Origin of the sequence: Chryseobacterium sp. JV274 (assembly GCF_903969135.1) — a bacterium.
Classification (GTDB): Bacteria; Bacteroidota; Bacteroidia; order Flavobacteriales; family Weeksellaceae; genus Chryseobacterium.
This window is the reverse complement of record NZ_LR824569.1, coordinates 4,528,161-4,585,831: the sequence shown is the minus strand read 5'-3', so window position 1 is coordinate 4,585,831 and position 57,671 is coordinate 4,528,161. Positions and strand designations below refer to the sequence as shown.

56 protein-coding genes (2 of these 56 cut by a window edge) are annotated in these 57,671 nt (G+C 35.9%); 37 read left to right on the top strand and 19 right to left on the bottom strand.

From position 1 onward, the window contains the following. From CHRYMOREF3P_RS21220 to CHRYMOREF3P_RS21210, 3 genes are all read left to right on the top strand, one after another. Positions 1-534, top strand: the 3' portion of a protein-coding gene (locus CHRYMOREF3P_RS21220) for an ABC transporter ATP-binding protein (RefSeq protein ID WP_077415385.1). It extends 369 nt beyond the left edge of the window; the window shows 534 of its 903 coding nt (coding positions 370-903); the start codon falls outside the window, past its left edge; it ends in the stop codon at positions 532-534. Positions 535-536: 2 nt separating this feature from the next. Next, a complete protein-coding gene (locus tag CHRYMOREF3P_RS21215; RefSeq protein WP_077415387.1) occupies positions 537-1,382 on the top strand; it encodes an ABC transporter permease in 846 nt (281 codons plus the stop codon). Positions 1,383-1,507: 125 nt separating this feature from the next. Then, a complete protein-coding gene (locus tag CHRYMOREF3P_RS21210; RefSeq protein ID WP_180565456.1) occupies positions 1,508-2,134 on the top strand; it encodes a hypothetical protein in 627 nt (208 codons plus the stop codon). A gap of 43 nt (positions 2,135-2,177) precedes the next feature. On the opposite strand, the gene msrB is transcribed toward CHRYMOREF3P_RS21210, so the two are convergent. The 5 genes from msrB to CHRYMOREF3P_RS21185 all read right to left on the bottom strand — a co-directional run bounded on the left by msrB (position 2,178) and on the right by CHRYMOREF3P_RS21185 (position 5,664). Continuing rightward, positions 2,178-3,275 (bottom strand): peptide-methionine (R)-S-oxide reductase MsrB, encoded by a 1,098-nt coding sequence (gene msrB / locus CHRYMOREF3P_RS21205; protein ID WP_180565455.1) that lies wholly within the window; start codon positions 3,273-3,275, stop codon positions 2,178-2,180. A 17-nt stretch (positions 3,276-3,292) separates the two neighbouring features. Continuing rightward, positions 3,293-3,736 (bottom strand): DUF417 family protein, encoded by a 444-nt coding sequence (locus CHRYMOREF3P_RS21200; RefSeq protein WP_180565454.1) that lies wholly within the window; start codon positions 3,734-3,736, stop codon positions 3,293-3,295. 79 nt (positions 3,737-3,815) lie between these two features. Beyond that, positions 3,816-4,085 (bottom strand): hypothetical protein, encoded by a 270-nt coding sequence (locus tag CHRYMOREF3P_RS21195; protein ID WP_077415393.1) that lies wholly within the window; start codon positions 4,083-4,085, stop codon positions 3,816-3,818. Between the two features lie 5 nt (positions 4,086-4,090). Next, positions 4,091-4,645: a sigma-70 family RNA polymerase sigma factor gene (locus CHRYMOREF3P_RS21190; protein WP_077415395.1), complete on the bottom strand. Its 555-nt coding sequence runs from the start codon at positions 4,643-4,645 to the stop codon at positions 4,091-4,093. A gap of 104 nt (positions 4,646-4,749) precedes the next feature. Continuing rightward, the gene (locus tag CHRYMOREF3P_RS21185; RefSeq protein ID WP_139348493.1) at positions 4,750-5,664 is read right to left on the bottom strand and encodes a DUF2268 domain-containing putative Zn-dependent protease; all 915 of its coding nucleotides are present in this window, start codon (positions 5,662-5,664) and stop codon (positions 4,750-4,752) included. Positions 5,665-5,909: 245 nt separating this feature from the next. Here CHRYMOREF3P_RS21185 and alaS point away from each other — a divergent pair, with 245 nt between their 5' ends. The 6 genes from alaS (at position 5,910) to CHRYMOREF3P_RS21155 (ending at position 16,706) form a co-directional block, all read left to right on the top strand. Then, positions 5,910-8,513 (top strand): alanine--tRNA ligase, encoded by a 2,604-nt coding sequence (gene alaS, locus CHRYMOREF3P_RS21180; protein WP_077415399.1) that lies wholly within the window; start codon positions 5,910-5,912, stop codon positions 8,511-8,513. Positions 8,514-8,932: 419 nt separating this feature from the next. Further along, the gene (locus CHRYMOREF3P_RS21175; protein ID WP_077415401.1) at positions 8,933-10,411 is read left to right on the top strand and encodes an alkaline phosphatase PhoX; all 1,479 of its coding nucleotides are present in this window, start codon (positions 8,933-8,935) and stop codon (positions 10,409-10,411) included. 65 nt (positions 10,412-10,476) lie between these two features. Then, complete coding sequence (locus tag CHRYMOREF3P_RS21170; RefSeq protein WP_180565453.1) at positions 10,477-12,291, top strand: cytochrome-c peroxidase; 1,815 nt, start codon at positions 10,477-10,479, stop codon at positions 12,289-12,291. A 297-nt stretch (positions 12,292-12,588) separates the two neighbouring features. Next, a complete protein-coding gene (locus CHRYMOREF3P_RS21165) occupies positions 12,589-14,916 on the top strand; it encodes a DUF5686 family protein (protein ID WP_232539078.1) in 2,328 nt (775 codons plus the stop codon). Between the two features lie 75 nt (positions 14,917-14,991). Next, entirely contained in the window at positions 14,992-15,228 is a 237-nt protein-coding gene (locus CHRYMOREF3P_RS21160; protein WP_077415407.1) for a hypothetical protein, read from the top strand. An 8-nt stretch (positions 15,229-15,236) separates the two neighbouring features. Beyond that, positions 15,237-16,706 carry a M20/M25/M40 family metallo-hydrolase gene (locus tag CHRYMOREF3P_RS21155; RefSeq protein WP_180565451.1) on the top strand — a complete coding sequence of 490 codons (1,470 nt, stop codon included), beginning with the start codon at positions 15,237-15,239 and terminating at the stop codon, positions 16,704-16,706. A 231-nt stretch (positions 16,707-16,937) separates the two neighbouring features. On the opposite strand, the gene ilvA is transcribed toward CHRYMOREF3P_RS21155, so the two are convergent. The 7 genes from ilvA to folP form a co-directional block, all read right to left on the bottom strand. Beyond that, positions 16,938-18,200, bottom strand: a complete 1,263-nt coding sequence (gene ilvA / locus CHRYMOREF3P_RS21150) for a threonine ammonia-lyase (protein WP_180565812.1) — start codon at positions 18,198-18,200, stop codon at positions 16,938-16,940. 11 nt (positions 18,201-18,211) lie between these two features. Further along, positions 18,212-19,258, bottom strand: a complete 1,047-nt coding sequence (gene ilvC, locus CHRYMOREF3P_RS21145; protein WP_180565450.1) for a ketol-acid reductoisomerase — start codon at positions 19,256-19,258, stop codon at positions 18,212-18,214. A 45-nt stretch (positions 19,259-19,303) separates the two neighbouring features. Continuing rightward, positions 19,304-19,585 carry a hypothetical protein gene (locus CHRYMOREF3P_RS21140; RefSeq protein WP_052184688.1) on the bottom strand — a complete coding sequence of 94 codons (282 nt, stop codon included), beginning with the start codon at positions 19,583-19,585 and terminating at the stop codon, positions 19,304-19,306. A gap of 11 nt (positions 19,586-19,596) precedes the next feature. Beyond that, entirely contained in the window at positions 19,597-21,321 is a 1,725-nt protein-coding gene (gene ilvB, locus CHRYMOREF3P_RS21135) for a biosynthetic-type acetolactate synthase large subunit (RefSeq protein ID WP_077415413.1), read from the bottom strand. A gap of 6 nt (positions 21,322-21,327) precedes the next feature. Then, positions 21,328-23,010, bottom strand: coding sequence for a dihydroxy-acid dehydratase (gene ilvD, locus CHRYMOREF3P_RS21130; protein WP_180565449.1), 1,683 nt, complete (start codon positions 23,008-23,010; stop codon positions 21,328-21,330). Positions 23,011-23,190: 180 nt separating this feature from the next. Beyond that, complete coding sequence (gene ilvE / locus CHRYMOREF3P_RS21125; RefSeq protein ID WP_180565448.1) at positions 23,191-24,063, bottom strand: branched-chain-amino-acid transaminase; 873 nt, start codon at positions 24,061-24,063, stop codon at positions 23,191-23,193. 368 nt (positions 24,064-24,431) lie between these two features. Next, complete coding sequence (folP, locus tag CHRYMOREF3P_RS21120) at positions 24,432-25,202, bottom strand: dihydropteroate synthase (protein WP_175627229.1); 771 nt, start codon at positions 25,200-25,202, stop codon at positions 24,432-24,434. A 292-nt stretch (positions 25,203-25,494) separates the two neighbouring features. Here folP and CHRYMOREF3P_RS21115 point away from each other — a divergent pair, with 292 nt between their 5' ends. From CHRYMOREF3P_RS21115 to tpiA, 4 genes are all read left to right on the top strand, one after another. Further along, positions 25,495-26,061 carry a DUF1599 domain-containing protein gene (locus CHRYMOREF3P_RS21115; protein WP_077415421.1) on the top strand — a complete coding sequence of 189 codons (567 nt, stop codon included), beginning with the start codon at positions 25,495-25,497 and terminating at the stop codon, positions 26,059-26,061. Between the two features lies 1 nt (position 26,062). Further along, positions 26,063-27,172, top strand: coding sequence for a BT_3928 family protein (locus tag CHRYMOREF3P_RS21110; RefSeq protein WP_180565447.1), 1,110 nt, complete (start codon positions 26,063-26,065; stop codon positions 27,170-27,172). Between the two features lie 95 nt (positions 27,173-27,267). Then, entirely contained in the window at positions 27,268-27,615 is a 348-nt protein-coding gene (locus CHRYMOREF3P_RS21105; protein WP_077415425.1) for a TerB family tellurite resistance protein, read from the top strand. Positions 27,616-27,644: 29 nt separating this feature from the next. After that, positions 27,645-28,403 carry a triose-phosphate isomerase gene (gene tpiA / locus CHRYMOREF3P_RS21100; protein WP_077415427.1) on the top strand — a complete coding sequence of 253 codons (759 nt, stop codon included), beginning with the start codon at positions 27,645-27,647 and terminating at the stop codon, positions 28,401-28,403. Positions 28,404-28,499: 96 nt separating this feature from the next. Here the strand turns inward: tpiA and CHRYMOREF3P_RS21095 are convergent, their stop codons facing one another. The 3 genes from CHRYMOREF3P_RS21095 to dnaG all read right to left on the bottom strand — a co-directional run bounded on the left by CHRYMOREF3P_RS21095 (position 28,500) and on the right by dnaG (position 32,989). Beyond that, positions 28,500-29,768 carry an esterase-like activity of phytase family protein gene (locus CHRYMOREF3P_RS21095; RefSeq protein ID WP_180565446.1) on the bottom strand — a complete coding sequence of 423 codons (1,269 nt, stop codon included), beginning with the start codon at positions 29,766-29,768 and terminating at the stop codon, positions 28,500-28,502. 436 nt (positions 29,769-30,204) lie between these two features. Beyond that, the gene (gene clpP, locus CHRYMOREF3P_RS21090) at positions 30,205-30,891 is read right to left on the bottom strand and encodes an ATP-dependent Clp endopeptidase proteolytic subunit ClpP (RefSeq protein ID WP_034726592.1); all 687 of its coding nucleotides are present in this window, start codon (positions 30,889-30,891) and stop codon (positions 30,205-30,207) included. 112 nt (positions 30,892-31,003) lie between these two features. Continuing rightward, on the bottom strand, positions 31,004-32,989 hold the full coding sequence (gene dnaG, locus CHRYMOREF3P_RS21085; protein WP_077415431.1) for a DNA primase: 1,986 nt from the start codon (positions 32,987-32,989) through the stop codon (positions 31,004-31,006). Positions 32,990-33,088: 99 nt separating this feature from the next. Between dnaG and tsaE the strand changes: the two genes are divergently transcribed. The 9 genes from tsaE (at position 33,089) to CHRYMOREF3P_RS21040 (ending at position 40,648) form a co-directional block, all read left to right on the top strand. Next, entirely contained in the window at positions 33,089-33,496 is a 408-nt protein-coding gene (gene tsaE, locus CHRYMOREF3P_RS21080; RefSeq protein ID WP_077415432.1) for a tRNA (adenosine(37)-N6)-threonylcarbamoyltransferase complex ATPase subunit type 1 TsaE, read from the top strand. 67 nt (positions 33,497-33,563) lie between these two features. Beyond that, positions 33,564-34,754, top strand: a complete 1,191-nt coding sequence (locus CHRYMOREF3P_RS21075) for an alanine dehydrogenase (RefSeq protein ID WP_180565445.1) — start codon at positions 33,564-33,566, stop codon at positions 34,752-34,754. Further along, a complete protein-coding gene (locus CHRYMOREF3P_RS21070) occupies positions 34,754-35,125 on the top strand; it encodes a DUF4258 domain-containing protein (RefSeq protein WP_077415436.1) in 372 nt (123 codons plus the stop codon). The genes CHRYMOREF3P_RS21075 and CHRYMOREF3P_RS21070 overlap by 1 nt, the downstream gene beginning before the upstream one ends. A 15-nt stretch (positions 35,126-35,140) precedes the next feature. Next, a complete protein-coding gene (locus CHRYMOREF3P_RS21065) occupies positions 35,141-35,914 on the top strand; it encodes a histidine kinase (protein ID WP_077415438.1) in 774 nt (257 codons plus the stop codon). Continuing rightward, positions 35,889-36,599: a LytR/AlgR family response regulator transcription factor gene (locus CHRYMOREF3P_RS21060; RefSeq protein WP_077415440.1), complete on the top strand. Its 711-nt coding sequence runs from the start codon at positions 35,889-35,891 to the stop codon at positions 36,597-36,599. Before CHRYMOREF3P_RS21065 ends, CHRYMOREF3P_RS21060 begins: the two co-directional genes overlap by 26 nt. A gap of 110 nt (positions 36,600-36,709) precedes the next feature. Then, on the top strand, positions 36,710-37,099 hold the full coding sequence (locus tag CHRYMOREF3P_RS21055; RefSeq protein WP_180565444.1) for a hypothetical protein: 390 nt from the start codon (positions 36,710-36,712) through the stop codon (positions 37,097-37,099). Positions 37,100-37,196: 97 nt separating this feature from the next. Next, positions 37,197-39,485 carry a cation:proton antiporter gene (locus tag CHRYMOREF3P_RS21050; RefSeq protein WP_228408727.1) on the top strand — a complete coding sequence of 763 codons (2,289 nt, stop codon included), beginning with the start codon at positions 37,197-37,199 and terminating at the stop codon, positions 39,483-39,485. 104 nt (positions 39,486-39,589) lie between these two features. After that, complete coding sequence (locus CHRYMOREF3P_RS21045) at positions 39,590-40,081, top strand: hypothetical protein (RefSeq protein ID WP_180565443.1); 492 nt, start codon at positions 39,590-39,592, stop codon at positions 40,079-40,081. A 42-nt stretch (positions 40,082-40,123) separates the two neighbouring features. After that, positions 40,124-40,648 (top strand): hypothetical protein, encoded by a 525-nt coding sequence (locus tag CHRYMOREF3P_RS21040; RefSeq protein WP_317043601.1) that lies wholly within the window; start codon positions 40,124-40,126, stop codon positions 40,646-40,648. A gap of 7 nt (positions 40,649-40,655) precedes the next feature. On the opposite strand, the gene CHRYMOREF3P_RS21035 is transcribed toward CHRYMOREF3P_RS21040, so the two are convergent. Next, on the bottom strand, positions 40,656-41,285 hold the full coding sequence (locus tag CHRYMOREF3P_RS21035) for a hypothetical protein (RefSeq protein ID WP_180565442.1): 630 nt from the start codon (positions 41,283-41,285) through the stop codon (positions 40,656-40,658). Positions 41,286-41,742: 457 nt separating this feature from the next. Between CHRYMOREF3P_RS21035 and CHRYMOREF3P_RS21030 the strand changes: the two genes are divergently transcribed. The 13 genes from CHRYMOREF3P_RS21030 to CHRYMOREF3P_RS20970 all read left to right on the top strand — a co-directional run bounded on the left by CHRYMOREF3P_RS21030 (position 41,743) and on the right by CHRYMOREF3P_RS20970 (position 52,804). Further along, a complete protein-coding gene (locus tag CHRYMOREF3P_RS21030) occupies positions 41,743-42,765 on the top strand; it encodes a LysM peptidoglycan-binding domain-containing protein (protein WP_180565441.1) in 1,023 nt (340 codons plus the stop codon). Position 42,766: 1 nt separating this feature from the next. Beyond that, the gene (locus tag CHRYMOREF3P_RS21025) at positions 42,767-43,618 is read left to right on the top strand and encodes a PAAR-like protein (protein WP_180565440.1); all 852 of its coding nucleotides are present in this window, start codon (positions 42,767-42,769) and stop codon (positions 43,616-43,618) included. A gap of 3 nt (positions 43,619-43,621) precedes the next feature. Further along, positions 43,622-46,159, top strand: coding sequence for a M23 family metallopeptidase (locus tag CHRYMOREF3P_RS21020; RefSeq protein WP_180565439.1), 2,538 nt, complete (start codon positions 43,622-43,624; stop codon positions 46,157-46,159). 5 nt (positions 46,160-46,164) lie between these two features. Continuing rightward, positions 46,165-47,097 carry a hypothetical protein gene (locus CHRYMOREF3P_RS21015; protein ID WP_077415454.1) on the top strand — a complete coding sequence of 311 codons (933 nt, stop codon included), beginning with the start codon at positions 46,165-46,167 and terminating at the stop codon, positions 47,095-47,097. A gap of 31 nt (positions 47,098-47,128) precedes the next feature. Then, entirely contained in the window at positions 47,129-47,620 is a 492-nt protein-coding gene (locus CHRYMOREF3P_RS21010; RefSeq protein WP_180565438.1) for a hypothetical protein, read from the top strand. 47 nt (positions 47,621-47,667) lie between these two features. Then, a complete protein-coding gene (locus CHRYMOREF3P_RS21005) occupies positions 47,668-48,771 on the top strand; it encodes an SH3 domain-containing protein (RefSeq protein ID WP_180565437.1) in 1,104 nt (367 codons plus the stop codon). 13 nt (positions 48,772-48,784) lie between these two features. Then, on the top strand, positions 48,785-49,420 hold the full coding sequence (locus CHRYMOREF3P_RS21000) for a hypothetical protein (protein WP_180565436.1): 636 nt from the start codon (positions 48,785-48,787) through the stop codon (positions 49,418-49,420). Positions 49,421-49,441: 21 nt separating this feature from the next. After that, on the top strand, positions 49,442-49,699 hold the full coding sequence (locus CHRYMOREF3P_RS20995) for a hypothetical protein (protein WP_180565435.1): 258 nt from the start codon (positions 49,442-49,444) through the stop codon (positions 49,697-49,699). Continuing rightward, entirely contained in the window at positions 49,672-50,136 is a 465-nt protein-coding gene (locus tag CHRYMOREF3P_RS20990; RefSeq protein ID WP_180565434.1) for a hypothetical protein, read from the top strand. Before CHRYMOREF3P_RS20995 ends, CHRYMOREF3P_RS20990 begins: the two co-directional genes overlap by 28 nt. Before the next feature lie 2 nt (positions 50,137-50,138). Further along, positions 50,139-50,474: a hypothetical protein gene (locus CHRYMOREF3P_RS20985; RefSeq protein ID WP_180565433.1), complete on the top strand. Its 336-nt coding sequence runs from the start codon at positions 50,139-50,141 to the stop codon at positions 50,472-50,474. A gap of 401 nt (positions 50,475-50,875) precedes the next feature. Further along, on the top strand, positions 50,876-51,286 hold the full coding sequence (locus tag CHRYMOREF3P_RS20980) for a hypothetical protein (protein WP_180565432.1): 411 nt from the start codon (positions 50,876-50,878) through the stop codon (positions 51,284-51,286). Positions 51,287-51,296: 10 nt separating this feature from the next. Then, positions 51,297-51,767: a hypothetical protein gene (locus tag CHRYMOREF3P_RS20975; protein WP_180565431.1), complete on the top strand. Its 471-nt coding sequence runs from the start codon at positions 51,297-51,299 to the stop codon at positions 51,765-51,767. 194 nt (positions 51,768-51,961) lie between these two features. Next, positions 51,962-52,804 (top strand): prephenate dehydrogenase, encoded by an 843-nt coding sequence (locus tag CHRYMOREF3P_RS20970; protein ID WP_180565430.1) that lies wholly within the window; start codon positions 51,962-51,964, stop codon positions 52,802-52,804. Positions 52,805-52,915: 111 nt separating this feature from the next. On the opposite strand, the gene CHRYMOREF3P_RS20965 is transcribed toward CHRYMOREF3P_RS20970, so the two are convergent. After that, a complete protein-coding gene (locus CHRYMOREF3P_RS20965; RefSeq protein ID WP_077415460.1) occupies positions 52,916-54,334 on the bottom strand; it encodes an L-serine ammonia-lyase in 1,419 nt (472 codons plus the stop codon). A gap of 176 nt (positions 54,335-54,510) precedes the next feature. Here CHRYMOREF3P_RS20965 and CHRYMOREF3P_RS20960 point away from each other — a divergent pair, with 176 nt between their 5' ends. Then, positions 54,511-55,089, top strand: a complete 579-nt coding sequence (locus CHRYMOREF3P_RS20960; RefSeq protein ID WP_077415462.1) for a Crp/Fnr family transcriptional regulator — start codon at positions 54,511-54,513, stop codon at positions 55,087-55,089. Between the two features lie 59 nt (positions 55,090-55,148). Continuing rightward, entirely contained in the window at positions 55,149-55,772 is a 624-nt protein-coding gene (locus CHRYMOREF3P_RS20955; RefSeq protein ID WP_180565429.1) for an FMN-dependent NADH-azoreductase, read from the top strand. 69 nt (positions 55,773-55,841) lie between these two features. Here CHRYMOREF3P_RS20955 and CHRYMOREF3P_RS20950 read toward each other — a convergent pair whose 3' ends face one another. Both CHRYMOREF3P_RS20950 and CHRYMOREF3P_RS20945 read right to left on the bottom strand, forming a co-directional pair. Then, positions 55,842-57,185, bottom strand: a complete 1,344-nt coding sequence (locus CHRYMOREF3P_RS20950) for an ammonium transporter (protein WP_077415466.1) — start codon at positions 57,183-57,185, stop codon at positions 55,842-55,844. 102 nt (positions 57,186-57,287) lie between these two features. After that, on the bottom strand, positions 57,288-57,671 hold the 3' portion of the coding sequence (locus tag CHRYMOREF3P_RS20945) for an alpha/beta hydrolase (RefSeq protein WP_180565428.1). The gene runs 264 nt beyond the window's last position; only the last 384 of its 648 coding nucleotides appear in the window; its start codon lies off the right edge, out of view; its stop codon occupies positions 57,288-57,290.

The following is a 57,671-nucleotide window of genomic DNA, read 5'->3' as shown; positions in this document are numbered from 1 at the left end:
GATACCTTCAAAACCTTTTCTCTGGGAATGAAACAACGTCTTGCCATCGCTTCAGCTATGCTGAACAACCCTGAAGTAATGATATTGGATGAACCGACCAACGGACTGGATCCGGAAGGAATTATTCAGATCAGAGAGATCATCAGCGATATTGCCAAGCAGGGAATCACGATTATTATTGCCAGCCACCTTTTGGATGAAATTGAAAAAATCTGCAGCCATGTCATTGTATTGAAAGAAGGAAACTCCATCTACTGTGGAAGAGTAGATGAAATGACTTCCAACAACGGATATTTTGAACTGAAAGCTGATAATAACATATTACTTTTCAATACATTGAACGAATTACCGTGGTTTAGCTTCGTCAATCAGGACAGGGATTATATTAAAGCCCAGATCCGTGATGATGTGTCAATTTCAGCTTCAGCACTGAATCAGAAGCTGGCGGAAAAAGGGATTTTCTTATCTCATTTGGCCAAGAAAAAACTATCTCTTGAATCACAATTCCTTGAACTTGTAAAAAACACCAATTAGTCATGATAAAATTATTAAAACTGGAATACTACAAAAATCTGAACTATAAGCCGTTTAAGGTTTTTACGATACTTTATTTCGCCATTCTTATTGCTTTGCTTTTCATCGGATTGGTTGATTTTGATATTTTTGGAGGAACCATTAATTTAAAAGAGCAGGGAATTTATAATTTTCCGGAAATCTGGAACTTCACCACATGGATTGTCGCTTTACTGAAAATTTTTCTGGGACTGATTATTGTCTTCTCTATTTCACAGGAATTCAGCAACAGAATGTTCAAGCAGAATACGATTGATGGATTGAGCAGAAAAGAATTTATCACTTCAAAACTGCTGACGATAAGTATTTTCACCATTGTTTCTACGGTGATTGTATTGGGTATCACTATATTTCTTGGTTATCAATATTCAAATACAAAAGAATCAGCAAAAGTTTTTGCTGAGATCTTCTTCATTGGAAATTACTTTGTAAAACTGTTTACGTTCTTCTGTTTCTTAATGTTTCTTTCCATTTTACTGAGAAAATCGGTGTTTGTATTTCTTGCCCTTTTTGTCTTCTGGATTGGGGAAGGAATTTTAACAGCTGTTGAAGTTTTCTCTAAAGTAAGAGGAATGCAGGGGCCGCAGAGAAATGAAGTTCTTCAGAATGACTTTTTTATCACGCATCTTTTGCCGTTGGAAAGTATGTCCAGCCTTATTCCTAATCCTATGATGAGATTAAATATGGTCAAAATGATGGGTGTAAAATATGAATTCCACTACCCTACAGAAAGCCTTATTGCTTGTCTGGTTTGGTCTGTCCTATTCATATTTGGATCGTACTGGATTTTGAGAAAAAGGGATTGGTAGATCTTAATGTTTAGAATTTAAAGATTGAATAATTAAAAATATTTAAAGATTATTTTTTAAGTGGTTCGTTTTCGGATCACTTTTTTTGGCTTAATATTTTCATTCAGTATTGTCAAAAACCAGCCATGAAAAAGATATACTATTTTCCGGGATTGATCAGTGCCCTACTGATTCCTATTCTATTCTGGTATTTTGGAAATCAGAGGGTTCATCTACCATATAGCGTAATGGATCTTGGACTTCCGTCGAAAGTCAGACCCAATAGAACTTTTAATAATACTTTTGAGCCTTACAGAAATTGGAATTATAAAAAGATAATTGTCTCCCCTAATATGGCTCTGCAAAATCAAAAATTGTATGTCTCAGAACTTAAAAAGCTTCAGGCAAGAAATGAGAAAGAATCCGGAATAGAATTTATCATCAATGATGATAATAGTTATCAGGATTTTATTGCTTTAATGGATGCGATGACACTTTCCAAGCAGGAAGTCTTTTGTCTCGATATGGAAAAGACAGGGCATTTTTTTGCTCTTCATGAATATAAAGATCTGCAAAAAGAAATTCGTCCTATTTGTGGCGGAACAGTAGGTGGTATGAGCGATTACAAAAAGAAGCAAACCTTGAATTTAATACAACCTGAAAGTTTTATCAATTATGTTCCCCAACAATCTTTTTATATCATTTTCGGATTTCTAATATTTCTAAATATCTCTATGCTCAGCATCAAAGAAAGATTTCAATTACATCATTAATTCAAAAATAAAAAGGCTGCCATCTGGCAGCCTTCCTTTCACATTACTTTTTATCTAACAACGGAAGATATTTTCCGTATCCTTTACTTTCCATTTCAGCTTTTGGAATAAATTTCAGCGAAGCACTGTTGATACAGTAGCGAAGTCCTCCTTTATCCTGTGGCCCATCTGTAAAGACATGTCCTAAATGGGCATCACCGGTTTTACTTCTTACTTCCACTCTGGTCATTCCGTGGGTACGATCCATTTTTTCATCAATCAAAGCCTTTGTAATCGGTTTTGAGAAACTTGGCCATCCACAGCCGGACTCAAACTTATCTGTAGAAATAAACAAAGGTTCTCCTGTGGTAATATCTACATAAATTCCTTCACGGGTTTCATTCCAGTATTCATTCTGAAAAGGTCTTTCTGTACCATTTTCCTGCGTAACATTATATTGTTCGGCAGTCAGTTTTTCTTTTAAAACTTTCTTATCCTGTTTTTGGTAGGCTGGCTTTGGAAGCGGATTGGCTTTTTTAGCCATTTCAAAAAGTCCCGGTTCAATGTGGCAGTAACCGCCCGGATTTTTATCCAGATAATCCTGGTGATAATCTTCTGCTCTGTAGAAATTTTTCAATGGAATAGTTTCTACCAATAAAGGTTTATTATAGTTTTTCGCCAGTTTCTGAACTTCATCTTTTACAATAGCTTCATCTGTTTTGTTGGTAAAATAGATTCCGGTTCTGTATTGGTTTCCTCTGTCATTTCCCTGCTGATCTTTGCTGGTAGGGTCAATGGTTTTAAAATAAAGGTCAATTAACAGTTTCAGATCTACCTGCTCAGGGGCATACTTCACTTTCACGGTTTCAGCAAAACCTGTTGTATGGCTTACCACCTCTTCATAAGTAGGGTTTTGGGTATTTCCGTTGGCATAGCCTACATCTGTTCCTACAACTCCACGAATCTGTTGAAAAAAATGCTCTGTTCCCCAGAAACATCCCCCTGCAAAATAAATCTCTTTAACGTTTTTACTATCCATAATTTTCTCATTTTCTTTTTTTACTTCCACTTCATTGGGCTTCGTGTTCTTAAAAAGCCCGGATCCTGCAGCAAAAACTGCTATACCCAGAATGATTCCGAGTACGATTAATATATTTTTCATTTTTACCTTTTTATTCATTACTTATTATTTTGAACGATCATTAAGCCAAATCCTAAAAGCATAAGGTCTTTTAAAATAAAGAAATCCGTCACAGGCACTCCATCCACTATTTTCCAGATTCCCGGTGTTGTAAACAAATAGCTTAAGGTTACCAGAAAAGTGACAATCATTCCTATTCCTGCATACTTCTTCAGTACAGCAAATTTCGCACTAAATATCAGGAGTAATGCAATGATAATTTCTATCACTCCGATAAGATTTGACACTGCCTGGGCGCTCATAATCTTATATACGAAAAAAGTTAAGAAATGGTTTTCCACCAAAGGTTTTATGGCGGCTGCTTCTGTAGGGGTAAATTTGAAAATACCTATCCACAGCAAAATAAGAGCTGCTCCGAAGAGGGAGATATAATACCCGGCCCGGGTTAATTGATTTTTAGATTCCTGTACTGTTCCGACCATGTTTTAAGATTTTAATTGAATACTTTATTGTTTTCAATAGTATAGTCGGAGCCTTTTTACAATCCTGACAGAAATTTTCTTAGAAATTTAATTTATCGATCATTTTATTTTTAAAATCCTGAATTTCAGACTCATTAATTTCAGTTTCCTGTTCAAAAAATTTCTTTTTAAAAACTTTATCCAGAAGTGCCAGCTTTTCATTGTACATTCTGCACCATTTACAGATCATCAGGTGCATGCTGAGCATCCGGTTTTCTTTGGCAGAAATAGATTGGGCATTCCTTTTTTCCATCAGTAAAGTAGCCTCACTGCATGGTAAAAATAATATATGTAGTATTCTTCTTATCATTTTTCTTATGATTTTGAAAACCAGTTAAACTCCAGACATTCTCTGAGCTGCATGCGGCTTCTTTGCAAAATCTTCCAAAGATTAGTCGTAGAAACATTCAATTCCTGACTTACTTCCGGTGCTTTTTTTTCTTCGATATAATACATTTTAACCAGGATCTTCCATCTGGCGGGCAATTCTTCAATACATTCCTCCAATGTTTTATTAAAGTCTGCACTGTCTAAAAGTTCATCTCCGCCACCTGATATATTCCAGTCATTTAAAACATCATTTTGTTTCCATGAGCCTGTTCCATCAAAAAAATGATCAAGTCTGATATCAGGTTCAGATTTATACTTTTTTCGGTAAAAATCTGCAACTTTCCTGTTCAGAATTGCCATCAGCCAGGTGAGAGGATTGCTTTTTCCTTCAAAAGAATCATGGGCTGAATATGCCGCAAGAAAAACTTCCTGAACAACATCCTGTGCATCTTCTTTATTAGAAAGTACATACAGTGCCCGCTTCAAAAGCGGTCCGGAATATTGCTCTATCCAGCTTTTCAATTCTTCATCTTTTGTCATGGGAAGGATTTTTTGTCTTATCTCAGATCACAGCGAAGGTAATAAGTTAAGCGGGAAATTGCAAAATTTTCACGTTTTCTCTATTGCCAACCTTATTTAGTATATTATTTCATATAACCTGCCTTTTTAAAAAATGCGTGATGCTCGTTTTTTGAATAATTGATGCTGATGATTTCCTTTAATGCTGCTTTTTTATCTGCAGCCTTTTCATAATAGCTCTTACAAATTGTGTAGCCTACAAAATAGGCAAGATCAGCGGGTTTATCCTTAGAAGAACTTCCATTGTACATCCATTGATCCGTATCATATTGGTACATATCCTTTTTAAATTCCGACCAAAGCTGTTCTTCATGATTCCTGCCATAATCTATGTATGCAATATGAGGAAGATTTCCCAAAAGCTTTTCAGCAATAAAGTCGCAGGAGCCTTCCATTAAAGCCCAGCCTAATAAATCGAGATTACGATATTCTTCTTCATTATTCACTCCGTTGATATAATCCTGCTGTACATGAACCAGTTCATGAGCAATGTTATATTCTGTAGACTGCTTGATTTCCGGATCTGAAAGTGAGGTCAATGCGGTAACTTCTGTTCCTATTAAAATAAATTCACGGGTTGTCGTTCCACCTCTGTTAAAAGTACCTATCACAAAGCTAATCTGAGGGCTGTGAAATGATGGATAGATCTTTTTAAAAGACGTGTACAGCTTTTCTATATCATAATCCTGCTGCGCTATCTCCAACGTTCGTGTACGTACTTTATTCCAACGCTTTGGTATTTTATTAATGCTCTTGACATAATCTGAAACACTCATTGTGTCCATTTTTATCAATGCTTTAAGTGCCGGGCTTGCTTTCTCCAAATACTCTGAATTCATGATTTCCATCTGTTTCAGCGAGTCATTAGATTTCTGTGCCAGGTCATAGGCTTTCCAGAAGTTGGTGACATCCGTATTTGACACTCTTTTTTGGGAATAAACGAATGTGGTTAAGAATAAAAATATGACACTGTATTTCATAGGAAATTCTTTACTCCAAAATAAAACATTTAAATTGATTCCCAAGAAGATATCTTATAAGAATCTTTTCTCTTAGCTATACAAACCTTACAGCTTTACTCAGGGTCTGTAATAAAAGAAACAAATATCCGGCAAACTCAGTCGGGCACCATTCAAAACATAGCATAAAATTATTACAAATCGCTTAAAAATAGTAAATTTGCATCTTATCAAAATTTGATATTAAAAAAAGCAAAAGCAATACTATGACATCACAAGAGATACGTCAAAAATTTTTAGATTATTTTAAAAGTAAAGGGCATCTTATTGTTCCTTCAGCTCCTATTGTGCTGAAAGACGACCCTACCCTTATGTTTTCCAACTCCGGAATGACGCAGTTCAAGGATTTTTTCCTTGGCTACAAAACGCCTACCGCCCCTAGAATTGCCGATACACAAAAGTGTCTGAGAGTTTCAGGGAAGCACAATGACCTGGATGATGTAGGTAGAGATACTTACCACCACACCATGTTTGAGATGCTAGGAAACTGGTCTTTCGGGGATTACTTCAAAAAAGAGGCTATTGCTTTTGCCTGGGAATTACTGACTGAAGTATACGGAATTCCAAAAGAAAATTTATACGTAACGATTTTTGAAGGTGATGCTTCTGAAAATCTGGACAGAGACCAGGATGCTTATGATTTCTGGAAATCTCACATTTCAGAAGACCGAATCATCAACGGAAATAAAAAAGATAACTTCTGGGAAATGGGTGAAAGCGGACCATGCGGACCGTGTTCAGAAATCCATGTTGACTTGAGAACACCAGAGGAAAAAGCTAAGGTTTCAGGACTTGAACTGGTAAATAATGACCACCCTCAAGTTGTAGAAGTATGGAACCTGGTTTTCATGGAATTCAACAGAAAAGCTGACAAATCATTAGAAAAACTTCCAGCTCAGCATGTAGATACAGGAATGGGCTTTGAACGTCTTTGTATGGCGCTTCAAGGGAAGTCTTCCAACTATGATACAGACGTTTTCACACCGCTTATTTCTAAAGTTGAAGAACTTTCAGGTAAAAAATATACGGGAATTTTAGAAGACGAAAAAGATATTGCCATCCGTGTTGTGGTAGATCACATCAGAGCGGTTTCTTTTGCTATTGCAGACGGACAGCTTCCTTCAAGCGGAGGTGCGGGTTATGTAATCAGAAGGATCTTAAGAAGAGGAATTTCTTATTCTTACAGATTTTTAGGGATGAAAGAACCTTTCCTTTATAAACTTGTAGCAGTTCTTCAGGAACAAATGGGGCCTTTCTTCCCAGAGCTTGAAAAGCAGGGAAAACTGGTTACTGAAGTCATCAAAAGTGAAGAAGATTCATTCTTAAATACGATTGAAACAGGATTAATCCGAGTTGAAAAATTAATTCAGCAAACTATTGCAGACAATCAAAAAGTTTTACCTACTCTTGAGGTTTTCGAATTGTATGACACTTATGGATTCCCAGATGATTTAACAAGAATCATTGCAGAAGAAAAAGGATTAACCATTGATGAGGAAGGGTTCGAAGCTGAAAGAGAAAAGCAAAGAAAGCGTTCTCAGCAAGATTCTGCTCAGAAAGTATATGACTGGGTAAACCTTGAATCAAAACCTGAAACATTTGTAGGATACGATCAGACTGAATCTGAAACCTATATTACAAGATACAGAAAGGTAGAAAACAAAGACGGGGAATTTTACCAGGTAGTATTGAGTAACTCTCCTTTCTACCCTGAAGGAGGTGGACAGGTTGGAGATAAAGGTGTTCTTGAGAATGCTGTTGAAAGCTTTGAAGTATTGGAAACCAAAAAAGAAAACGGATTGATTATTTCGTTGATCAGTGGACTTCCGAAAGATGCCGGTGCTGTTTTCTATGCTAAAGTAAATGCTTCTGACAGAAAAAATTCTCAGGCAAACCACTCTGTGACTCACCTTCTGCATGAGGCTTTAAGAGATGTTTTAGGAACTCACGTAGAACAGAAAGGTTCTTATGTAGGTCCTGATTATCTTCGTTTCGACTTCTCTCATTTCAACAAAATGACTGAGGAAGAATTGGCATTAATTGAAGAAAAAGTAAACAAAAAGATCAAAGAAAGTATTGCGTTACAGGAATTCAGAAATATTCCGATTCAGGAAGCTTTGGAGAAAGGAGCAATGGCTTTATTTGGTGAAAAATATGGTGACAGTGTGAGAATGATTCAATTCGGAAGTTCAAAAGAACTTTGTGGAGGAACTCACGTGAAAAACACCAGCGAAATCGGTCATTTCAAAATCACTTCTGAAGGTTCTGCTGCTGCAGGAATCAGAAGAATTGAGGCTATTTCAGGAGATAAATCAGAAGAATATTTCAACAATCTTGAAAAACAGATCACTGAACTTTCTCAATTGCTAAAGTCCAAAGATGTTGTAAGATCTATCGAAAAACTCATCGAAGAAAATGCTTCATTGAAAGCTGAAGTAGATGCTCTTAAAAAGGAAAAAGCAAAAGGAGAAATCGGTGAATGGAAGAATGCTTATGAGCAAAAAGGCAACAAGCAGCTTTTAGTAAAGAAAACTTCTCTGGATGCAGGTTCTGTAAAAGACATCGTATTCCAGTTGAAGAGAGAAATTCCTACTTCGGTAACGATTATCCTTTCTGATGCAGATGGCAAACCAATGATCACCGTTGGAGTTTCTGATGATCTGGCTGCAGATTATCAGGCAGGAGCTATCGTAAAAGATCTTGCAAAAGAAATCCAAGGCGGTGGCGGCGGAAACCCGGGTTTTGCAACAGCAGGTGGTAAAAACCTTGAAGGTCTGGAAAATGCTTACCAGAAAGCTTTGAATATATAAGAATAGAATACCTATTATAAATTTTAGAACAGGCTGTTTCATTTTTGAGACAGCCTGTTTCTGTTTTAATCATTATTTTTTTAACGCTAAGGATCGCAAAAAGACTCATGCTATCATAAATATTTCCGATTGCAAAGGCCGTTACACTCAGCCGTGAAATGATTGCGTTTTTTGCTAAATAGAATACCTTTGCAAACGAAAAAAGTAGGTATCTAAAAGTCTTAGCGTCTCTGCGTTATAATATTCCATTCCTTATTAATCAGATATTCATCAAAATCTCTCTATTTATATCCGTTCTAATTATTGACCTTACCTTAACAAATCATTACCTAATCTTAAACTATTTGTTTTGTCTTCTTAAAACTTAGTTAACACTAGACCTCTAGTTTTGTCGTAATCGAAATTCAAAAAATATAATTATGAAAATTAACAAAACTATTGGAGCCCTATTCCTTGCAGCTATTGTTTTTCAAGGCTGTAATGATGACAATAACGGGGATTCCAACACCCCAGCCAATGACAAAATAAAGATTGAAAATTTTTCTAAAGAGCCTGCTTTCGTTTATGGAATGCAAGGTTTTGAAAATTTAAATATTACCACCCTTATTTCCAGCTCTGATGTACTTCCAGGTTCTCCTGACTTTGTTTTTGGAGGTCAGCCGGATGGAATGGGAATTATGAAAGATCCCAACTCTGACGGCTACCTGATGATCACCAATCATGAGATCAAACAGTCTGTATCAAGAGTATATCTGGATAAAACATTTAAGCCTGTAAAAGGAGAGTATATTTTAAACGGAACCGGAGGAATGACGAGATTATGTTCCGCTACACTGGCAACTCCTGAAACTCATGGTTTCAGTGCCTTTCTTACTGCCGGAGAATCTGGTGAAGAAAGTATGGTTCATGCTTTAAACCCTCTGGCGCCGGTATCTCAGGCAGCAGATAAAACAAGAGTAAAACCAGCTTTAGGAAAAGCTTCAATGGAAAATGCAGTTCCACTTCCAAAAGATGTTTCTAATGGAAAATCTTATATCATCATCGGGGAAGACCAGTCTTATTCATCTTCTCATCAGTCTGCAGGACAATTGATCATGTATGTAGCCGATACTCAGGGTGATTTGGATAATGGTAAGTTGTATTCTTTAAAAAGAACAAACAACAACTATACTGAAACGGATATGACGAAAGGAAGCAGCTACGATGTAGAATTTGTAGAAATTCCTAACGCCAAAAATCTTACAGGCGCTCAGATAAATCAGAAAAACATTGATAATAACGCCATCCGTTTTTCAAGAGTGGAAGATGTGGATTATAGAAAAGGAGCTGGAAAAGGAAGAGAAATTTACTTTACCGCTACCGGAGAATCTTCTGACGGTGTGAATCCGAAAGCAGGATTAACAATGTGGGGGAGAGTTTACAAGCTTGTTCTGAACTCCAACAATATGATGACAGGAAAATTAGAAGTTGTTGCTGAAGGAGATTCTAACCCAGGAAATAATCTGATCAATCCTGATAACTTATGTGTTACTGAGAACTTTGTATACATCCAGGAAGACGGAGATTCTTACTATAAAAATGCAAACCACGATTCTTATATCTGGCAACTAAATATTGCTACAAAGCAATATAAACCATGGTTGAACATGAAACATAACAGAAGTGATTCTGCATGGCAGACTGCTTACAACCAATCAGGGGATCTGCAGAAATTCGGTTCTTGGGAATTCGGAGCAATGGTTGATATTTCTGATATCATCGGAGTTCCTAATACCTTCTCTGTCAATATCCACTCACACACATGGCAGCTGGACAAATTTAAAAACCCTGACGGTTCCGGAATCAACACCAATAAAGAAGGTGGACAGATTGTAATCATCAGAAACGTAGAAAAATAGTTTTAATTCCTTCATATCAAATTAAAGTATCAATAGAAAATTTCTGTTGATACTTTTTCATACCTATGAATAAACTTTCAAAATACCCGATTCTTCTTTTCTTATACTGTGCAGCAGCACTTTTTACGCTCTATTACTGTAAAAATGATAAGCAGCAGCCTGTATACCAAGATCTTGGTTCTGTAAAAAACAGGATTATCAAAACCAACAATGATTTTGAAAAACAGATCAATGAACTGAAAGCCCTTGTTGCTGCAAATTCTGATGAAAAACTTCTTCAGGAAAAATTTCAAGACATCAGAAAAACATACAAAAAAATGGAATGGGCTGTAGAATACTTCCTACCCCACTCTGCTAGGTTTATCAACGGTCCTGCCCTTCCTGAAATAGAAATGGATGAGCATACAGAAATAGAACCAGAAGGACTGCAGGTTTTGGAAGAGATGTTCTATCCGTATGATAAGGGGAATAAAGATGAAGTTATCAGAATGCTCAATAAACTTATCAATAAGAGCAATACCATATCAACCAACTTTCAGGTTATTACCGTCAGTAAAGATCAGGTTTTTGATGCATTAAGACAGGAAGCTTTCAGGATTTCCAGCTTAGGAATTGCAGGTTTTGACACTCCTGTTTCCGGAATATTTTTACAGGAAATGCCTTCTTCGCTGGAAGGTATCAAGGAGACACTGGAACAAATTTCCACGGAACGTTCGAAAGACAAAGCATTAAAAAGAATCATTGCAGAAATCAATTCAGCCATTGGAATCCTGAAAAGAAACACAGACAAAAATACGTTTGATTATGTGAGCTTTATCTCTGATCATCTTAATAAGATTACTGCTTTGATGCTGGATTTTAAAAATCAGGAGAAGATTCCGGATGTTGAGGTAACCACTGCTCTGAACAAAAATACGGCTACTTTTTTTGCTAAAAATGCCTTCAATCCCAATGCCTTTACTCCTGGGAAAGAATATGCATTCTCCGAAGAAAAGGCAGCTCTTGGTCATCAGCTTTTTAATGATAAAATTCTTTCCAACAGCAACAACAGAAGCTGTTCCACCTGTCATATTCCTGAGAAAGCATTTACTGACGGGCTTGCCAGGTCGATGTCCCTTGAAAACTCAGAACTGGCAAGAAATGCGCCTTCTCTCAACTATGCAGGATACCAGCATGGCCAGTTTTGGGATATGAGAAAGGATGATCTTGAAGGGCAGAGTTCAGATGTGATCTCCAATAAAGAAGAAATGCATGGTGACCTGAATGTGATTCTGGCAAAAATAAATCAGGATAAAAACTATCAGGCGTCCTTTAAAAAGATTTATCATTCTCCAAAAACAGAGGTATGGCAGCTTCAGAACGTACTGGCAAGTTATATTCGTTCTTTGTCAACATTCAATTCTGCTTTTGATGATTATATGAGAGGAAATAAGTCAGCAATGACGGAAAGCCAGAAGCGAGGTTTCAATCTTTTTGTTGGAAAAGCCCAATGTGCAATATGCCATTTTGTTCCTTTATTTAATGGTACAGTTCCTCCCAATTTCAAGAAAACCGAACAGGAGGTTTTAGGAGCTGCAATCAATGGAGAAAATAAAACATTTGACAATGATCCGGGAAGAGGAAAGTTTCATGAAACAGTACCTTCATTACAACATTCCTTCAAAACACCAACCCTTAGAAACATCAATAAAACAGCTCCTTATATGCACAACGGAGGATACAAAACATTGAAAGAAGTAATGAATTTCTATAACAAAGGCGGTGGAAAGGCTTTTGGATTCAAAGTAGAAAACCAAACACTTTCTGATACTCCGTTGCAGCTTACCGATAAGGAAATAAATGATATTATTGAATTTATGAAGACTTTAGATGATCAATAAGCCATCATAAAATAACAACTGATCAAAAAATTCTTGAACAAACCAGATTCAGGAGTTTTTTTATTGGAAATTTCCAGGAAATGCAGAAAGACTATCTAAGCGTCCTCATCATTTAATTTTATAAGGCGCAAAGTCCATAAAAACATTAGATTAAATCAATGTTATACTATGTTAAAAACTTTTCCAGAACAATAAATATCATTAATTTTGAACTAGTTTTTATACATGAAAAGGGCTTTACTGTTATTGTTTTTTTTACTCAGCTTTTTGGGGTATTCACAATCAAAAATTAAGATTGTGGATGACGCCAGTCAAAAGCCTGTTTTTAATGCAAAAGTGTCATGTGATAACACAATCATTGGATACACCAATCAACAGGGCGTTTTGGAATTTAAAACAGAATGCAAAAACATTGATATTGACGCCGATTCTTACCAGAAAGAAACGATATCAGTGGAGAGCAGTATGGAAATTTCCCTGCTCAAAAAATCTTCAAAAACCACCAGCATTGAAGCTGTAGTTATTGAAGATAAAAGTGATCCCCGGGCTCTGGAAATTCTGAAAAAAGTGAATAAACTTTTTAACGAAAACTCTCCAAAAAGCTTAGGTTCCTATTCTTATAAATCCTATGAAAAAATATCTCTGGATATTGATGAGGACAGCCTTTCACAGTTTAATCAGTATTTCAATGATTTAAACATTTTCAAGAAAAAAAGAGAAAAAGACTCACTGAATAATATTTCCGCAAGAAAAGTATTTTCAAAAAGCAAACTCTTTCTCTGGGAAAGGGCACAGGAGTTTTTATATTCCAAAAAATATGGTGAAAAGATCAATATTCTGGACAACAGAATTTCCGGTCTGAAGCAGCCTATTTATGAAATGATTGCGCTCCAGCAAAGTAACAGGGATATTGTTCCTGAGCAGGTGAAGCCGGAGAACAGAGGATTGTACAGATTCTTTCTTTCGGATACCGTTACTCTTGACGGGAGAAAAAACTTTGTGATCCGTTTCCGTGAAGTCAATTACAAAAAGCCGGACAGAAAGCGAAAGTATAACGGTGCTATTTATGTAGATACGGAAACCTACGGAATCAAAAAGATAGAAAATTTCAGTAAAAATAAAAACGACGGGATCATCACCAGCACATGGGTATTCTATAATAACAAATGGTTCCTTGCCCATGAAAAAACCAAGCTTAAAATGGGTAAAATGGCGATGGACGACAAAGAGCATGCTGACGATAAGAAAACAAAAAAAAGTTTTGGAACCTACGCTTTTCTTACCTCAAAATATTTTGATTTCGAAGCTCCTATCGAAGAGAATCCCAAAGATTTCAAAGGCTATACCTTCTCTGTAAAAAATATTGACGGCCATTCTCTGGACCGGTACAGAACAGAGCCTCTTACTGAAAGAGAACAAAATACCTATAAGACCATTGATAGTTTAGGTAAAAAATATAAAATTGACAGAAAGGCGCAGATCTTATCCGGATTACTGAACGGGCAAATCAGAGTAGGCTCTGTAGATTTCGCGGTGGATGAAATTGTCAATTATAACTCTTATGAAGGCTTCAGATTAGGTTTAAAGGCCAAACTTAATGAAAATTTCAACCCTTATTTTTCACCAGACTATTATTTTGCATACGGGGTAAAAGACAGAAGGTGGAAATACGGAATGGGTCTTGATATGAAAACCTCGCTGGAAAAAAATTCAATTTTCCGATTTGAGGTATATGATGACGTAACAGCATCAGGAGAGTTCAACAGAAAGCTCTGGAATTTCAAAATGAGAACGATGAATTTTGGAAATAACCTGAATAATGATAAATATTTCCATTTCAAAGGAGCCTCTTTATCGTATATGAATGACGTGACCAACGGTCTTACCCTTGCTCTTGCTGTAAGACGAAATACGGAAGCTGCAGAATTTGATTACCAGTTCAGAGACAGAGGGACTTCATACAGAAATTTCAATACACTTTTTACCTTAAAATATTCTCCGAATTCTACCAATATTATGACTCCTCAGGGAAAATCTCTGATCGACCAGAAATATCCTGAGTTGTATTTTAATTATGAGCAGAGCTACAAACTGCTGCAGGGGAACTTTAATTATTCCCGTTTTGATGCTCTTTTTGTTCATAATTTTAAGACTCCCATCGGGACTACTGGTTTCAGACTGTACGGAGGTGCCGTTTTGGGTGAAGCGCCAATCTGGAAAAACTTTACGATGAACGGACTTGCTTCCCCTGGTAAAGATTTCAATTTCAACCTTACCTCTTACCTTGGATTTGCTACCTTGGAGGGAGGAAAATATTATAATGATAGGTTTATTGCATATTACTTCACTCACAAGCTTCCCTTGTATTTCAAGAGTTTCGGACACAATGTTTCCAGCTTTGATTTTGTTCTGAGAGGAACTATCGGAGATATGAAACATCCGGAATACCATCAGTTTAAGTTCAGAAAGCTGGATCATCTGTATCAGGAAGTAGGCTTGGAATGGAATAATTTCCTTTCCAGTTATTTTAATCTAGGTTTATTCTACAGAGTGGGTTATTATGCAACACCACATTTCAGAGAAAATTTTGCTATCCAGTTTAAACTGAAGTTTCTCGAGTTTTAATACCCCATAAAATACAAAATCTTTATTTTTGAACCAGAATTCAGAAATATTCAACGATAATATATAAAAAAGAGCATGCAGAAAATCGAAATCAAAGCAGAACAGTTTTTTGAATTATTAAAATTAAAAGACACTCCGATGTGGGAAATTTTCTCACAGATGATCGATGGGAATGAAAAGGAAATTATCTTTTTAGACAATGAAGACAAGATCCTTTTCACTTACATTTTAGCTTCTACAAAGGAAAAACTGGAAGAAGACAGAAAGGAATTTTCAAAACAGTTTTCAGAGAAATTAGCTAACTTTGATTAAAAGTTTCTATGAATAAAAATTATGTTTTTTCTCTGCTAAGTCTTTTCCTGTTTACCATTGGAAATGCTCAGAATTATAAAAAACCTTTGGTTTCCGCCATCAAAGAAGCTGATCTTCGTACCGATATGTATCAGCTTGCTGCAGATCAGTTCTGGGGTCGTGAAGCAGGAACGCTGGATGAATTAAAAGTTTCTATGTGGCTTGCTGACAAAGCAAAAGAAGCCGGAATGAAACCCGCAGGTGATAACGGAACTTTTTTCCAGTTTTTTGATATGTACAGACATCAGGTTATCCCTCAAAGCAGCCTGAAAATTGGAGACAACAGTTTGAAACTATGGAAAGATTTCCTTGTTGCTGAGCCTGTGAATGCTTCTATAGATACCGAAATTGTATATGCCGGAAACGCAGAACCTGAAGATCTTGCTAAATTAAATATTCAAGGAAAAGTACTTGCTGTAAATGCTTCAGACAAAAATATCTCAAAAGATATGACTCTTTTTGTAAGAAGATATCCTGGATTTGTAAGAAATAAATACTACAATAAAGCTTCTGAACTGGGAGCGAAAGCCATTATCTTCATTACCGATGATACCTCAGAACAAAGCTGGGTGGAAGTACTTCCTCAAATGACAAGAGGAAGCTATGGTGTAGAAGGATTGAGAGAAAAGATCACGAATAATATTCCTGTTTTATGGATTAAAAGAGAAAATGCAGGATGGGTAAAAAACAATCCTAAAGCTTCTCTGAACCTGATCACTGAAACCTACAAATATCCATCAGTGAATATCATCGGAAAAATAGAAGGTACTGATCCGGTTCTTAAAAATGAATATGTTTTGCTAAGCGGACATCAGGATCATGACGGAATCAGGCATCCTGTAAAAAATGATACCATCTACAATGGTGCCGATGATAATGCAAGCACCTGTGTTGCAATGCTGGCGATGGCAAGAGCTTACAAAAAACAGCCGGGAAAAAGAAGTATCCTGTTTGTTTTCCATGGAGCTGAAGAAAGAGGATTGTTGGGCTCCAGATGGCACGCAGCACATCCGGTTGTTCCAAAAGAGAAAATTGTAGCTGTATTGAATGGTGATATGATTGGAAGAAATGATAATAATGAGGCGGCTTTATTGGGAGGAAATGCTCCTCATAAAAATTCTGAAGAGCTTGTAAAAATGGCTGAAGAAGCCAATAACGAGAGTACAAAATTCAAATACCTGAAAGATTGGGATTCTCCAAGCCACGCTGAATATTTCTATTTCAGAAGTGATCATCTTCCTTATGCTAAAATCGGCATTCCTGCTATATTTTTCACCAGTGTACTGCATGATCAGTATCATACGCCACAGGATGAATCAGAAAATATCAATTACAAAAAGCTTTATAAAATGACGGAATGGATGTACAGAACATCCTGGAAAGCAGCGAATGAAGCTGAACGTCCAAAAATAATTTCAAATTTTTCGCTTGAAAGATAAAAATAAAAAGCTTCACCGATTGTGAAGCTTTTTATTTTTCATCATTGTGTTTTTAGAATCTGATTGATTACGAAATAATTTAATATTGAATATGTATTTAACCATTAAGTAAAATTTAGATTGTAAGGAAAGTTAAGATTCAAACGAATTTGAACAAAGTAATCTGCTTACTAAATATCTGAAGATATTTTTTTCATTATTCTTAAAAGCTTTATCAATCTTAATGGTTCATTAAATAAGTAAATTCATCAGTGAAGGGTCATTGTTCAGATAGTTGACAAAAAAATCATATTGTTTCATCTTATCGATTAAAGGGTTGAAATCTTTGTTTTGTTTCAGAGCAATTCCTACCACTGCAATTCCTTTTTCTTTTGAGTTTTTCTGGGTGTACTCAAAATAGGTAATATCATCATCAGGTCCCAGCACATCCATTACAAAAGTTTTCAATGCTCCCGGACGCTGTGGAAACCTGACCAGGAAATAATGCTTTAACCCTGCATAAAGCAACGCTTTTTCCTTGATTTCTTCCATACGGGTAATATCGTTATTACTTCCGCTGATGATACAGACTACATTTTTACCTTTTATTTCATCCCTGTATTTTTCCAATGCGGCTACTGAAAGAGCTCCCGCAGGTTCTACAACAATAGCATCTTTATTATACAATGACAAAATGGTCTCACATACAAGTCCCTCCTCCACCGTAGCCATATCATGCAGGATATTTTTGCAGCGTTCAAAAGTAATATCTCCCACTTGCTGTACTGCTGCTCCATCTACAAACCTGCTTATCTTTTCAAGAAGAACAGGTTTCCCTTTTTCCAGCGCTTTTTTCATACTTGCTGCCGCTGAAGGTTCTACTCCAATGATTTTTGTGTGTGGTGACAGATGTTGGAATACAGAACAGATTCCTGCTGCCAGCCCACCTCCTCCAATCGGAACAAAAATATAATCAATAACACCCTCAGCCTGCTCCAGAATTTCCAGCGCTGTTGTTGCCTGCCCTTCAATAATTGCCGGATCGTCAAAAGGATGAATAAATACACTGTTATGGTCTTTACAAAACCTCATCGCAGCATCTTTTGCAGCATCGAAAGTATCTCCGTACAAAATAACGTCTATGTATTCTCCACCGAACATTTTCACCTGCTCAAGCTTTTGCCCGGGTGTTGGCAAAGGCATGAAAATAGTTCCTTTCACCTTCATTGTCTGACATGCAAACGCCACTCCCTGCGCATGATTTCCGGCACTGGCACACACCACTCCTTTTAAAAGTTCTTCCGGTGACATTGTTGCCATCTTATTGTATGCTCCTCTGATCTTATAGGATCTTACTCTTTGAAGGTCTTCTCTTTTGAAACGGACATTCGCCTCATAAATAGCTGACAGATTATTATTGACAGCTAAAGGTGTTTTTACCACTACATTTTTTAATCGTTCCTCCGCTTTATAGACATTCTCTAAAACGAAGGAACTTATTTCCTCTTTCATCATCTGTTTGATAATTAATTGTTTTCGGGTCTGAGGCTTCGTACAGTCTTGCCAGCTTTCCACATTTCGCTTTCTCTTAACTCTGTAAGTTCAACTTCCAGTTTTTCACGATAATCCGGCTTGCTGTTACTGTCAATCGAACGTTGTGCTTCATTTCCTTTGGCTACGTTGTCATACAATTCTTCAAATAAAGGCGAAGTAGCATCTCTGAAACGTTTCCACCAATCTAAAGCTCCTCTCTGAGCGGTTGTGCTGCAATTGGCATACATCCAGTCCATCCCGTTTTCTGCCACTAAAGGCATTAATGACTGCGTGAGTTCTTCCACTGTTTCATTAAAGGCTTCAGAAGGGCTGTGTCCGTTTTTTCTCAATACATCATACTGAGCAGCAAATATTCCCTGTACAGCTCCCATTAATGTTCCACGCTCTCCGGCAAGATCGCTGTATACTTCTTTTTTAAAATCGGTTTCAAACAGATATCCGCTTCCTATCGCGATACCCAATGCAGTTACTCTTTCTCTTGCTTTTCCTGTAGCATCCTGATAAACGGCAAAACTGCTGTTCAGACCTCTGTTCTGGAGAAACATTCTTCTCAACGAAGTTCCTGAGCCTTTTGGTGCTACCAGAAATACATCTACATCAGCTGGAGGAACAATTCCCGTACGTTCGCTGAAAGTAATTCCAAAACCATGAGAAAAATATAATGCTTTTCCTGGGGTAAGGTGTTGTTTTACTTTTGGCCAGTATTCAATCTGTGCAGCATCGCTCAGAAGGTAGCAGATTATGGTTCCTTTTTCTAAAGCTTCTTCAATTTCAAATAAAGTTTCTCCCGGTACAAATCCGTCTGTAACTGCTTTATCCCATGATTTGGAGTTTTTCCTCTGTCCTACAATAACATTAATTCCGTTATCTTTCTGATTCAAAGCCTGTCCGGGTCCCTGTACTCCGTATCCAATTACCGCTACTACTTCATTTTTTAATACTTCCTGAGCTTTTTCCAACGGAAATTCATTTCTCGTTACTACGTTCTCTTCTACTCCTCCAAAATTCAATTTTGCCATTTTTTTTGATTTTATAATTATTGATTATGATGTTTAATTTTATGTTTAGCTTGCATATTCTACAGCTGTCAGGTATGGATTTCTGTGATAATGTACTTCCAGAACGTCTACCTGTTTTTCCATTTGTCTGCTTATTTTCTGAACAGAATCTTCTGTTTCTCTGATCACGATGACAAACTTTTTTACTTTTTCTATTTCTGAAGGACCTACATTGAAGGTCACCATAGAAATTCTTCTTCTTGAAAAAATAGCATTGATCCGGCCGATCAATCCTAAATAATCTTCTGTATACGCTGTAATGGTATATTCTTTATGATCTGTTTTCATCTTTTTTATTTTTAAAATTTATTATTCAGTACGATTTCTGAAACACTTTTTCCCTGAGGAATCATTGGAAATACATTATGTTCTTTTCCCGTCATGACCTCAAGAAGAAAAGCGCCGTTGTGATCAAGCATCTGGCGAAGTGCCCATTCCAGATCTTTTCTTTCAGACACTTTATTTCCCGGGATATTATATCCTTTTGCCACCTGAACAAAGTCGGGACTCTGAATATCCACTGAGGAATATCTTTCTTCGTGAAACAATTCCTGCCATTGCCTTACCATTCCCAGATAACAGTTATTAAGAATTAATATTTTGACCTCCGGATGATACTGCATAATGGTTCCCAATTCCTGAATATTCATTTGAGCACCTCCATCTCCCATGACAGCAATTACAGGACGGCCAGTCCCTGCATAAGATGCTCCTATTGCAGCAGGAAGACAAAACCCCATGGTTCCCAATCCGCCACTCGTTACATTGGTACGGGAATTCTTAAATTTAGAATAACGGCATGTTGCCATCTGATGCTGTCCCACGTCTGTTACAATGACCGCCTCTCCTTCAGTCATCTCGTTCAGATAACGGATGACTTCTCCCATAGTAATTTCTCCTTCTTCAGGATAAAGCTCTGTATTGATGAGACTGTTATTTTCAATTTCATGACAGTTTTTAAATCTTTCATGCCATTCCGGGTATTCTCTTTTTGCAATCCATTTTGTAAGAAATGGAAGGGTATGTTTACAGTTTCCAAGAACCGGAATATCTACTTTTACATTTTTATTGATCTCTGCTTTATCTATATCCAGATGAATGATTTTTGCCTGTTTCGCATACTGATCCAGTCTTCCTGTTACGCGGTCATCGAAGCGCATTCCGACAGCAATCAAAACATCACATTCATTGGTTAATATATTCGGTCCATAGTTTCCATGCATTCCTACCATTCCAACGGCTTGTGGATGATCGGTAGGAATAGCACTCATTCCTAAAACCGTCCATGCCACCGGAATTCCAGATTTTTCGGCAAACTCTAAAAACTCTTTTTCAGCATTCCCCAACATAATCCCCTGTCCGGCGATAATGAATGGTTTTTCTGCCTCATTGATCAGCAAAGCCGCTTTTTCAATACTTTCAAAACATGGATCAGGATTGGGTTTATAACTTCTCAATGAATAACATGGAGAATATCCTTTATAATCAACAGGTTGCAGTTGGGCATTTTTGGTAACATCAATCAGGACAGGACCAGGGCGACCTGATTTTGCTATGTAGAATGCTTTTGCCAATACTTCAGGAAGCTCATTGGCATCGGTCACCTGATAATTCCATTTGGTAACCGGACTTGTAACGTTCATCACATCTATTTCCTGAAAGGCATCGGTTCCGAGAAGGTGTTCAAAAACCTGCCCTGTAATGCATACCAGAGGAGTATTATCCAGTAGAGCATCAGCCAGTCCTGTTACAAGATTGGTTGCTCCGGGACCACTGGTTGCCAATACGACACCGACTTCTCCTGAAACTCTTGCCAGACCCTGCGCCGCATGTACGGCAGCCTGTTCGTGACGTACAAGCACATGTTTCAGGTTCTCCTGATAGTCGTAAAGGGCATCATAAATAGGAATAATAGCCCCTCCCGGATATCCGAAAACGGTTTTCACCCCTTCCTGAAGAAAAGCTTCAAGAATGATCCGGCTTCCGCTAAGTTGTATTTCTGTTGATAAATTCAGGTTTTCCATATACTTTTATTGAGTGATTTCGTCCGTTACACAGCCTTCTGCCGCTGATGATACTGTTAATGCATATTTATAAAGCAATCCTTTCTGTACTTTAAGAGGTGGTTTTTGCCATCCTTCCTTTCTTCTTTTTATTTCTTCTTCTGAAACTTTGAGCTGTATCGTGTTGTTTACAGCATCAATTTCAATCAGGTCATCATCGTTTACAAAGGCGATCAGGCCTCCTTCGTGAGCTTCCGGAGTGATATGCCCTACTACAAATCCATGGGTTCCTCCGCTAAATCTTCCGTCTGTAATCAAGGCGACACTGCTTCCCAGACCTGCACCAATCAGTGCACTCGTGGGTTTAAGCATTTCGGGCATTCCGGGAGCACCTTTCGGACCTTCATTTCGGATGACGATAACGTCACCATGCTGTACGGTTCCATCCTGAATTCCTCTGATCAGGTTCTTTTCGCCATCAAATACGCGGGCTTTTCCTACAAAACGTTCTCCTTCTTTCCCTGTGATCTTTGCCACACTTCCTTTTTCAGCAAGATTTCCGTACAGTATTCTCAAATGTCCGGTAGCTTTTACAGGTTCTGACAATGGTTTTATGATTTTCTGTGTATTGAAATCCAGATCCGGAACATTTTCTAAATTTTCGGCTAATGTTTTTCCGGTTACCGTTACACAATCACCGTGTAATAATCCTTGGTTTAAAAGGTATTTCATTACTGATGGCATTCCTCCGTGTTCATACAGATCCTGCATCAGGTATTTTCCGCTTGGCTTTAGGTCTGCCAATACCGGAGTTACATCACTCATCTTCTGGAAATCATCCTGAGTAACAGGTACTCCTACACTTTTTGCCATGGCTATGAAATGTAAAACCGCATTGGTACTTCCTCCAAGAATAACAATCATACGCAGAGCATTTTCAAAAGCTTTACGGGTCATGATATCCGAAGGTTTGATATCTTTTTCCAATAATATTTTCAGATATTTTCCTGCTTCATGACATTCTTCCTGTTTTTCTTTACTCAGAGCAGGGTTAGAAGAGGAATACGGAAGACTCATTCCTAATGCTTCTATCGCTGAGGCCATTGTATTGGCGGTATACATTCCACCACATGCGCCTGCTCCCGGACAGGAATTCTTTATAACCCCATCAAAATCTTCTTCTGTTATTTCTCCTGCAATCTTTTTTCCCAAAGCCTCAAAAGCAGAAACAATGTTAAGCTGTTCACCTTTGTAGCAACCGGGCGCAATAGTTCCTCCGTAAACCATGATGGATGGTCTGTTCAGCCTTCCCATTGCAATAATAGTTCCCGGCATATTTTTGTCGCAGCCCGGCAATGCAATCAGTCCGTCATAGTACTGTGCTCCGCAGATGGCTTCTATACTGTCTGCAATTACATCACGGCTTACCAGAGAATAGCGCATTCCATCTGTTCCGTTGCTCATCCCGTCACTAACTCCAATTGTGTTAAAAATTAATCCGGCTAACCCATGATTCCATGTTCCCTTTTTTACAACCTGAGCCAAATCATTCAAATGCATATTGCAGGTATTTCCGTCATAACCCATACTGGCAATTCCGACCTGAGCCTTGTGCATATCTTCTTCTGTAAATCCTATCCCGTACAACATTGCTTTGGCTGCGGGTTGTTCACTGTTTTGCGTGAATGTTTTCGAATATTTATTTAACATATCTTTCCTGCATTTTCTATTATTTTCCTTTCTTTAAAATGGAGTTCTTTACTAAATTTTGATCCAAAACTACATTTTGTAATATTCTTTTCATTTTCAATTTTTATAAAAATTACAATATTCAATCGTTTAAAAAACAGACATATTCATCTGATAATCAAATATTTAAATTCTTAAAATCTACAATGACAGAACTCTTACCAATTTCAAATATGCCTGCTGTACTCTTCCACTTGAAGTCTCTTCCCAGTTTCTGGTGAAAAGAACATCATCAAGAGAATCCAGGGCAACAATTTCTGCTGCTGTACCACAGAAAAAGCCAGCATCTGCACCACGCATTTCTTCCGGTTTAAAAAATGTTTCTTCTACAGGGATATCAAGCTCATTACAAATCTCCATAACGGTTTGTCTGGTGATTCCCGGAAGGATGCTTCCTTTGGCCGGAGTAAATAAAACCCCGTCTTTTTCGTAGAACACATTGGCACCAGAGCTTTCGGCAACATTTCCGTTTTCATCCAATACCAGCGCTTCATCGTAACCTTTGTCTTTGGCATCCTGACAGGCCAATATTGAGTTTACATAATGTCCTCCTACTTTGGCTTCAACCTTGAAAGCTTTAGGATTAGGACGTTGAAAAGGGGAAGTCATAATTTTCATTTTATCTGCCAGATAGCCGTTATTCCATTCCCAGGCAAGAAGTGACAGATAAGATTTTTGTCCTTTTGAAAGGGACATATTGGGTGAACACGTGACCAACGGACGGATATAAGCATCAGTAAAACCATTACGATCCAGAAGTTCATATGTAAGTTCTGTAAGCTGGTTCACAGAATAATCGAAGGGAATATGCATTAATTCAGCTGATCTTATTAGCCTTTCATAATGTTCTTGTGCTTTGAAAATCCTGGCTCCATGATCGGTGCTGTAAGATTTAATTCCTTCAAAAACTGAGTAACCATAGTGAAGTGATTGTCCATACAGATCTGTTCCGGCATCTTTCGCTTTCATAAATTTTCCGTCAAAGTAGATGGTCGTGTTGTCGTTGTAATACATGTTATAGAGGTTTAAAAAATTAACAAAAGGGAATAAAAAAAGCCCTCTCACGCTGTGAGAGGGCTCAATATATGTACAGTCATACATCTTCCTTCTCACAGACGCAAGGGAATAATAATGACGATAATAATTACTGATAATAACTGATACATACTTTTTATTGTAAAAAAATAAAACAAAAAAAACCGTTTCAAAATTTGAAACGGTTCTATATATAATTTAAATTTAAATCTATCTAAAATGCCGTTTCCTTCCTGCTGTTAATGACAGCAGCAATAATAGAAATGACAATAATATTTTTCTGATTCGTAAAATTCATACTGCAAATGTATAAACTTTTTAATTACTCACAAGTTTTTTTACACTTTTTATTTTTTCCGTAAAAACTGGGTAAGCGTTTCCTTTGCTTCAGCCACATCATGAACCCTTACAATCTTTGCTCCCTGTTCTAGTACTTTCATATGAAGTTTTTGCGTTTCTTCATTGATATCCAAAGGTGATTTCCCAAGAGGTTTGTAGATAAATGACTTTCTGGAAATCCCTATTAAAAGGGGGAATTTTCCAAATCCGAGATATTCAACTTCATGGATCATTTTCATCTGATCTTCTCCTGTTTTTCCGAAACCAAAACCAGGATCAAGAATGATGTCATTCACTCCTTTTTCTAAAAGTTCTTTTGTCTTTTTAGCAAAATATTGGTTCACTTCCAGTGTAATATCTTCAAACTTTATTTTATCGTGCATAGTTTTGTAGGAAGGATTTACATGCATCAAAATGTAGGGAAGTTTCGTTTCAGCAGCTGTATCAAACATTTCTACATCATACTGACCGCCTGAGATATCATTGATCAGATCAATTCCTTCATTGAAACCAAATTTTACTGTTGCTGCATAAAAAGTATCAAGAGAAATCAAGACTTCCGGAAATTCTTTTTTGATCAGAGAAATGATATTTCCGATTCGGTTTATTTCTTCTGCAGCACTTAAAAATTCTGCATTGGGGCGTGTAGACTGAGGTCCGATATCCAGTATTTCTGCGCCATCTTTCAACAGTTTTTCTGCATGTTTCAAAGCTGATTTTTCCTCATTGAATTTCCCGCCATCGGAGAATGAATCCGGAGTCAGATTGAGGATTCCCATGATTTTTGGAGTATCAAGCTGTACTAAACGACCATTACAATTGATTGAGTAGGTTGGAGCGTTGGAGGGCTGGAGAATTGGAGATTTAGAGAGCATGGATTTTATAATTGATCATGATTTTTGTACTGCAAAATTAGTGATTTATGATGTTTTAATAAGAGGTAGGAAGCTAGAAATTAGAAATTATTGTCTGGAAGCCAGAAGCTGGAGACACCCTCTCACTCACAAACTCAGCTCATCAAATTCAAAAATCTAAAACCGAATTCGTATATTTGGAAGATTAAGAAAATTTATGTTAAAAACATCAGTACAGTTCAAGAAAGTTATCAGTCAGTGTCGTGATCTTTTCGGTAAAAAATTACAGGATTACGGTGCAGCATGGAGGGTTTTAAGACCAAGCTCTATTACGGATCAGATTTATATCAAAGTGAACAGAATCCGTACGCTGCAGATGACTGATAAAAAAATGGTGGATGAGAGTGAAGAAGATGAATTTATCGCAATTGTCAATTACTCTATCATTGGACTTATTCAGCTGGAGAAGGGTCTTTCCAATGATTTCAATGAAAATAAAGAAGAAATTTTAGGTCTTTATGACCAATATGCCAATGAAGCGAAAGCTTTAATGGAGAGAAAAAATCATGATTATGGTGAGGCATGGAGAGATATGAGAATTTCTTCGATCACAGATCTTATTTATCAGAAAGTATTAAGAACTAAACAGATTGAGGATAATCAGGGAAAAACGATCGTCTCAGAAGGGCTTGACGCCAACTATTTCGATATGCTGAATTATGCTGTCTTCTGCCTGATCAAGTTCTCAGAAAAAGAAAATCAATTCGAACCCAAAAATATTTAATATGCTCAAAGGTTTATTACGCTTTATTATTGCTGTTATTTTTATCCTTTCAGGCTTTGTGAAAGCCGTGGATCTGGTAGGTTTTTCTTTCAAAATGGAAGAATATTTTGCTCCTCCTGTTTTCAACATGCCGTTTTTAGAAAAGTTTGCTCTGCTTTTTTCCATTATCGTAGTGGTACTGGAGCTTTTCTTAGGATTTATGTTACTGCTTAAATTAAAGCTTAAGTTTACCTTATCCATATTAATTGCGCTTTGTATTTTCTTTGGATTCCTTACGTTTTATTCAGCCTATTTCAATGTGGTAACAGACTGTGGATGTTTTGGAGATGCCGTCAAATTTACACCCTGGCAGAGCTTTCTTAAGGATATTGTGCTTCTGGTAGGATTGATCATATTATTTGTCTTGTACAGAAAAGATTTCCGTAAAAAAGATGAGTATGGAGTGAGCAAGAAAGAGTCTTCCAATACATTTAAATATATCCTTTTAACAGTTTTTTCACTGGGAATGATTTATGTGATGGCACAAGGGATTATGCATGAACCGATCATTGATTTCCGTGATTATAAAATAGGAACGGACATTAAAGGTGAAAAAGGAAAAATTGAAAAAAATCCTTCTGAATATAAGACTTTTTATTCTCTGAAAAACCAGAAAACAGGGGTTGTTATAAAGGTAAATCAGGATGCTTATATCAAAAAAACAGAATACTGGGCAGAAGGTTCTCCCTGGAAAATTGAGGAAGGAAAAAATGAATCTGTACTGATCAAAGAAGGTTACAAATCTGAAATTGTGAAATTTAAGATTGAAGATCCTACAGGAATGGAGGTTACGAACGAGATCATCAACGCTCCAAAAGCCGTTTTGGTATTCTCTTATCATCCAAAAGATATTTCTGCTGATCTGCTTCAGAAGGTGGAAGCTAAAGTAAATACACAAAAAGGAGCTCTTATCTATGGAGTTTCTACCTATCCCAATACTTTTAAAACCATTAAAAACGCAATGATGGACGGAACTGCCATCAAAACCATAGCAAGAAACAACCCGTTTGTACTGATTCTTGAGAATGGAAAAATTATAGACAAACAGCCTGCAAAGGACTACGTTAAATAATTATAAATGATGAATGATGAATGATAGGTCTTTACGAGAAATAATCGTAGATCAACTATCAAATTTAAACACTAAACTTAAACATACAACAGCTCATGCAAAAATCAAATAAATCAATCGCCGGATATCACTTATTAATGATCCTTTCTTCTGTAGACGGAGAGTTTGCTCCTGAGGAAGGAATGCTGGTTCAGCAATATATGGCGGATGAATTTCCGTTCAGAATGAATCTTGACAACGAATTGGAAACACTGGCTCTTTTACAGCCCGAAGAATGGAAAGATCATTTTGAATTTCATGCAAGATGTTTCCATGATGATTCTACAGAAGATGAACGTGTAAAGTTTGTTCAGTTTGCAAAATCATTGATCAAAGCGGATAATAAAGTAACTGAAGAGGAGCATACTTTCTACGTTCTGCTGAAAAACCTTTGGGGATTATAATCACGAAATAAATAAATATAATAAATGTTATGAGAAGAAAAATAGTTGCAGGAAACTGGAAAATGAACAAAAATGTAATTGATGCACAACAATTGATGATTCAGTTACTAAGCTATAAAAACAACAATGCTACCCACTGTGAGGTTTGGATCGCTCCACCAGCATTATATTTGATGATGGCAAAAGACATCTTTGAAAAGGATGAAATCGGAGTATTTTCTCAGGATATGAGCGAGTATGAAAGCGGAGCTTACACAGGAGAAATTTCTGCAGATATGCTGGAATCTATCGATGCTACCGGTTCATTGATCGGACACTCTGAAAGAAGACAGTATCACGGAGAAACAGATTCTCACTGTAACAGAAAAATCAAATTAGCACTTGACAAAGGTCTTATTCCTGTTTACTGTAACGGAGAAACTCTTGAGCAGAGAAAAGCAGGACAACATCTGGAAGTGGTAAAAAATCAGACTGAAGTCGCTCTTTTTACACTTTCTGCTGAAGAAATCAAGAAGGTAGTGATTGCTTACGAACCGGTTTGGGCTATCGGAACAGGAGAAACGGCAAGTCCGGAGCAGGCTCAGGAAATTCATGCACACATCAGAAGTATCATCGCTGCAAAATATGGACAGGAAGTTGCTGATGAAATTTCAATCCTTTATGGAGGATCTGTAAAGCCAGACAATGCAAAAGAAATTTTCTCTCAGCCGGATATCGACGGAGGTCTTATTGGAGGAGCTGCTTTGAAATTAGAGGATTTCTCTAAGATCATTGAGGGTTTTAACTAATATTCAAAAAAATAGGCTCTGGATAAAGTCCGCTCCTATTGATAAATAAAAACGGCGGCATCTTCGATGCCGCCGTTTTCCGTTAAAAAAATCTAATTATTGAATATCGACTACATACATAGTTCCTTTATCTACCTTCCCTGTTTTAGGAAGAATCTTAGCTTTTGGGTTACCATTTCCATCATCCACTACTCCAAAATCATCATCATTGAAAACAGCCAGTTTATTATTTCCTAAATAAACAATTCCCTCAAACTTATCATGTTCATAGCCCAGTTTTGCAACCAGATCTACAGCTAATGTTTTGGTAACAGTTTTTATCCCGGTATTCGTAATTTCATCCCATGAGCATTGCTCTAAGGCTTTTCCATTCACTTTCATACCATCTACGGCAGCAATATCAGTTCCGTTCACATCGGAAGCATTGCTCAGGTTAATCCTGTATACTTTTTTAATTCCTCCCTGAGATCCGAAATTCCCATCTCTTTCAATCACCAGGAATTCATTGTTACTTAATGCAGTAATATCACATACTGAATCTGAAGCGCCTCCATCCTGTTTATACAAAAACTGTTTGGTCTGCCCTGTAATAATATCAAAGGTGACAATTCTCGTTAAAGTGGTATTGGTTGCCAATGCTTTGCTGGGTACAAGCATCATCGACTGTATCGTTCCTACCAGCGTTCTTCCGTCTGGAGTAATACACAGTCCTTCCATTCCTCTGTTGGCTCTTCTCTTTGCTAACACAGCAGGTAATTTTCTTGTTCCGGTATTTACACCTATCGGGCTTATTCTTTCCATTTCTACTCCGTCTGCACTGTAATGCACAATATGCGGTCCATATTCATCAGAAACCCAGAATGTACCGTCTGCTGCTGCTACAATACTTTCACTGTCCAGTCCATACTGATCAGTACCTAAAACATTTCCGGAAGCATCATAAGCAATTTCCCCCGTACTTCCCATCCCTACCGGATTTGGTAATCCCGTAATAGGTTGCCCGGATGGATTTTTAAGTTTAATATATTTGACTACCTCTACATTTCCGTCAGCATTAATTTTAAAATGCATAATCGTTGGAGTAAAGTTAGGAGCTAGAAACTTTTTACCATTCTGAAAGTCAGTATTTGGTCCTCTGTCTGTAATGACATAGAATTCTCCTTTTCTTGTAGGATGAGCTGCTGCTCCGGAACCAAATCCGCCATTAATGACATCTACTCCGTTTATCGTAGCCAGTTTTGTAAACGGAAATTCCTGAGGGAGTTTGGAATAATTAATATCCTGATTAATCATTGTGGTATCATCATCACTTTTACATGAAGCCAATACTGCCAGCACTACAACAGACAATAGTAATTTTTTCATATTCACTTTTATGGCTGCGAAAATAGAAATTGATTATAAACTGATCTTGAATATAATGATAATTGTATTTTAACAATAGAACCAAAGTGAAGCACAGCTAACTTTAGGCGTTTTCCGTTGCGAAGAAAAAATTCAGTATTTATCCTAAGGTTGTTAAGAAATAGTTAAAGTGGACATGCAAAACCACCCCTCCAAAGGATGGGAATTTTTACGTCTTCAATTGGAATTTGGTCTGGATTGAGATTCCGTCTGAAGTATTTCTTCTTGAATGATTGCGGCTGGATTCCTACGGAATGACAAACTGTATGTATAAACCATCATTTCAATTGTGTCATTCCGCAGGAATCTAAACAGTCAATACAGTTTAAAATTCATAATTAATCCAACAAAAAAAACCGCACCAAATCGGTGCGGTTTCTTATGATTTTACAATCAATTATTTTTTCTCTGTAGATCTTTGAAGAACCTCATCTACCATTCCGTAGCCTTTAGCTTCCTCAGAAGTCATCCAGTAATCTCTGTCAGAAGATTTTTCTACCCACTCGTAAGTTTGTCCTGAATGGTGACCGATAATTTCATAAAGTTCCTGCTTCAATTTCAGCATCTCTCTCAAGTTGATCTCCATATCAGAAGCAACTCCCTGAGCACCTCCTGAAGGCTGGTGAATCATTACTCTTGAGTGCTTAAGCGCAGAACGTTTTCCTTTTTCTCCGGCAACCAATAATACAGCTCCCATTGAAGCAGCCATCCCTGTACAGATAGTAGCTACATCTGGCTTAATGATCTGCATGGTGTCATAAATACCTAAACCTGCATAAACACTTCCGCCGGGAGAGTTGATATAGATCTGAATATCTTTTGATGGGTCAGCACTTTCTAAGAATAAAAGCTGTGCCGTAACGATGTTTGCCACCTGATCATCAATACCTGTTCCCAGGAAGATAATTCTGTCCATCATCAAACGGGAGAAAACGTCCATCTGAGCAACGTTTAATCTTCTTTCTTCCATGATGTACGGAGTAAGATTCGTTGGGCCATACATTCCCATATACTGATCGGTAACCAAACCGTTGTTTCCTAAATGTTTTACAGAGAAGTCTCTGAAATCCTTTTTAATGTCCATATTTCTATTATGTATTATTTTTATATTATTCTCGATGTTTAAATTACAATATTTATTCCTAAAATTTTATAGGACTTTTTGTCATAGAATACCAAAAAAACTGACTTAAAAACTATCTTTTTCGATCTCCATAGATTCCTTTGATAGGCGAATATTCGATGATATTGCTCAATCGCATCGAAGCCTGTTTCAATAAGGTAATTTTCTTGATAAGCTCATAATATTTCCCTTCATCTGTAGTACTGTACTGATCAAGTTCTTTAGCTGTTTCTGTAATTAAATAATCAATATATCTGTATTTATGCAATAAAACATCTCCCTGGATCTGATCTGCCACTTTATCTCCATAATTGGGAGGATAAATATTTCTGGAAGCCCAGTTTTCAAGATCATCCAGCGGAATCAAAGCATCCACAACCTTTGTGGTAATCTCTTCATCCATAAAAGATACAAAAAAGTTTCCACTTCTAAGTTCATCTTTCTGAATTCCCTCTCTCACCTGGTTGATAATAATCTCATTTTCTTTGACTAAAAATATATACTGTTCTTCTTCAAAATGATGGAGAATTTCTTCAATAACCGTAATCTGATATTCTTCATTCTGCTCATTTTTCCTTTTCAAAATAATATCTCCAAACATCAGCATGTGATCTACCAGCTTATTCTCCATAAACAGTACATCAAACAGGAAAGGATCTTCTTTTTCCTTTTCCAGAGGAACAATCTCCATCTTTGGAGCTGCCTTTTCCTTCTGTTGCTGCTGAACATGATGGGTCTGATTCTGTGTGATCTGCTTCTGAACATCAAGCTCATTGAAAAGACTCTGCTCAGAAAGTCCGAATTTATTGGAAACCTCTTTAAGGTAAACTTCCCTTTTCAATGCATTCTGTACAAAAGAAACAGATTTCACGATATCCCTTATCGCTTCTGCTTTTTTAATAGGGTCATTACCAACATCCCTCAACAGAATTTCCGCTTTGAAGTCGATGAAATCCATCGCTTCGTTTTCAATATACTTTTCTACGTATTCCTGCGGATGTTTTCTGGCAAATGAATCCGGGTCATCTCCATCAGGGAAAAGCAAGACACGGATGTTCATTCCTTCTGTCAACAGCATATCGATACTTCGGAAACTGGCTTTGATACCGGCATTATCACCATCAAAAAGAATCGTTACGTTTTCTGTAAGCCTTTTGATCAGTTTGATCTGCTCCGTTGTTAAAGACGTTCCGGAACTGGCCACTACATTTTCAATTCCGGACATATGAAGTGAAATCACATCCATATATCCTTCCACCAAAAGACAGCCGTTCTTTCTTGAAATCGCCTGTTTACTTTGATTTAATCCGTAAAGAACATTGGATTTATGATAAATCTCCGTTTCCGGCGAATTAAGATATTTTGCAGTTTTAACGTTATTCTTAAGAATCCTTGCCCCAAAACCCAGAACCCTTCCTGAAAAACTGTGAATAGGAAAAATCACACGTTCCCTGAAACGGTCTACTCCTGCAGGAGTATTTTCCGGGAAAATAGAAAGTCCGGATCTTTCAAGAATTTCCTTGGTATATCCTTTTTCCAGTGCATAAGCAGTAAAGGCATTCTTCTTTTCAGGAGAATATCCCAGCTGGAATTTTCTGATAATATCGTCCTTTAGCTCTCTTTCTTTAAAATAAGCCAATCCGATACTTCTTCCCTCTTCTTCATCCCAAAGAATTTCTTGGAAATACGTATTGGCAACTTCATGAATTTTATATAAAAGATCTTTTTCAGTCTGTGCATGTTTTGCTTCTTCGGAAATTTCACGCAGATCTTCTTCAATTTCAATTCCGTACTTTTTTGCCGCATGGCGAAGGGCTTCAGGATAGGTAAAATTCTCAATTTCCATAAGGAAAGAGATGGCGGTTCCTCCCTTTCCGGTTGAGAAATCTTTCCAGATCTGTTTGCTTGGTGAAACAACAAAACTCGGAGATTTTTCTTCATGAAAAGGACTGAGCCCTTTAAAGTTAGACCCTGCTCTTTTCAACTGCACATACTCGCCCACAATCTCTTCAACCCGGATTGTGGAGAATATCTTATCAATGGTCTGTTTGGAAATCATAGTACAAAAATACACATAAAAAAAAACCTTACAATTATATAATACATGTGCATTATATTTAGTAGGTTTTATCATTATTTTTGCAAAATAAATTAGCATATGCAATTCACTATACATACAATCGAAGACTGGCAGAAAGTTGTTGATAGCATCATTCCGGAATTAAAACATAATATCCTGTTACTAAAGGGAAATCTGGGAGCAGGAAAAACCACTTTCACCCAATTTCTGCTTAAAAATATGGGCAGCAAGGATGAGGTAAACTCCCCTACCTACTCTATTGTCAATGAATATAATACGGAAAAAGGAAAGGTATATCATTTTGATCTTTACCGTTTAAAAAACATTGAAGAAGTCTATGATATCGGAATTGAAGAATATCTGGACAACTCTTTTTTATGCATTATCGAGTGGCCGGAAGTGTATGAAGAGGAGCTTTACGGTCTCAACTATCACACAATGAGTATTGTGAACACGGGTGAAAACAGAGAAGTTTCATTCGATTAAATATTATGTATCTTTGCTCATAAATTGAGTGTAAATAACAATCTGTAAGACATAATTTAATTTAAGGATGAGTACAAATATTTTTACTCCTTTCACAGAAGAAGAATTGATGCCGAAAGAGGAAAAATTGGAGGTTATTAAAAAGGGAAAACAGTTCAGTATTGGAATTCCTAAAGAGACCTGTCTCAACGAGAGGAGAACCTGCATTACTCCTGATGCCGTACAGGTGTTGGTAGAGCATGGCCATGAGATTATTATAGAATCCGGGTCTGGGGAAGGTTCGTTTTTTACAGATTTACAATATTCCGAATCAGGAGCAAAGATCACGAATGATCCTAAAGAAGCTTTCGGGCAGGATCTTATTCTGAAGGTAAACCCTCCTACCGAAGACGAAATTGAGTACATGAAACCTAATACTTATCTGGTTTCGGCACTTCAGATCAATCTCAGAGACAAGGAATATTTCTTAAAGCTTGCAGAGAAAAAAATAAATGCCATTGCCTTTGAATTTATCGTTGATGAATACAAACAGCTGGCACTGGTGAGATTAATCGGTGAAATTGCAGGAACTGTTTCCATTTTATATGCTTCAGAATTATTAGCTTTATCCAACGGCTTAATGTTGGGAGGCATTACAGGAGTAAGACCTGCAGAAGTAGTGATTCTTGGAGCCGGAATTGTAGGTGAATTTGCTACAAAAGCAGCAATAGGTTTAGGAGCCAGTGTGAAAGTTTTCGACAACTCTCTATCTAAACTGAGAAGACTTCATACCATTGTTGACAGCCGAGTACCGACTTCCATTATTGATCCTAAAGAACTCAGCAAAAGTTTAAGACGTGCTGATGTAGTGATAGGAGCGCTGCCAAGATTGAATATGACTCCTATCGTCACTGAAGATATGGTGATGAAAATGAAAAAAGGAAGTGTCATTATTGATATCACTATAGACAACGGTAAAGTTATTGAAACCTCAGAACTAACTAACATGGAAGATCCTTATGTCATAAAACACGGTGTTATCCACTGCGGACTTCCGAACCTTACCTCAAGAATGCCGAGAACTACCACTAAGGCTATCTCGAATTTCTTCCTTTCCTATATTTTAAATTATGACGAAGAGGGCGGCTTTGAAAACATGCTGATCCGCAAAAACGAAATGAAGCAGAGCTTATATATGTACAAAGGAAGACATACCAAGAAGATCATCTGCGACCGTTTCGGACTTACGTACCACGATATCAATCTTTTAATTTTCTAATGAAAAAACTGAAATTTTATGCAATAGGCTTCATTCCGGGGCTTTTACTCGTATTTTTTATTTTAAACAAAAAAGGGGCAAGCTGCAGTGGCTATTTACCGAACAGCCGTGTTATTGCTGAAAGTCTTTCTAAAGAATTCAAATATTCTGACGAGGCCAAAAGTGCAATGGCAGCCTACAAGATTGATGAAAAATTTATAAAAGACAGTATCATTACCAAAGGAAAAGTAGATTTTGACCGCAGTCATGCACAAAAGAAACCTTGTCCGAGCTATCTTTTAACCTATCCTGAAAAAAATCCGTCTTACGAAATCACGTATGAAAAATGTGAAGAAACAGTGATGGTAAACGGTCTTAAAAAACTTAAATAGTTTTAATACCACAGTATGGACGGCAATTACTACATGATTCATGATTATCTGATATTCATCGGAGTTTTTGCCATTTTCCTGTTTCTTACGACCAGTATTTACCTTTTCAGCCAGAATCAGAAACTGAAGCAGAGAAATACCAAATTATCGGAAACCAACAAACTTATTGAACAGCGCCTGAATGAAGTCCGTCTGGAACATATCGGTACAAAGCTGAATCCGCATTTGTTTAAAAATATTCTTAATTCAGTTCAGTCTCATGCTTATCAGACGTATATGTCACTGGATAAACTGGCCAATGTACTGGATTATATTTTATATGAAAGCAATAATAAGTATGTAAGCCCGAAAGAGGAACTCAATTTTGCTTTAAGCCTTATTGAAATTAATAAGATCAAGATCAACCCACTTTTTGACTTCAGAATCAAATCAAGGATTAATAAATCTGATCCTTTGTATGAAGAAAAGGTATTTGCTCCGCTGATTTCTGTGGATCTTATTGAAAATGCCTTTAAACATACGGATTTCCTGGCTCAGGATTCTTTTATTTCCATTTATATGGAGCTTGAAAATGGTATTTTCACAATGAAAGTAAGCAATAAAGCTTCGTTAAAGAATATTCTGGAAAAGGAAAAAAGCGGTTTCGGAAGTCAGTCTTTTGATCAAAGGCTTAAAATGATCTACAGCACGTACTACCACCTGGAAAGAAGTTCAAAAAATGGAGTCTTTACTGCAGAATTAAAAATCAATTTAGGAGAATTCTATGATAAAATGCGTTATTCTGGATGATGAGTTATTAGCCATCAGCTATTTAAAACTTCTATGTGAACAGATCGACAATGTAGAAGTGGTAAAAGCATTCAATGATCCTAAAATCTTTTTGAATGAAATAGATAACCTTGACTGTAATCTGTGTATTCTGGATATTGAAATGCCCGGAATGACCGGACTTCAGGTGGCTGAAATTATTTCAGGGTCAAAAAAAATTATCTTTACAACCGCTTATAAAGAATATGCAGCTGAAGCTTTCGATCTGAATGTGGTAGATTACGTAAGAAAACCTATCAAAAAAGAAAGACTGATCCAGGCCTTCGAAAAAGCTAAAGAACTGGTGGAAAATCTTCCTAAAAAAGACTTTATAGAATGGAATACCAATATCGGCAAAACCGTCATATTCACAGAACAGATCTCGTATATCAAAACCTCTGAAATTGACAGCAGGGATAAAGATATCATTCTCAGTGATGGAACCACCATCGTATTAAAAAACCTGAATTTTAAAAATCTTCTGGAAATGCTTCCAGCCAAAGATTTTGCTCAGATCAACAAAAAAGAGATCATTGCACTTTCCTCCATTAAGGTATTTTCAACGAATGAAATTATTACAACAATCGCCACTGAGGACCATACCTTTCTGAAACTTCAGATTGGAGATACCTATAAAAATTCCTTGATGGAGTTATTCGGGAAATAATCCTTCTTCAAATATTTACGGTTTCGTTACAGAATATCCCGCCTTTATTACAGCACTCCTTTTTCAGTGTGAAATCGATTTATTTTTGCATAGAATTAATTGATTTTATAATGAAAAACTTTTTCTATGCTGCAGGGCTTCTCATATCCGGCTTGTGTTTTTCTCAGGAAATCCCTTCAAAAATTAAGGTTTCTCTTTTTAACGGGATTGCAGTGGCCGGATATGTAGATCATGGTGCTTTTATTAACTTTACAGGACCAAATGTAAGTATTAATCACAAACATATAAAATTTATATTGGGAATGCTTCCTTCATTAAGGATTAAAGAAGACAGGTCATCAGGAACCAAAAACAGTCCTATTATGCCTACATTGGGAGCAGGTCTTACTATAGTTTACAAAAGAATTGCCTTTCAGATTCCTGCTTATTATAATTCCAAAACGACGGATCAGAATGGCAGCTGGAAAATAGGAGTCGGATTGGGCTATTCATTCAAATAGATTTTATTACATTTTTTAGAACATTCATTACATTTAAAAACAAGAGTATTTTAATCTCAATATATTCTTATCAACTTTGCATCAAAATATTGGAATCATGAATTTGGGGAAATACAAAAATATTATCTTTTATATCAGTACCATTGCATTCTTTTCTTGCCTTATGTACTGGTTTTTTATCCAGGGCAAAACACTGGAAATCGGAGAAAATATTACTCCGAGCAAAGCTACAGGGGCTACGATGTGGGAAAATTTCGCAGATTCTTTTCTAGCGAATCTTCATCATCCTTTGGCACTTCTTCTTACCCAAATCGTGACCATTATTCTGGTAGCCAAACTTTTCGGATGGATCTGTATAAAGCTGAAACAGCCTTCCGTAATTGGTGAGATGATTGCAGGTATTGTTTTGGGGCCGTCACTTTTCGGATTGTATTTCCCGGAACTTTCTGCCTTTATCTTTCCGAAAGAATCTCTTCCTAATCTACAATTTTTAAGTCAGATTGGTCTTATTCTCTTCATGTATATTGTCGGAATGGAGCTTGACCTTAGTGTTCTGAGAAAAAAGGCACATGATGCCGTAGTGATCAGCCACGCAAGTATTATTTTTCCTTTTGCATTAGGAGTGGGACTTTCTTATTTTATTTATAAAGAATTTGCACCGGAAGGTATTCAGTTCAGCTCATTTGCCTTGTTTATAGCTATTGCGATGAGTATCACAGCGTTTCCGGTTTTGGCAAGAATCGTTCAGGAAAGAAACCTTCACAAAACCAAGATAGGGACCGTAGTAATCACCTGTGCGGCAGCTGACGATATTACAGCATGGTGTATTTTAGCAGCGGTAATTGCTGTGGTAAAAGCAGGCTCTTTCTCAGGATCAGTATTCGTTATCTTAATGGCTATTCTCTATGTTTTCATTATGATAAAGGCGGTAAGACCGTTTCTGAATAGAATTGCTGAATCACAGAAAGGAAAAGGTTTCATCAGCAAATCACTGGTTGCTGTATTTTTCTTAATTCTTATCATCTCGTCATATGCCACAGAAGTTATTGGGATTCACGCACTTTTCGGAGCATTTATGGCCGGAGCCATTATGCCGGAAAACATAAAATTCAGGAATCTTTTCATAGAAAAAATAGAAGATGTTGCCTTGGTTTTACTACTGCCTCTTTTCTTTGTATTTACGGGATTAAGAACCCAGATCGGGCTATTGAATGATCCTCATCTTTGGAAAATCGGCGGATTGATTATTTTAACAGCTGTTACCGGGAAATTCGTAGGAAGCGCCCTTACCGCAAGGTTTTTAAGAATAAGCTGGAAAGACAGTCTCACCATAGGCGCCTTGATGAATACCCGGGGGCTTACAGAGCTTATCGTTCTTAATATCGGTTATGATTTAGGAGTACTGGGGCCTGAGCTTTTCGCGATGCTTGTTATCATGGCGTTATTTACAACGTTTATGACAGGGCCATGCCTGGATTTTATCAATTACCTTTTCAAAGGAAAAAAATCAATGATTGAAGAAGATGAACAAGAGGATAATGATACAAAATACAGAGTTCTTCTCTCTTTTGAGACGGCAAAAGCAGGAAGCAAACTGTTGAAACTGGCAGATAACTTTACCCATAAAATGAACGGGAACAAAAGCGTAACTGCGATGAATATTGCTCCTGTAGATGAACTTCACGCCTTCGACATTGAAAATTTTGAAAAAGAACAGTTTAAAAATGTCATTGAAACCTCTCATGAGCTTCAGCTCGAAGTAACTACTCTTTTCAAAGCTTCTACAGATGTTGAAAGTGACCTGACGAATATTACCAATAAAGGAAACTATGATCTTCTTTTGATCATGCTTGGAAAATCCATGTATGAGGGAAGTTTACTGGGTAGATTATTAGGATTTACTACCAAAATCATTAATCCTGAAAAATTATTGAACACTGTAAAAGGAAAAGGAAATATTTTCAACACTTCTCCTTTCGATGATCTGACGCTTCAGGTTTTGGATAAATCGACTATTCCTGTAGGAATCCTTGTTGATAAAGAATTTAAAACAGCGGACAAGATCTTTGTTCCGATCTTTAACCTGAGTGATTTTTACCTTCTTGAATATGCGAAAAGGCTTATCAATAACAACAATTCACAGGTTATCATTCTTGATGCAGCAGGACAGATCCGAAATAATATTGAGGTGAAAGAGCTTATCCGAAGTATTGAACAGGTAGCTCCTAATCATATTACGCTGTATAATGAGAAAAAGATTGAGAAAGAATTTCTGAACTCTCAAGATCTGATGCTGATCAGCAGTAAAAGCTGGAAAAATCTCATTGATACAAAAAGTCTTTGGCTTTCTGATATCCCTTCTACCTTAATAATCTCAAACCCATAACCCAAATAACACACCGATATTTCTATTTCTACCAGAAGCTGTAAATATTATTCGTTGACTGTAAAGAAAAAACGGGTATATTTATAGCTTCAATTTTTTGGGACATGCTGATTAACAGTGAAAATGGAGTTATAGAGCTTGAAACCTTCAATATACAGCTTTATCGGGGAATGAGTCTTGAGCAGCTGAAACAGACTGATTTTTATAAAGAACAATATCATAATATGTGGGATGTAAAAACCGGGTATTTTTGGTATTATTTTCAGCCTATAGAAATAAAAGGGTATCAGATATCTTTCAGTCTGTGCTTTTTCGGAAATCAGCTGGACATTATCCATATGAACACATGGGAAAATGGTGATGCCAAAGACTGGAATGAATGGACAGAGGAAAAAGAAATGAAAGTTTTTCACAGAAACAACACCTTTCTCACCAAGATCCTGGAAATCCCTCCAACCCAAAAAAAGAAAAACCCTTACCCAAGCTGTACCTTCAAATTTCCCTGGGGAGATGTATGGTCGGTCTACGATCCGAGAAGCGCCAGCAGTCTGATGGGAATCAATTGTAATGAAGAGGAAAAAACAAATAAAAAATAACTTATAACCAAAGAATAAGACTTTAATATGTGCCGATACTCCATGATGGTTTACAAAGGACATTATGCCTGTTTCAACTGCCAGAAAACTTTCAAACGCCGTCATTTAAAAGATGTGGACCGGGATGCTCAGACTTCAGTGGAAGCCAAATGCCCCGAATGTGGAAATCTGATGGCCAATATGGGACTTGATTTTAAATCCCCTCCAAAAAATGACGACAAACAATGGGCTCATATCCGCGATTTGTATACGGTAGGAATCACTTTTCATTCATGTGGATGCTCTGGTCCCGGATATATTCCTCAGGACCGAAAGGCTATTATTGCCTATCTGGAAAAAATCCGCTCAGAATATATGCATTCTCTGGTATTCTGGAGATACCGGATAGAACCTGAGAATAAAAAGGAACGCGAACTGGATTATCAAAAAAACAGCTCACACCTATGGGCTGTGAACCGGAATGCTTTTAAAGAAACAGTAACCAATCAGGAAGGAATCAACTATTGGCTCAAGAGAATCAATGAAGTTGAAGAAAGACTGAATATCATCAAAGCAGATCACCAATAACAACCACTTAATCAGCTAATTTCAGAAGCCTTTTAAAATCCTCCGTTATACTCTTCTCCTGTTCAGCCGGATAATCCGCACTGATGTTAGATTCGCGTCCTGTAGTAGTATTGATTAAAATAATATTTCCTTTTTCAAAATAATTACGGGTCATTGTAATTTTTGATTTTTTCAAATCAAATGCTTCTGTATCATTATTTTCTTTCATTGCTTTAGCATCATAGAAAAGTGGACGGTTATATCTGTATTCTTTCTCGAAAACAAAAGACAATTGTCCGTTCAGCAGATAATATTCTATCAAGACCTGCCCCATTTCTCCATAATGCCTGGCGATGACTTTTTTCAGACGTTTATCCGTATAATAAAATGTTGCTTCTCCACCTTCTGCCGATTCTCCTTCAATATTTTTCTTTTGGACAGAAGTCCATTTTGTCATTGAATTAATCCTTTTAAAATTAGCCTGAATAGGTTTCAGCCGGTTTTGTAAACTCTTACTGCTTGTTGTATCCTTTTCGTTGAATGTTTCGTTAATCCTTACAGTATCCTTTGCTTTGGTGGTGAAAAAAACAGATGACTGAGCATATGAATACATACTGATCAATACAATGAAAACTCCGTATAAAAATCTATTCTTCATGGCTGTTGTTTATAGCTTTAAAAGTAATCATAACTTTTGGTTGTGTATATAATGAAACCACAAAAGTCACAAAAGTTTCTTATCTGCTTATTGTAAGTTACAACGAACTGTTTTAAAAGCACATAAGTTTTAAAATATAGCAGCTTAGATTCCTACGGAATGACATAATTGGAATGATAGTCTTACCCATACAGTTTGTCATTCCGTAGGAATCCAACCATATTAAAACAATAAGAAAAGCCTCAACAAAAACTCCAATCCTGACTGGCATCACAACTGAAGACGCAACATTCCCCTCCTCCGGAGGGGTGGCAAAAATTCAAAGAATTTTTGACGGGGTGGTTTTCTGTACAGCATCAATCTCGTGTCGTAATTCTACTACAATTTTTGAAATTTAACCCTAAAAATTAATTTCAAATAGAGTTTTTTAATAGCTTTATCCTATAATTCACATTGGATGGAAATTGATTTCTTACAATATCAGGTACGAAACGGAGATACATTGAGCTCTATTGCTTCCCGGCTGGGTATGACCGGCGAGGAACTAAAGCTGTTTCACAATTCCCATTGCCAAAGAATGGATAAAGTTTGGTTTGAAAATCTTAATGACGTCAAAAATATCTTTGTTCCTACCAATTTTAAAACGGAGAAACAAAAAGAACAGGAAAGAAAAAACAGTTTTCCTTCAAAATTTTCTGAGTCTTTTTTTGCTAAATCCTATTCCGTGAATGAAACCTTTGAAAGTCCGTTTGAACCTTCGGTTACTATTGATTACATCATTGAGCTTGATCTTCACAAAGACAGAAATACAGGCCAACATATCCTGAGCTACAGTCAAAATGATTTTAAATCCAATGGAAATACACCTGATGATAAGGTAAGCAGTTTATCTATTGCCTGTATGAAAAGTACTATGCCTCTTGAATTTATCATGAATGACAAGGGCCAAATTACAGGCTTTGCAGACCACAAAAAAATCACAGACACTTTTACCCGTCAGCGCAAAGAACTTGAAGAGTTTTATGTAGGTGAAGTTGCTCAAAATTACATGGATACGTTTGAAAAAGGTATTCAGGATGAATTATTTTTATTACAGCAATTTCAGAGTACGCTTCTGTTTCAGGCATTGTTTCCCAAAATTGATTGGTTCCAAAGGAAAACAAAATGGGCAGAATCTTTTTATCTTTTACAGAATTCATTTCCGGTACAATGTGAAATCAATATTGAACAGGAAAATAAAGATGACCACTCTGTTTTAACCATTTTAAAGGGTAAAATCACCGAATTATGTACCTCACAGGAGATCATGCGCGGCATTAAACTTCAGGAACCTGCTTCTGAACCTGCACAAGGAAATATTATATTAGAATACACCACCCACACAAAAAATAAGAATCTTCTTCAGGCTAAAGCTTCGGTTTTACTCAGCCATGAAGAGGTATTGATACATCAACACCATATCAATATAACACAAGGATAATATGAAAAATTATGTCACACAAAAAGGCGACACATTCAGTTCGCTGGCCCGGCAGTTTAAGCTGAAAGATGAAGGCATTTTAAAAACCTATCACAATCTCCATTGTCCGCAGGAAGATGTCATGCAGGAACCTGTTCCCGGAAAAACCATTTTTATTCCGGAAGATCCACAGCTTATGGCTCACGAAACTCAGTCTCAGGATATTTCAGACTCTTCCCAGGAAGAATCTACAGATGAAATGAGTTCCGGCGAGGAAGACACTTCAGAACAGCAGGCAAAAAATGAAGAGCCATCATCTGAAAAAACAGATCAGCAATCCAATAAAGAGGAAAAAAAAGATAAAAAAGAGGACAGCAGTTCCAGTCCTCATGAAGGAAAATATTTCATTGTGCAGAAAGGAACTGTACAGTGTAATCAGGGGTTTAAATTTCCAAAATTTAAAGTAACCAGCCATCAAAAGCATTACTGGAATGATGAAGAAGGAAATGCCGATTATCTGGCAGTAACAGAAGATGATCTTCAGCTTGATCCGGCGGCACAACCGTTTGGACAATGCAAACTTAAGCCGAGTTCAGGAGGATATCTTCCCTGCGCTTATGCTCCCGCCGGAAAATGGCAGAAAACTTATGAGAAAGTAAAAGTCATGGGAAAAAGCTGCCTTACAGAGATATCAGAACTGATGTGCAGCACAGGAGGAAAAATCACCATCCTCAAACATGGCCAGCAAAGTGAAACCAGCAAAAGCCAGGTTGGAAAAGCCAATACGCAGGAACAGCAGGTCTACAATCCTGTTGTAGATTTTGATGAATTCAAGGAAGATACAAAAGGTACAGACGAACTTTATTACAGCTAAGCCATGACAGGAAATATTATTGGGAATCAGAATCCTATGGTAGGAAAAACCTACACCTACGAAATAAAACCTTCGGGACTGTCATTCGGGCTGAAGGGCGAGTATGAATGGTATCTATACAAGAAACAGAAAAACGGAATCTGGAAAGACATTACCTCCCAACCTAAAAAAGGTGAAAAGGTAACATACAGATTTGGAGAAATAGGCCTGGGAATAGAATTTCAAATGAAAGTCTACGAAACTAAAAAAGGTATTTTCCCGGGACTTCCTGATACCAAAGAATTGGCTGCCACTTTTATATTGATTCCTACCAGTGATAAGGTTTCAAAAATAGATAAAGTAATCCTTTTCAACAGAGGAGCAAAAGATGTCAATAAAGCCAGCTATCGTGATACTCTTATCGCGCAGGCCCATTGCATTGCAATGTTCAATAAGGAAATAGAATTTCATCTTTGGGAAGATGATGCTCCCGGCAAAGGCCATGATCCCAACATTAATAAAAACAACCGTCACACAAGAAGTTACAAGGCTCAGGTCAATGAAAAAGGGATTGCGGAAGTACCAATTCCTCTGATGTCTGATGAAAAAATTCTTCGTCAGGTAGCCAATCAGTTTATGATGAAAGGTGATAAGAATGAAGGAGCTAATCATGAATACTATGTTACGGCAACTTACTCCGGGAAAATTCAGGGAGCCAGCCAGGTGAATGTAGATGTGGCCAATCCTGATTATAAAGGACAGCCTCAAAATCAGCCCAAGCCACAACCTAAACCTCAAAATCAAAATCAACCTCAGCAACACACACCAAAATTCACGCCCGGACAAGGAGGAGGCCCCAAGCAGCCCGACCCTAAGGGTAATATCATAGAAGCTGTTTTCATTGATGATACAGGAAAAGAGCTTTCCAAAGTAGCTGTAGGAGATAAAGTGAGGATAAGAATCCACTCCAAAAATATGGTGGAAAAACATATTCAATATGTAGTTTGGGAATATGACACCGCTTCCAATGATGAAGTGTTTAGAAGTGGAAATATTAAAATTACAGCGGATATCTATGACACTTCAGGATTTATCATTACAAAAGCTATTTTTGAAAAAGGAATAGACTCCCCTATTGGCGATCCGGACTCCGATAAACAAAATTATTTTATCGAAATTATCTCCAAAGATCTTTCCGCAGAATCTCAGAAATTTGGGGTAAATTCGGAGGGCTTGATGGAAGTGGAGAAGGTGAAGAGTGCGGCGGGAGTGCAGAAAACAGAAAAACCTGAGAAACAAGGAAGTTGTATATGCCAAGAACAATATAAAGATTTAATTTGGGGGGAGAAAGTGAGTTGTGAGTTTAGAAAGAAAGTAGTGCAAATATGCGCTGAATTGTGGGGAGAAAATAGAAAAATGGAGATGGCAAGTGGGTTAATGGCTGTAATGAATGTAGAAACAGCAAGTTCATTTAAAGCTCACCAAATAATGGGTCAAACTTTAAAGAATGTCAAGGCCATAACAAAAGATGATTTCTGGCTTATTCAAAAAGATAAAAAAACGGGAAAAGAAGTTCGTACTTCACGAGCAGTTGGGTTAATTCAATTTACACAATCTGCATTACAAGCAATTGGAGAATTTAAATCTGGTAGCGGCTTCGATAAATTACATGAAGTAAAATTACGTTTTGCAACAATGGGAGAAATTAAACAACTTGATTATGTTAAAAAATATTTTGAACCTTCAAAAAGTAAAATTAAAACCTCAGAAGACATTTATTTACATGTATTTGCTCCTAAAGGTGTAAATCAATCAGATAATTATGTTTTATATGAGAAAGGGACTATTGAATATACTCAAAATGAAAGTGTTGATAAAAAAAGTAAAGGAATAAATAAAGGAGATGGTAAGATTCAACGTTCAGAAATTTTAGAAAGATATCATGATAGCTATGACGAAGGAAGTACTCATAAAACACAAAAATTTAATTGTAATAGTTCACCTGAAAAATCAGATGAAAAGCAAACATCAAAATGCCCAGAAGATTGTTCCCAATGCTTTGAATATGATGATGTAATAGACAATCCAAAATTAAATGACCAAAGTAACAACGTAAACAAAAATAGATTTCATAGAACTCCTAGGTACAATAACAAACATCCTAAAGGATATTATCACACAGGTACCGATATCTTAGCAAATTTAGACAAGGAATTAAAATCAATGCTTTGTGGAGAAGTTGTAGAAGCCCTAGACACAAAAGGAGATTTAGGAATGATTGTTACTATTAAATCTAAAGATAAAAATGGTAAATTTATCTGGATAAGATATTGTCATTTAAACTCATATTCTGTATCAAAAGGACAAAAGATAAAACATGGAAAAGTTTTCGGTAAATCTGGAAATACAGGGAATGCAAAAGATATTTTACCTCAATACTATCATGTTCACATTGAAGCATCAACGAATGGCGTTTTTTATGGTGGAAATACACGTGTAGATCCAGAACAATTTATGAAAACAAAATTTGATGAAACTGTAAAAGGAAATCATATTAAATAAAAAGAATGAATAAAATATTTTTAATAGTAATTGCATTTGTTACCTTACAAAGTTGTAATGGACAAGAAAAAAACAAGGTTCAAAATTCTAAAAAAATCGATAATTCTCAAAAAGTTCAAATTACAAACCTAGATGAGAACTCTATCAATTTTCTAGATACAAAATACCAAGCAACCGGTTTTTTCATTCCAGATATCTCCAATCCCTATCCAACATACACTTATTCAGATAAAAAAATGGGTGTTTTCAGTGTAGATTTTATCGGGAAAAGTAATGAAACTCAATATTTTTGGAGCCCTAATAATTCGAAAGGTTTTTTTTCGAAATCTAATAATCCTGAAAATGATGCCCAAAATTCAAAAGCTATAAAAAACCTCATTAAAGAAAATAATTATTATGTAGTTGCTTCTTATTTACCTAGTGAATTCATCACTTATACAGGTGGAGAAGATGGAGAGTTTGAACCAAAACAAAATGCAAAAACAACGTTTTATTTATATGAAAAGAATAAATGGAAACAAATAGGAGAAATTGAGACTTCAAAGATTCCAGAAGATATTTTAGCATTTGAAACCAGTCTTATTCAGAAAGAGGTTCTTAAAAATCTTAAAAACCATTCATCAACTTATGATGGTACTCATTCTACTTCAGTAGAAACAGAAGCTACAACAACAGGTATGGCTTCTATTTCATATGAATTTGACATTAAAAAGAGTAATATATTCTTATCACTAAACACATATAAGGAGTCCAACCTGTGTGAAGGTAAATATATAGGTATCGAAAAAGACAATCAATTAGAAATATATTATAGTGGTGATCAATTAAATTGTGTAGATATTGATCCGAAATTTATAATTAAAAAAGATAAAACTCAATTTTATATAAAAGGAGTTGGAGGAGAATCTACTAATAATGAATGGATATTGATGCAATAAATCTAGTTGACACAATCCCATAAACCAAATCATGAAAAACTTTTTAATTTTATTATCATTCATATCCATTTCGTGCACAGATAATCAAAAAGGAAAAAGCTGTGTATTGAAGAAAGAAAAAAAATATGATCTTAATACTCAAGTTATTGAATCTGATTTACAGAAAATTGGAGGAAGTATTTCATCATCAAAACAACAGATTTCTATCCCATCAGGAGAATATTTTGCAACCAACGAGAAGTTGGATGATTATGGAGTTTCGTTGAAAATTGAGAAAGATTCTATTATTTATACAGAATCTGGAAATATGGGAAAAATGTATAATCAATACCTACTTAAAGAAGATAAGACTGTTGATGGAAGAATATTTTTAAAATATTCACAGGTAATTAACGGATATACAGGTGATGCAGATAAACCACATTATTTCGGTACTCTTCGATATGATAAAGGTAAGTTATTATTTGAGAGCGAATACACAGAAAAAAGATATGGATTAAAAAATGTAATATTAAAAAAATAAATAATCCTTACTGTTTCGAAATGTTTGAAAATTAAGATAAATCCACAATGATGAAATCCTTTTTAATTTTATTATCACTCATATTCATTTCATGTTCAGGCAAGCAGGAAGAGAAAATAATAGAAAAAGAAACTGAAATAATCGAAAGTTATTTCACCAATCATAAATTCAATGATACTGAGGAAAATTTTGATAAAATCAACAAAGATCTGCTTGGTATTAAACCTGATAAACTTCAAAACGGATATAATAATGTCTTAATATTCAATGAAACTACCAATTATCAGATATCAAAGGATGGAAAATATATTAAAATAGGTAATGATATTTTACCTGATTTAGATAATGTCAAGGCAGATATAAAAAGTAATAAAGACTATCCTTATTTCGAAGAATTATTATCCCTGAACAAAATTATTTACCAAAATGATTTAATATCCATTTTGAGCGTAGCATCTAAAAATACTGATCTTGCAATTGATTTGGTAGTTCTATTTAATTATGAAAAGAATGAAACTCTTTTTAATTCTGCAATTAGAAATATTCAGAATTGGGATGATATTGAGCAAAGTTCGAGACTATCATTTGTATTCTACAATAGTACAACGAATGTATTTAAAATTAGAGAAAAGCTATTGCAAAAACTAAAATCAAAAGATTCGTTTTTATATGCACTAACAACTTATTTTGCCGATAATAAAGACAATATCATCAAAAAGAATGATATTCCAGATTCAACATTACAAAAAGCTATTGCTTATCTTTTACAACTTGGATTCGAAGGCAAAGAAAGCATTGATATACAATCAGATAAAACATATTTATTATTAAACAACGTCTATGTTTCTCACCCGGAATTAAAGGACTCTTTTCAAAAAAATAAATATTATGGTTATCCTTCTCTTGAAAAGTACTCAAAAGATTATGGACTTATTCAAGAAGATAATCAAGAAAAAGTATATTCAAGAATAGTAGACCCCGATGGATTTACCAATCTAAGAAAAGATAAAAATACATCATCTCAAATTCTACAAAAAATAAACACAGGCGAACAAGTCGAGGTTTTAGACCAAAATGGTGATTGGTGGTTGGTAGTTTCTAAAGAAGGTAAAAAGGGATATGTTCACAAAAGCAGAATAAAAGCAGAATAAATAACTTAACCAAATGATGAAACCCGTTTTAATTTTATTATCTCTCATATCTTTCTTTTTAAGCTGTAAAGAAAATAATGTGAGGGCTATGGACGCCAATGAATCACAATATGAAACACCATACTTTGATGATGATCATATTAAAGATAAAGCTGTAATTAAGGCAAAACAAAATACGGAACTCTCTAGTTTTATACTATTCATCTACTTGTCTTCATTGAACAAAACGGTTGAAATCCCCATTATCAACAATAGTATTCTATATAACAATACTGAAGCAGATTATTATTTAAGTGATCCTATTATTAAAAATAAAATAATTACCATTCGAGTAGATTATGCAGATCAAGTTACAAAACCTAATATTTCCGGCGAGAAAAAAAATGTAATTGAAAAAATGAAGTTTAGATTCGATAATAAGAACAAGAAAATACAGGTTATTGGATATGATTTAAGTTATACAAAAGCTAAAAAAATTTATTCAAAATCATTTAATTTTATTACCGGAAAGTTTTATTCAACATCATCTTTTGATGGTAAAAAAGAAGAAACATCCGGCTGGGCTTCAGAACTTCAAAACATATATATAGAAAATTGGAATAGTGGTTTTATCAGTAAACTTTTATTACACGGAAATGAAATTGAATAAAAATTTATAAACAAAAGCACAATGATAAAACCTCTTTTAATTTTATTATCACTTATACTCTTCTCATGTTCAGGTAAAAAGAAAGAAAGGATAGTAGAAAAAGAACAAAATAATCAAACATTTGAATGCCCTATAGACTCTACCTCAATGCAGACTACAGAATATAATGGAATTACATTTTATACTGAAAATAATCTGAGGGGAAGCGGAGTCATAAATTTATCAATCAATAAAAAACAGAAATCTTCAATATGGATAAAACTCCTTATGGTAAAATAGTTGTTAATAATGATGATGAAAATGTATATGACGTTAAGCTTCCTAAAGTTGTAATTGCCCGGGAAATAATTCCTGATAGTGAACATAGAATATTTAGTTTCGATGCTGAAGAACCAGGATCAGATAGGGATTTCCTCATCATTTACATCAATAAACAAAAAAAGTTGATTGAAAAGAAAAACAATGATTATGCTTTTAATTCATGGGAGAATTATATTAAAACAGCTTTTATACAATTAACTCCGGAGATTTCAAACACATCAAAAGAAGAACAATTATACTGGTATAAATCACTAAAAATAAAAGGTGATTCAATGCAAATAAAATCAATCCCCAAAGCTGATTGTGATTATATAGAAGAATATAAGAATGTCACAAAATGGATCCAATGGAAGAAAGGTTCATGTAAATTAATCAAATTTAATTTCTGTTATTAACCATGAGTAAGACTATTTATACTTTCTCGTTTCTTCTAATTTTTATAACTCTTAGTATTTGTTGTAAGGATAATAAAACTTACATAAGAGAAAAAAATATAGATTTTTTTTTAGGAGATAAAAAAATTTCAGAAAAGAAATATTTTGAATTGTTAACTAGTTCTAAAGGATATTCTATTTTAAAAAACCAAAACTCTATATATGAAAAAAATTATTCGAATATTCATAATACAGAAGTATCAAAAGAAGAATCGCTATCAATAATACTAAATAAAAGTATTTCTAATGAAAAGAATTATAAATTAGTATTATACACTTTAAGAAATAAAAAAAAATAGACTCTATTCAATTTTATAGAAAAGTTAATGATGTAAGATATAAATCTGATCGCTATACTTGCCTATCATATTTAGACTTAAAAAATAAAAAAATATGGCAAGTTTCATATTTTTCCTCTCCCAACCAATCTCTTGATATAATATCTTATTCAACGAGTAAAATTAATAAAGATGGTACAATAACTAAATTTGATTCTATTCCTTATTTAGATGAAGCATTAGAAACAGAATTAAGTAACAATAAAGTCTATTATTAGCAATAATAAATTTTCAGTCTCTATATTATCTCTTTAAAATTTATAACTATGCAGAAAGCATAGTTCTTTTTAAACAATTATATAAACACGCATTGATGAAATCCTTTTTAATTCTATTATCATTTGTATTCTTTTCATGTTCAGGTGAAAATAGCAGAAAAAGAAACTGAAATAAGAAATATTGATAGCAATATAGATGACAATCAAAGAATTAAAAATACAGAAGTTACAATCAACAATAACGATTGGATAGGTTCTTATAAAATTTCAACAAAAGCCATTAGTCAATTTGACAATAATGAAACAAATATATTTTATTCAATAACAGTAGAATCAAACCAGAAAGCAATTTTAAGTATTAGTGCAGAAAATGTGGAAGATTATTGGTGTGAAGGAGAATATCGTTTAATTAAGGAGGATAATATTTTACATGCAAAAGGAAAATGTGATCAAGATGATATCGATGATTTTTACTTAAAAAATGAGAATAAAAAATATTTTATAAAAAGTAAGAGATTTATAAACAAAGATTGGCAGGAATTAGAAAAACAATAACTAAAACCAAATGATGAAAAACTTTTTAATCCCTTTAATATTATCCTTCGTCTTTTGGAGTTGTAAAGAAAGGAACAAAAAGGAATGGGAAAATGTTAAAAAAGAACAAAACTCAACTTTGATTGAAGAGCAATTTCAACCCGCAATGACAACAAATGTAAATTTGAATAAAAACTTAATTGATTTCAAAGGCTTTTATAACATTTGCACAGCAAATGAGAGAAAGGATTCTATTAAATCTGAAACATGTTACGAAATAACAATTAAATCAGATTTAGCTTTTATTGATGCTAATACGTCATTGTGTAAAGGAAATTATAAAATTGAGCAGATTCAAAATAATGAAATCAATTTGATAAATGAAAATCATGATAACTGCAATTTTAAAATTAAAAAAGAAAAAAACACTTATTTTATTCAGGGAGTTGGAGGTGAGGCAACATTCAATGAATGGATACAATTAAAAAAGACCACCAATTAATATAATCTATATACAATTTAGAAAAGAAATTTCGCTTCATTTGAAAAATATTTATACCTTTGCTCTGTGATTTTTAACAACGGAACATATTATTATAGAATTTTTACCTCAGCTCTGGGATAGGGATTCTTATGAATATAATTTAAAACCTCGTCCTAGGGACGAGGTTTTTTTATTTTAAAAAATGTAAAAAGATGAAAATAAGTATTATTGGAGTAGGATTGATTGGAGGTTCAATGGCTTTGAAATTAAAACAGAAAAACATCGCCAGCTTCATCTACGGAATCGATAACAATACACAGCATATCAGTGACGCATTAGATCTGAAAATAATTGATGCCGGTGTAGATCTGGAGCATGGGATTAAAAATTCGGATCTGATTATTCTTGCCATTCCTGTAGATGCTGCCAGAAAACTGTTACCTTCTGTTTTAGACCTTGTGTCTGATCAGCAGACCGTAATGGATGCAGGCTCTACCAAAGCTGGAATCGTAAATGGTGTAAAAAACCATCCGAAACGTTCAAGATTTGTAGCGTTCCACCCGATGTGGGGAACAGAAAACAATGGTCCGAAATCTGCCATTGCTGAAAGTTTCTCCGGAAAAGCAGGAGTGATATGTAACAAAGAAGAATCGGCAGATGATGCATTGAGCACCGTTGAAAAGGTGGTCAATGCCCTTGATATGCACATGATTTACATGGATGCAAAAGATCACGATGTTCACACTGCTTACATCTCTCATATTTCCCATATTACTTCTTATGCCCTTGCCAATACTGTATTGGAAAAAGAACGTGAGGAGGAAACTATTTTTCAGCTTGCCAGTTCCGGTTTCTCAAGTACGGTACGTCTTGCCAAGTCGCATCCTGAAATGTGGGTTCCCATCTTTAAACAAAACAAAGAAAATGTGCTGGATGTACTGAACGAACATATCTCTCAGCTTAGAAAATTCAAATCTGCCCTTGAAAAAGAGAACTATGAATACCTTGAAGAACTGATTACCAATGCCAACAGGATTAGAGGAATTTTAAGATAAAATCTCTTTATACAATACTAAAAGCCCAATGGTTTTTACTTTTATTTTATTAAGAAACCCTTAGTCAGTAATGTCTAAGGGTTTTATATTGTTAAAACAGCTTTATTTCTATTAACATTCCGGAACGTTTACCGCGATGGCTAATCCACCTTCTGAAGTTTCTTTAAAACGGTCACTCATGGACTGAGCGGTTTCCCACATCGTCTGGATCACCTCATCCAATGTTACTTTGGCTTTGGTAGGATCACTTTCCAATGCGATATTCGCTGCTGTAATCGCTTTCATCGCTCCCATTGTATTTCTTTCAATACACGGAATCTGTACCAGTCCTTTGATTGGGTCACAGGTTAATCCAAGGTGATGTTCCATTGCAATTTCTGCTGCCATCAATACCTGTCCGACACTTCCACCCAAAATCTCCGTAAGCCCGGCAGCTGCCATTGCGGAAGAAACCCCAATTTCGGCCTGACATCCTCCCATCGCTGCAGAAATGGTTGCGTTTTTCTTGAATAACGTCCCTATTTCTCCTGCCACGAGCAGGAATCTTACAATATCATCTTCACTGATAAACGGTGTAAATGCCTGAGCATACATCAATACTGCCGGAATTACTCCACTTGCGCCATTAGTAGGTGCGGTGATAATTCTTCCGAAACTTGCATTCTCTTCATTCACAGCCAGTGCAAAACAGGCGATCCATTTGTTGATATTCGTAAAGTTTTCTTCAGCATCTACAACCTGCTGGAACCATTCATCCTTATTTTTATAAATTTTGTCTCCTAACAGTTTTCTGTTGATTCCTGCTGCTCTTCGGGAAACATTCAGTCCGCCAGGAAGAATTCCTTCTTTATTTACGCCTTTATAAATACATTCTTTAATCTGCTGCCAGATGTAAAGCGCCTCCTGTCTCGTTTCTTCCTGAGTTCTCCAGCTTTCTTCATTCATGAAAATTAAATCTGAAATCTTATTAAGCCCAAGTTTCTCGCAATATTTTGCAATATCAGAAGCTTTATGACAAGGATATAATGTACGTACGCATTGTTTCTGAATAGAGTTTTTTTCCTGGCTGGCAATAAAACCTCCTCCTACAGAATAAAAATCCTGTACAAGCTCGGTTCCATCTTCAAAAACAGCTCTGAAGATCATTCCATTCGGGTGAAAATCAAGGCTTTTTTTCATATTCAAAATCAAATGATGTCCATAAACAAATGGAATCACCTTCTCCCCTCCCAGATGAATGGTTTGAGTACTTTTGATGTACTCTATTTTCTCATCAATTTTTGAAGTATTGATCGTCTTAAAATCTTCCCCATTCAAACCAAGCATTCCTGCAATATCAGTTCCGTGCCCAATCCCCGTTTTTGCGAGTGAGCCAAAAAATTCAAGAAAAACTTCTTTAACTTCTTCGATTGATCTTTCTCTTTTAATAATCCTGATAAATGCAGCTGCTGCATTCCAAGGTCCCATCGTATGCGAACTGGACGGGCCTATTCCTACTTTAATAATCTCAAAAACCGATATTGATTCCATAAATGATTCGTCATTTTCCTCAAAAACAAAGATACATGATAAATCCTAATATATGCATAGCAAAATCCCAGATTTATTCGGTTTTCATAAGCCATGAAATGAATTTATGACAAGTATTTTTGTACATTAGCCTATACTGTTGAATCTATTATTTAAGTGTCTTTTAATCATTTTGAATGGAAACATTAATTAAAAATATTTCACAACACATCAAATTAAGCCCGGAAGAAATTTCTATTTTTAAAAGTTTCTGGACGGAAAAAACATTGGAAAAAGGAGAATTCCTTTTAAGAAACGGGGAAATATGCCGCCATGACAGCTATATTGTTTCGGGCGTATTGAAAGCTTTCTGCATTAATGCTGACAATGGAAATGAAGAAATTCTTTTTTTAGCAATTGACCATTGGTGGGCAACAGATATCGCCAGTTTTTCAAAACAAAAAGCATCCATCTATAATATACAGGCTGTTGAAAAAACCCGCCTTTTACAGATCAGCCATCCGTCTTTTCAAAAAATGCTGGAAGAAATTCCATCTTTAGAAAAATACTTCAGGATTATTTTAGAAGGTTATCTTGGAACACTCGAAAAAAGAGTGGTATTTAATCATATGCACAAAGCTGAACAAAAGTATTATGATTTTCTGGAAACTTATCCCAGTATTGCATCCAGAGTTCCTCAATATCTCATTGCTTCTTACCTGGGAGTATCTGCTGAATTTATAAGCAGAATTCGGAAAAAAAATAAATCCTCTTGAACTAGATCAATTTCTTTGGCATAAATAATCAGGAATTTTGCTGTTATAAATTATAACAAATGAAAATACTGATTATCAATGCAAGTGTAAGAAACGAAAGATCTTACAGCAGAAAACTAACCAAACTCTTCGTTGAAAACTGGAAGACCAAATACCCTCAGGATACATTTACCTGGCGGGAAGCCGGAATTGACACTATTCCCAACATTAATGAATCCTGGATTGCAGGGGCATTCAAAAAACCGGCAGACAAAACTGAAGAAAATCAAAAACCTTTGCAGCTCAGTGATGAATTGGTCAAAGAACTCAAAGAACATGATGTCTATGTAGTTGGAACGCCAATGTATAACTGGTCTATTCCTTCCGGATTGAAAGCTTATATTGACCAGGTAATGCGGATTAATAAAACCTGGAAATTCAGATCCGGAGTGCCAGATGGTGATTACGTGGGGCTTCTTGAAAACAAAAAGCTCTTTATTCTATCAACCCGCGGTGATACCGGATATGGAGAAAATGAAAAGAACGGACACGTTAATTTTCAAACGACTTATCTTAAACATATTTTCGGAATCATGGGTGTAAACGATGTCACCATTCATTCCTTAGATAATGAGGAATTTGGAGGTGAAGTCTTTGAAAATTCTAAAAATAAAATCTTCGAAACTATTCATTCTATTCATTAAGATGATGAAAGATCTTTAAACTTTTACAGGTTTTCAGGGCATTAGGTTATCAATATGCCCTGTTTTTTATCAACTGAAACTTTCCTCATGCTGAGACAGATCAAGCCCTTTGTTTTCAGACTCTTCGGAAACTCTTAAGGTGATCATTGAATCTGTAAGTTTATATAAAATGAATGAACCCAAAAATGTAAAAACAGAAACCAGAACCAAAGCAGCCATATGATGAAGAAAAACATCAATTCCTCCATGAAGCAGGCTCGCTTTTTCACCATGAGCAAAGACAGCGGTAAGGATCATTCCCATAATTCCTCCTACTCCATGGCAGGCAAAAACATCCAAAGTATCATCTATTTTCTTTAACCCTTTCCAGTTGACCATTATATTTGAAACTATAGCTGTAATAAATCCTATAAAAAGACTTTCCTGAATACTCACAAAACCACATCCGGGAGTAATGGCCACCAGCCCTACTACAGCACCGATACAGGCTCCCAAAGCAGAAACACTTCTCCCATTGATTCTATCGAAAAAGATCCAGGTCATCATCGCGGAAGCGGAGGCTATTGTAGTTGTTCCAAAAGCAGTAGCTGCAGAAGCAGAAGCACTCAACGCAGATCCTGCATTAAATCCGAACCATCCAAACCACAACATTCCTGTCCCTAGAAGTACATAGGGAATATTGGAAGGCTCATGATGGGGATTTTTTCTGTTTCCTACTACCAAAGCTCCGGCAAGTGCTGCAAAACCGGCACTCATGTGTACAACGGTTCCGCCTGCAAAGTCTTTCACTCCAAAATATTTGTTTAAAAGACCGTCAGGATGCCATACCATATGACAAAGTGGTGTATAAATAAAAATACTGAAAAGGACAATGAATAATAAATAAGAAATAAAACGAACCCTTTCGGCAAATGATCCGGTAATAATTGCAGGGGTAATAACTGCAAATTTCATTTGAAATAAAGCAAAAAGAATAAAAGGTATCGTAGGAGCCATCATTTTATGAGGAAGATTTCCAACTCCGCTAAAAAATGGATAACTGAGCGGATTTCCAATGATTCCGTAATGTTTTCCGGCAATGGTAATCCCCAAAGATTCACCGAAAGACAAAGAAAAACCTACTACTACCCAGACCATAGAGATAACTCCTAAGGCAATAAAACTCTGTAGCATGGTAGAAATCACGTTTTTTCTGCCAACCATTCCTCCGTAAAAGAAAGACAGTCCGGGTGTCATCAACAGGACAAGCCCAGCGGCAGCCAGAATCCAGGCAACATCCGCGCCTACAATTTTATCTTCACTTAAAAATTCTCCGGTATCAGGAATATCGGTATCCGGACTCCAGAATAAACCACCAATGGCAACAAGTGTAATCACTGAGAATGAAACGATCCATTTTAATCCTATTTTCATAAAATTTATATTTAACCCTATCAAATTTAAATATAAATTCTATAAAAAATACATTTTTAAAACAAATACCCCTTAAAAAAAAATATTCAAGCAATAATATTTCTATTTTTCACAAAATACTTCATTCAATATTTTTGAAACTTCCTTGGATTTCGTAGCAGGAAAAAGATGAGTCCCTCCTTTTATTATATAATCCGGATTGGAATAACGGATTGGGAAAACAATGTCTTTATCCCCTAAGATCTGAATCACATTTGGATTTTCTTTAAACTTCCACTCGGAAACTTTTTCTACAGACCATTTCAGATAATAAGGGTCTCTTACTTTAAAATATTGCAGAAGTTTAGGGTTTTTAGGATCAAAAAGCTTTCGGATAACAGCATATACATTGGCAGCTTTATCGTTGAACAAACCTACCGGTAATATTCTGGGGATTTTGGTCATCTCACCAGTCCTGATGAATTTTGATTTTTCTTTATCAGATTT

What these genes read in the sequence shown, in the direction of transcription:
- CHRYMOREF3P_RS21215 (WP_077415387.1), top strand. Translation starts at nt 537, where the DNA reads ATGATAAAATTATTAAAACTGGAATACTACAAAAATCTGAACTATAAG.
- CHRYMOREF3P_RS21210 (WP_180565456.1), top strand. Translation starts at nt 1,508, where the DNA reads ATGAAAAAGATATACTATTTTCCGGGATTGATCAGTGCCCTACTGATT.
- msrB (WP_180565455.1), bottom strand. Translation starts at nt 3,275, where the DNA reads ATGAAAAATATATTAATCGTACTCGGAATCATTCTGGGTATAGCAGTT.
- CHRYMOREF3P_RS21200 (WP_180565454.1), bottom strand. Translation starts at nt 3,736, where the DNA reads ATGGTCGGAACAGTACAGGAATCTAAAAATCAATTAACCCGGGCCGGG.
- CHRYMOREF3P_RS21195 (WP_077415393.1), bottom strand. Translation starts at nt 4,085, where the DNA reads ATGATAAGAAGAATACTACATATATTATTTTTACCATGCAGTGAGGCT.
- CHRYMOREF3P_RS21190 (WP_077415395.1), bottom strand. Translation starts at nt 4,645, where the DNA reads ATGACAAAAGATGAAGAATTGAAAAGCTGGATAGAGCAATATTCCGGA.
- CHRYMOREF3P_RS21185 (WP_139348493.1), bottom strand. Translation starts at nt 5,664, where the DNA reads ATGAAATACAGTGTCATATTTTTATTCTTAACCACATTCGTTTATTCC.
- alaS (WP_077415399.1), top strand. Translation starts at nt 5,910, where the DNA reads ATGACATCACAAGAGATACGTCAAAAATTTTTAGATTATTTTAAAAGT.
- CHRYMOREF3P_RS21175 (WP_077415401.1), top strand. Translation starts at nt 8,933, where the DNA reads ATGAAAATTAACAAAACTATTGGAGCCCTATTCCTTGCAGCTATTGTT.
- CHRYMOREF3P_RS21170 (WP_180565453.1), top strand. Translation starts at nt 10,477, where the DNA reads ATGAATAAACTTTCAAAATACCCGATTCTTCTTTTCTTATACTGTGCA.
- CHRYMOREF3P_RS21160 (WP_077415407.1), top strand. Translation starts at nt 14,992, where the DNA reads ATGCAGAAAATCGAAATCAAAGCAGAACAGTTTTTTGAATTATTAAAA.
- CHRYMOREF3P_RS21155 (WP_180565451.1), top strand. Translation starts at nt 15,237, where the DNA reads ATGAATAAAAATTATGTTTTTTCTCTGCTAAGTCTTTTCCTGTTTACC.
- ilvA (WP_180565812.1), bottom strand. Translation starts at nt 18,200, where the DNA reads ATGATGAAAGAGGAAATAAGTTCCTTCGTTTTAGAGAATGTCTATAAA.
- ilvC (WP_180565450.1), bottom strand. Translation starts at nt 19,258, where the DNA reads ATGGCAAAATTGAATTTTGGAGGAGTAGAAGAGAACGTAGTAACGAGA.
- CHRYMOREF3P_RS21140 (WP_052184688.1), bottom strand. Translation starts at nt 19,585, where the DNA reads ATGAAAACAGATCATAAAGAATATACCATTACAGCGTATACAGAAGAT.
- ilvB (WP_077415413.1), bottom strand. Translation starts at nt 21,321, where the DNA reads ATGGAAAACCTGAATTTATCAACAGAAATACAACTTAGCGGAAGCCGG.
- ilvD (WP_180565449.1), bottom strand. Translation starts at nt 23,010, where the DNA reads ATGTTAAATAAATATTCGAAAACATTCACGCAAAACAGTGAACAACCC.
- ilvE (WP_180565448.1), bottom strand. Translation starts at nt 24,063, where the DNA reads ATGTATTACAACGACAACACGACCATCTACTTTGACGGAAAATTTATG.
- folP (WP_175627229.1), bottom strand. Translation starts at nt 25,202, where the DNA reads ATGGGAATCCTCAATCTGACTCCGGATTCATTCTCCGATGGCGGGAAA.
- CHRYMOREF3P_RS21115 (WP_077415421.1), top strand. Translation starts at nt 25,495, where the DNA reads ATGTTAAAAACATCAGTACAGTTCAAGAAAGTTATCAGTCAGTGTCGT.
- CHRYMOREF3P_RS21110 (WP_180565447.1), top strand. Translation starts at nt 26,063, where the DNA reads ATGCTCAAAGGTTTATTACGCTTTATTATTGCTGTTATTTTTATCCTT.
- CHRYMOREF3P_RS21105 (WP_077415425.1), top strand. Translation starts at nt 27,268, where the DNA reads ATGCAAAAATCAAATAAATCAATCGCCGGATATCACTTATTAATGATC.
- tpiA (WP_077415427.1), top strand. Translation starts at nt 27,645, where the DNA reads ATGAGAAGAAAAATAGTTGCAGGAAACTGGAAAATGAACAAAAATGTA.
- CHRYMOREF3P_RS21095 (WP_180565446.1), bottom strand. Translation starts at nt 29,768, where the DNA reads ATGAAAAAATTACTATTGTCTGTTGTAGTGCTGGCAGTATTGGCTTCA.
- clpP (WP_034726592.1), bottom strand. Translation starts at nt 30,891, where the DNA reads ATGGACATTAAAAAGGATTTCAGAGACTTCTCTGTAAAACATTTAGGA.
- dnaG (WP_077415431.1), bottom strand. Translation starts at nt 32,989, where the DNA reads ATGATTTCCAAACAGACCATTGATAAGATATTCTCCACAATCCGGGTT.
- tsaE (WP_077415432.1), top strand. Translation starts at nt 33,089, where the DNA reads ATGCAATTCACTATACATACAATCGAAGACTGGCAGAAAGTTGTTGAT.
- CHRYMOREF3P_RS21075 (WP_180565445.1), top strand. Translation starts at nt 33,564, where the DNA reads ATGAGTACAAATATTTTTACTCCTTTCACAGAAGAAGAATTGATGCCG.
- CHRYMOREF3P_RS21070 (WP_077415436.1), top strand. Translation starts at nt 34,754, where the DNA reads ATGAAAAAACTGAAATTTTATGCAATAGGCTTCATTCCGGGGCTTTTA.
- CHRYMOREF3P_RS21065 (WP_077415438.1), top strand. Translation starts at nt 35,141, where the DNA reads ATGGACGGCAATTACTACATGATTCATGATTATCTGATATTCATCGGA.
- CHRYMOREF3P_RS21060 (WP_077415440.1), top strand. Translation starts at nt 35,889, where the DNA reads ATGATAAAATGCGTTATTCTGGATGATGAGTTATTAGCCATCAGCTAT.
- CHRYMOREF3P_RS21055 (WP_180565444.1), top strand. Translation starts at nt 36,710, where the DNA reads ATGAAAAACTTTTTCTATGCTGCAGGGCTTCTCATATCCGGCTTGTGT.
- CHRYMOREF3P_RS21050 (WP_228408727.1), top strand. Translation starts at nt 37,197, where the DNA reads ATGAATTTGGGGAAATACAAAAATATTATCTTTTATATCAGTACCATT.
- CHRYMOREF3P_RS21045 (WP_180565443.1), top strand. Translation starts at nt 39,590, where the DNA reads ATGCTGATTAACAGTGAAAATGGAGTTATAGAGCTTGAAACCTTCAAT.
- CHRYMOREF3P_RS21040 (WP_317043601.1), top strand. Translation starts at nt 40,124, where the DNA reads ATGATGGTTTACAAAGGACATTATGCCTGTTTCAACTGCCAGAAAACT.
- CHRYMOREF3P_RS21035 (WP_180565442.1), bottom strand. Translation starts at nt 41,285, where the DNA reads ATGAAGAATAGATTTTTATACGGAGTTTTCATTGTATTGATCAGTATG.
- CHRYMOREF3P_RS21030 (WP_180565441.1), top strand. Translation starts at nt 41,743, where the DNA reads ATGGAAATTGATTTCTTACAATATCAGGTACGAAACGGAGATACATTG.
- CHRYMOREF3P_RS21025 (WP_180565440.1), top strand. Translation starts at nt 42,767, where the DNA reads ATGAAAAATTATGTCACACAAAAAGGCGACACATTCAGTTCGCTGGCC.
- CHRYMOREF3P_RS21020 (WP_180565439.1), top strand. Translation starts at nt 43,622, where the DNA reads ATGACAGGAAATATTATTGGGAATCAGAATCCTATGGTAGGAAAAACC.
- CHRYMOREF3P_RS21015 (WP_077415454.1), top strand. Translation starts at nt 46,165, where the DNA reads ATGAATAAAATATTTTTAATAGTAATTGCATTTGTTACCTTACAAAGT.
- CHRYMOREF3P_RS21010 (WP_180565438.1), top strand. Translation starts at nt 47,129, where the DNA reads ATGAAAAACTTTTTAATTTTATTATCATTCATATCCATTTCGTGCACA.
- CHRYMOREF3P_RS21005 (WP_180565437.1), top strand. Translation starts at nt 47,668, where the DNA reads ATGATGAAATCCTTTTTAATTTTATTATCACTCATATTCATTTCATGT.
- CHRYMOREF3P_RS21000 (WP_180565436.1), top strand. Translation starts at nt 48,785, where the DNA reads ATGATGAAACCCGTTTTAATTTTATTATCTCTCATATCTTTCTTTTTA.
- CHRYMOREF3P_RS20995 (WP_180565435.1), top strand. Translation starts at nt 49,442, where the DNA reads ATGATAAAACCTCTTTTAATTTTATTATCACTTATACTCTTCTCATGT.
- CHRYMOREF3P_RS20990 (WP_180565434.1), top strand. Translation starts at nt 49,672, where the DNA reads ATGGATAAAACTCCTTATGGTAAAATAGTTGTTAATAATGATGATGAA.
- CHRYMOREF3P_RS20985 (WP_180565433.1), top strand. Translation starts at nt 50,139, where the DNA reads ATGAGTAAGACTATTTATACTTTCTCGTTTCTTCTAATTTTTATAACT.
- CHRYMOREF3P_RS20975 (WP_180565431.1), top strand. Translation starts at nt 51,297, where the DNA reads ATGATGAAAAACTTTTTAATCCCTTTAATATTATCCTTCGTCTTTTGG.
- CHRYMOREF3P_RS20970 (WP_180565430.1), top strand. Translation starts at nt 51,962, where the DNA reads ATGAAAATAAGTATTATTGGAGTAGGATTGATTGGAGGTTCAATGGCT.
- CHRYMOREF3P_RS20965 (WP_077415460.1), bottom strand. Translation starts at nt 54,334, where the DNA reads ATGGAATCAATATCGGTTTTTGAGATTATTAAAGTAGGAATAGGCCCG.
- CHRYMOREF3P_RS20960 (WP_077415462.1), top strand. Translation starts at nt 54,511, where the DNA reads ATGGAAACATTAATTAAAAATATTTCACAACACATCAAATTAAGCCCG.
- CHRYMOREF3P_RS20955 (WP_180565429.1), top strand. Translation starts at nt 55,149, where the DNA reads ATGAAAATACTGATTATCAATGCAAGTGTAAGAAACGAAAGATCTTAC.
- CHRYMOREF3P_RS20950 (WP_077415466.1), bottom strand. Translation starts at nt 57,185, where the DNA reads ATGAAAATAGGATTAAAATGGATCGTTTCATTCTCAGTGATTACACTT.